The 57,671-nt window shown below is 29.8% G+C and carries 33 protein-coding genes and 1 pseudogene (2 of these 34 running past the window's edge); 25 read left to right on the top strand and 9 right to left on the bottom strand.

Going from position 1 to position 57,671, the window contains the following annotated elements:
* Together CW731_RS09565 and CW731_RS09560 are read right to left on the bottom strand one after the other, a co-directional pair.
* A protein-coding gene (locus tag CW731_RS09565) for a TonB-dependent receptor (RefSeq protein ID WP_100946514.1) crosses the window boundary here: on the bottom strand, positions 1-455 show its start. Its footprint begins 2,593 nt before the window's first position; only the first 455 of its 3,048 coding nucleotides appear in the window; the start codon lies at positions 453-455; its stop codon lies beyond the left edge, outside the window.
* Positions 456-624: 169 nt separating this feature from the next.
* Complete coding sequence (locus CW731_RS09560; protein ID WP_100946513.1) at positions 625-4,329, bottom strand: two-component regulator propeller domain-containing protein; 3,705 nt, start codon at positions 4,327-4,329, stop codon at positions 625-627.
* 523 nt (positions 4,330-4,852) lie between these two features.
* Here CW731_RS09560 and CW731_RS09555 point away from each other — a divergent pair.
* Positions 4,853-5,731 (top strand): hypothetical protein, encoded by an 879-nt coding sequence (locus tag CW731_RS09555; protein ID WP_100946512.1) that lies wholly within the window; start codon positions 4,853-4,855, stop codon positions 5,729-5,731.
* A 134-nt stretch (positions 5,732-5,865) separates the two neighbouring features.
* Here CW731_RS09555 and CW731_RS09550 read toward each other — a convergent pair whose 3' ends face one another.
* A complete protein-coding gene (locus CW731_RS09550; protein ID WP_100946511.1) occupies positions 5,866-7,044 on the bottom strand; it encodes an acyl-CoA dehydrogenase family protein in 1,179 nt (392 codons plus the stop codon).
* Between the two features lie 163 nt (positions 7,045-7,207).
* Between CW731_RS09550 and rnpA the strand changes: the two genes are divergently transcribed.
* From rnpA to CW731_RS09460, 18 genes are all read left to right on the top strand, one after another.
* Positions 7,208-7,606: a ribonuclease P protein component gene (gene rnpA, locus CW731_RS09545; protein WP_100946510.1), complete on the top strand. Its 399-nt coding sequence runs from the start codon at positions 7,208-7,210 to the stop codon at positions 7,604-7,606.
* A complete protein-coding gene (locus tag CW731_RS09540) occupies positions 7,587-9,221 on the top strand; it encodes a S41 family peptidase (protein ID WP_100946509.1) in 1,635 nt (544 codons plus the stop codon). Before rnpA ends, CW731_RS09540 begins: the two co-directional genes overlap by 20 nt.
* Positions 9,222-9,248: 27 nt before the next feature.
* Positions 9,249-10,937, top strand: coding sequence for a hypothetical protein (locus CW731_RS09535; RefSeq protein WP_100946508.1), 1,689 nt, complete (start codon positions 9,249-9,251; stop codon positions 10,935-10,937).
* A 23-nt stretch (positions 10,938-10,960) separates the two neighbouring features.
* The gene (locus tag CW731_RS09530; protein WP_100946507.1) at positions 10,961-12,016 is read left to right on the top strand and encodes a hypothetical protein; all 1,056 of its coding nucleotides are present in this window, start codon (positions 10,961-10,963) and stop codon (positions 12,014-12,016) included.
* A 689-nt stretch (positions 12,017-12,705) separates the two neighbouring features.
* Positions 12,706-14,799 carry a gliding motility-associated C-terminal domain-containing protein gene (locus CW731_RS09525; RefSeq protein ID WP_100946506.1) on the top strand — a complete coding sequence of 698 codons (2,094 nt, stop codon included), beginning with the start codon at positions 12,706-12,708 and terminating at the stop codon, positions 14,797-14,799.
* 1 nt (position 14,800) lies between these two features.
* Positions 14,801-16,681, top strand: a complete 1,881-nt coding sequence (locus CW731_RS09520) for a PorP/SprF family type IX secretion system membrane protein (RefSeq protein ID WP_100946505.1) — start codon at positions 14,801-14,803, stop codon at positions 16,679-16,681.
* Positions 16,682-16,718: 37 nt separating this feature from the next.
* A complete protein-coding gene (locus tag CW731_RS09515; RefSeq protein WP_100946504.1) occupies positions 16,719-27,197 on the top strand; it encodes a T9SS type B sorting domain-containing protein in 10,479 nt (3,492 codons plus the stop codon).
* Between the two features lie 5 nt (positions 27,198-27,202).
* The gene (locus CW731_RS09510) at positions 27,203-28,159 is read left to right on the top strand and encodes a type IX secretion system membrane protein PorP/SprF (protein WP_100946503.1); all 957 of its coding nucleotides are present in this window, start codon (positions 27,203-27,205) and stop codon (positions 28,157-28,159) included.
* 219 nt (positions 28,160-28,378) lie between these two features.
* A complete protein-coding gene (rfbC, locus tag CW731_RS09505) occupies positions 28,379-28,903 on the top strand; it encodes a dTDP-4-dehydrorhamnose 3,5-epimerase (RefSeq protein ID WP_100946502.1) in 525 nt (174 codons plus the stop codon).
* A 40-nt stretch (positions 28,904-28,943) separates the two neighbouring features.
* Positions 28,944-30,269, top strand: coding sequence for an oligosaccharide flippase family protein (locus tag CW731_RS09500; protein ID WP_100946501.1), 1,326 nt, complete (start codon positions 28,944-28,946; stop codon positions 30,267-30,269).
* Between the two features lie 222 nt (positions 30,270-30,491).
* Entirely contained in the window at positions 30,492-31,508 is a 1,017-nt protein-coding gene (locus CW731_RS09495; protein WP_157812217.1) for a hypothetical protein, read from the top strand.
* Positions 31,505-32,590, top strand: coding sequence for a glycosyltransferase family 1 protein (locus CW731_RS09490; protein WP_198519805.1), 1,086 nt, complete (start codon positions 31,505-31,507; stop codon positions 32,588-32,590). Before CW731_RS09495 ends, CW731_RS09490 begins: the two co-directional genes overlap by 4 nt.
* Positions 32,591-32,599: 9 nt before the next feature.
* Positions 32,600-33,823, top strand: a complete 1,224-nt coding sequence (locus tag CW731_RS09485; RefSeq protein ID WP_100946498.1) for an O-antigen ligase family protein — start codon at positions 32,600-32,602, stop codon at positions 33,821-33,823.
* A gap of 4 nt (positions 33,824-33,827) precedes the next feature.
* The gene (locus tag CW731_RS09480) at positions 33,828-34,952 is read left to right on the top strand and encodes a glycosyltransferase (RefSeq protein ID WP_100946497.1); all 1,125 of its coding nucleotides are present in this window, start codon (positions 33,828-33,830) and stop codon (positions 34,950-34,952) included.
* Positions 34,949-36,304 carry an undecaprenyl-phosphate glucose phosphotransferase gene (locus CW731_RS09475; RefSeq protein WP_100946496.1) on the top strand — a complete coding sequence of 452 codons (1,356 nt, stop codon included), beginning with the start codon at positions 34,949-34,951 and terminating at the stop codon, positions 36,302-36,304. The genes CW731_RS09480 and CW731_RS09475 overlap by 4 nt, the downstream gene beginning before the upstream one ends.
* Before the next feature lie 2 nt (positions 36,305-36,306).
* Positions 36,307-37,044, top strand: a complete 738-nt coding sequence (locus CW731_RS09470) for a glycosyltransferase (protein ID WP_100946495.1) — start codon at positions 36,307-36,309, stop codon at positions 37,042-37,044.
* Positions 37,045-37,156: 112 nt separating this feature from the next.
* Positions 37,157-38,431: a phosphoribosylamine--glycine ligase gene (purD, locus tag CW731_RS09465; protein WP_100946494.1), complete on the top strand. Its 1,275-nt coding sequence runs from the start codon at positions 37,157-37,159 to the stop codon at positions 38,429-38,431.
* Positions 38,432-38,504: 73 nt separating this feature from the next.
* Positions 38,505-39,542, top strand: a complete 1,038-nt coding sequence (locus tag CW731_RS09460; RefSeq protein WP_100946493.1) for a glycosyltransferase — start codon at positions 38,505-38,507, stop codon at positions 39,540-39,542.
* Here the strand turns inward: CW731_RS09460 and CW731_RS09455 are convergent.
* Positions 39,516-40,556, bottom strand: a complete 1,041-nt coding sequence (locus tag CW731_RS09455) for a cell wall metabolism sensor histidine kinase WalK (protein ID WP_100946492.1) — start codon at positions 40,554-40,556, stop codon at positions 39,516-39,518. The two genes, CW731_RS09460 and CW731_RS09455, sit on opposite strands and share 27 nt — an antisense overlap.
* A gap of 10 nt (positions 40,557-40,566) precedes the next feature.
* Complete coding sequence (locus CW731_RS09450) at positions 40,567-41,265, bottom strand: response regulator transcription factor (protein WP_100946491.1); 699 nt, start codon at positions 41,263-41,265, stop codon at positions 40,567-40,569.
* Between the two features lie 217 nt (positions 41,266-41,482).
* On the opposite strand from CW731_RS09450, the gene CW731_RS09445 reads away from it, so the two are divergent.
* Both CW731_RS09445 and CW731_RS09440 read left to right on the top strand, forming a co-directional pair.
* Positions 41,483-42,277, top strand: coding sequence for a T9SS type A sorting domain-containing protein (locus tag CW731_RS09445; RefSeq protein ID WP_100946490.1), 795 nt, complete (start codon positions 41,483-41,485; stop codon positions 42,275-42,277).
* A 107-nt stretch (positions 42,278-42,384) separates the two neighbouring features.
* Positions 42,385-43,101: a 3'-5' exonuclease gene (locus tag CW731_RS09440; protein WP_100946489.1), complete on the top strand. Its 717-nt coding sequence runs from the start codon at positions 42,385-42,387 to the stop codon at positions 43,099-43,101.
* 126 nt (positions 43,102-43,227) lie between these two features.
* Here CW731_RS09440 and CW731_RS09435 read toward each other — a convergent pair whose 3' ends face one another.
* From CW731_RS09435 to CW731_RS09425, 3 genes are all read right to left on the bottom strand, one after another.
* A complete protein-coding gene (locus CW731_RS09435; RefSeq protein ID WP_100946488.1) occupies positions 43,228-45,096 on the bottom strand; it encodes an ABC-F family ATP-binding cassette domain-containing protein in 1,869 nt (622 codons plus the stop codon).
* An 805-nt stretch (positions 45,097-45,901) separates the two neighbouring features.
* Complete coding sequence (locus CW731_RS09430; RefSeq protein WP_100946487.1) at positions 45,902-47,005, bottom strand: tyrosine-protein phosphatase; 1,104 nt, start codon at positions 47,003-47,005, stop codon at positions 45,902-45,904.
* Between the two features lie 113 nt (positions 47,006-47,118).
* Positions 47,119-48,252: an alkaline phosphatase family protein gene (locus tag CW731_RS09425; RefSeq protein ID WP_157812216.1), complete on the bottom strand. Its 1,134-nt coding sequence runs from the start codon at positions 48,250-48,252 to the stop codon at positions 47,119-47,121.
* A gap of 545 nt (positions 48,253-48,797) precedes the next feature.
* On the opposite strand from CW731_RS09425, the gene CW731_RS09420 reads away from it, so the two are divergent.
* The 4 genes and pseudogenes from CW731_RS09420 to CW731_RS09405 all read left to right on the top strand — a co-directional run bounded on the left by CW731_RS09420 (position 48,798) and on the right by CW731_RS09405 (position 55,932).
* Entirely contained in the window at positions 48,798-52,145 is a 3,348-nt protein-coding gene (locus tag CW731_RS09420) for a SusC/RagA family TonB-linked outer membrane protein (RefSeq protein WP_100946485.1), read from the top strand.
* Positions 52,146-52,216: 71 nt separating this feature from the next.
* Positions 52,217-53,797, top strand: coding sequence for a SusD/RagB family nutrient-binding outer membrane lipoprotein (locus CW731_RS09415; RefSeq protein ID WP_100946484.1), 1,581 nt, complete (start codon positions 52,217-52,219; stop codon positions 53,795-53,797).
* Between the two features lie 70 nt (positions 53,798-53,867).
* Positions 53,868-54,944, top strand: a complete 1,077-nt coding sequence (locus tag CW731_RS09410) for an alkaline phosphatase (protein ID WP_100946483.1) — start codon at positions 53,868-53,870, stop codon at positions 54,942-54,944.
* A gap of 82 nt (positions 54,945-55,026) precedes the next feature.
* Positions 55,027-55,932 (top strand): annotated as a pseudogene (locus CW731_RS09405) (IS1595 family transposase).
* 265 nt (positions 55,933-56,197) lie between these two features.
* On the opposite strand, the gene CW731_RS09400 reads toward CW731_RS09405, so the two are convergent.
* A protein-coding gene (locus CW731_RS09400) for a GEVED domain-containing protein (protein ID WP_198519804.1) crosses the window boundary here: on the bottom strand, positions 56,198-57,671 show its end. Its footprint extends 1,916 nt past the window's final position; only the last 1,474 of its 3,390 coding nucleotides appear in the window; its start codon lies off the right edge, out of view; it ends in the stop codon at positions 56,198-56,200.

Below are 57,671 nucleotides of genomic sequence, written 5' to 3'. Positions count from 1 at the left end.
ATTACAGTAACACCAGCAACGTTTCCTTGTAAGAAATCAGCAAAGTTAGAAACGGGTCTGGAAGCAATATCTTTAATGTTACTAACGGTAGAAATAGCAGATGTTAAATCTCCTTTTTTAGAAGAACCATAACCAATTAAAACAATTTCATTTAATTGAGAAGCATCCGCATCTAATAAGATGTTTAGATAATTATAATTTTTAATGAGAACTTCTTTTGTTTTCATTCCTAAAAAGGACACTTCTAAAACGTCTCCAATTTTAACATCAATTTTAAATTCTCCATCAAAATTAGCGAAGATTCCTTTTGCCGAACCTTTAATTAGAATATTTGCTCCTGGTAAAGGAGTTTTTAAGTCATCTAGCACAACACCTTCTATCGTTTTTTGAGCCTGAACCCAAGACATAGAGGTTATACTAATTACAAAAGTTAGTAATAAAGTTAATTTTTTCATTTGGTTTAATAGTTTATATTTTTGAAGCTAAACTATAAACGTGATGCTATTTTTAGGTGGATTATCATTTCACAAAAGTGTACTATTGATACATTTTACAAGCGAATAAGGATGGTTTATTAGGATTTTTGTTACAATAACATTAAGGTAATATTGGGGTAATCTTACGTTAAAGAATATCGTTGTTTGTTTTTCGCTTTTGAAATGATTTCGGACTCTCATCAAAATGTTTTTTGAAAAGACGGCTAAAGTATTTAGGATCATTAAAACCACATTCAAAACTTATTTCCGAAATATTCAGATGTCCTAAGACTAATAATTGTTCTGCTTTTTGCAGCCTTAGATTCATAATGATGTCTGAAGGTGATTGGTGCATCACTTTTTTAAAAACACGGTAACACTTAGTACGTGATATCTCTAGCGCTGTTATTAGTTTGTCAACATTAAATTCTGAATTTCCTAATTGATTTTTAATAATTTCCATACCTTGTTTTACAATTTTTTCTTGCAAATTTAAGATTGGTTTCTTCTCTAAATTATTACGCAATATTGCTATTTTAGATTGATACTGCGATTGGTATTGGTGTATTAATGCCATTATTTTTTTATGAATAAAATCGACGCTTACAGGAAGATGTATTACCGTATTTATACCTGCATCAAGCGCTTGTTCTTCAAAAATAAAATCAACTTGTTCTGCTATATAGATAACCGGAAATTGCTGAACTTTATGATGCTTAAGTAATTGTTCACATTCGTGTGTAAAAGGAATATTATATAGAATGAATGATTGTACAGCCAAGTTTTGTATAGCCGAATACATAGACTGAATATCGTGTTCAAAAACTAGCTGAAAATCGTCATGCTTTACCAATTGATAAACTAAATTAGCATCTTCCTCTTTACAAAGCACCAAAGTAACAGGAATCTCTTTAGAAATATTTTCTTTTTGATACAAATGCTTTAATATCACTTTTCCAAATGCAGGCTCTTCTTTAAGAAAGGTTTTAATTGGAATGTTTACAGAAAGCTCAAAAGAAGATGCATTTGTTCTACTCAATTTACCTTCCAGGTCATTAAGTAATATTTCAGCCGCTTTGTAATTAGGACTAAATTGCTGAATATTATGCCATTCTTCTTCTAATAAATAACTTGTTGTTTCAACTTTTAATAAAATAGTATTTAACGTTAATTCGCAAGTTACTGTTAACTCGTCATTATCTTCTGTGAATTTAAGAATGTCGTTTAGTAAATATTGAAACAATAACCGAAACCTTAATACGTCCATTTGAATTATATCTGTATCCGTATTATTAACATACTTAAAGACTGCTTTTGTTGTTGTTTTTTCTGAATGAACTTGTTCGTATAAATTAGTAATAAAATTTTTAAAATGAATTTGACTCGGCTTCAAACTACCTAAATCTTTTACTTGGTTTAGATAATCCCATTCAGAAATTAATTGCACGAGGCCAATTGTTTCTAGATGTAACAAATTACTAACTGCTGTTTTCTCTAATTGTTGAATTTGAGCAAGCATCTTAGAAAGCTTTGGTTTAAAAGAAGAAAGTACAAAGGTTTTAAATTTATCTACCTCAAAATCTTTGTTTTTAATTTGATGATGCAATGCTAAAACGGTTTCTTTTTGATTAAGAATTTCTTTGTTCTTTTCCTCAAGATTTCTATTAACTTCTACCAAGTTTTTTTTCTGATTTTCTATGATAGTCGTTCTTTTTATTATTTTATTTTCTAATTCTTTTTGATGCTTTTTTGAAACTATATTTTTTCTTAGGATAAACAATGTTATTAAAAGACAACATATTACTAATACCGAAAGATAAAATAAGAGTGTCTTATAAAAAGGTTTCTCTATATGAAGTTGAAACACGTTCTTTTTTGTGTGCTCAAAATCTCTAATTTTAGTAAAAAAATTATATGTTCCTGACGGAATATTTTCATAAAATATTTTGTCATCATCCAGTCTAATCCAAGAGCTATCTATACCTTCTAGTTTATAAAAAACAGGAGATTTAGTATTTGAAAATTCAATTGAGTTGATAGAAATAGTAAGACTATTATCTGTGTATTCTTTTTTTAATACGCTGCCAAAATTTTCATCATCATTGATAACAATTTTTAGCTTGGGCAAATAATTTGGCTGGTTGTATACATTAGGCTGTAGATAACTCAGTCCGTTTATTCCGCCAAAATAAAGCATTCCTTTTTGGTCTTGATATGCCGCTCCTTCTGAAAATTCTTCTGCTTGCCATCCCTGATCGGGAGAAAGACTAGATACATTATAATTAAGTTTATTTATAAAAGCAACACCTTTAGTTGTGCTTATCCATATTTTATCATTATTAGGAAGCAAACCATATACCATGTGACTTGGAAGTCCTTCCTTTTCGGTAATGTTTTTTATAATACCTTTCTCTAAATTATAAATACTAACGCCTCCTAATGTGGCTATCCAATAATATTTAGTTTTTTTATCATAATAGATATTATATATACTATTTCCTAATATACCCTCATTTGTAGTTATTTGCTTTATTACCCCTTTCTGTTTATCAAAAAATAATACTCCTTTTTCTTCGGTTGCAATTGCTATTAGGTCTTCTTCTATAATAAAATGACGAATATTAAAGGAAGTTAATTGTTCTTGATATTTATACGTTTCAAACGCGTTATTAGTAAGGTTAAATTTTGCTAAACCTCCCCAACATGCAATCCATAATTGTTTTTGTGCATCTTCATAGAAAGCATAATTTCTATTATCTGGAAAAGCATTAATTATTTCTGCATTGTATAATTTATACCCTTTTTTATCTATACGTATAATGCCCGCATAAGTACCAACCCATATAGTGCCACTAGAATCTGTATATAAACTTCTAATACGATTTAAATCGTCATTATTTTTTGCTTCAGATATTGTGTATGGTAAAAAACATTTCGTTTTATTGCTAAAAAAGAAGAGTCCTTTTGTATAATACCCAAGCCATATTTTACTTTCACTATCTTTTGTTATAGCACGTATAGTTTCGTTTGGTAAATGAGGAAAATTTAAAGGATGTGGTATTATTGTTGTTATTTTTTCAGAGTTTTTATAAGCCATACTTACTCCTCCATCTTTATGTCCTAACCAAATGTTTCCAAAATCATCTTGATACAGTTTTTCAATTTCATTACTTGTAAAACTATAAGGAGAATACTGGTCGTATATATAATGATCAATACGGTTATTATCGACATTATCTGTTGTATTAGGAATTATATACAACCCATTTTTACGCGTAGCATACCAAATATTTCCTTCATCATCTTTAAGAACATCATTTATAACCAGCGCTGTATGTTTTTTTAAAAGATACTTTTCTAAAGGAGCTATTGAATCGCTATTTTCAATTTCACTTTCATTAATAGGTATTAGCTTTCCTTTATCTAGTCTAAAAAATGTTTTCTCATAAATAATAACTAAATACCCTGTTTTAGAAAGTGTAATATCTTTAGGTTGATTTTCTAAATAATAATTTTTGAAAACACCATTTCCTTTATAAATACTTATCGATTTATTGTTCGTTAGCATCCAAATAGTATCATTCTTATCCTTTTGAAATCTAATAATAATGTTACCTGCAATACTTAAAGGATTATTTTGTTGATGTTTGAATGAACTGATGCGATTACCATCATAGATATTTAAACCGTCCCAAGTAGCAATCCATAAACGACCATCTTTATCGCTTATTAAATCTTTTACAGAATTGTTTGTTAGACCTTCTTTTGTTGTTAAGGGTTTAAATTTAATTTTTTGCCCAAAAAGTAAATTAAAGGATAAAATTAAAAGACATAAAAGAATATTTGTTTTCATATTAAACCGGCTAAAGTATCCGAAAATTTTGTTTAATGTAAAGCTTATGGGTTAAATGATCTTTAACTAATAGTTAAAGTATTATTTTTATTTATTCTAAATAAAGAGTTATATTTGCAGTATTATAATTTTAGGATATGATTGTTTTTTATACAGAAAGTACCCCAACCATACAGCTGTCTCAAGAATCTACTTGTAATGCTGTTTGCTCAGAAAATTGTATAAAACCTAAAGGGAAATGTTGTAATAAGTACAAGAAAAAAGGTGTTAATTGTAAAAGATGCCCAAATATTTTATTACAGAAAGCTTCTTAATTTTTATCTTTTTTAAAGCAAAAGCTAAAATTTTTTCCATAAATTTTGAAGATCTAAATTCGTAAAAAAATAGACTATCGTTAGTTATTAATGTTTGTTTTGTTAAAAAATTAAATTTTCTATATCTTTTTTATTAATTTAATGAATAATATTTAAAACTTATGTTCGTTATTAAATTAATCAACCATTACCCTTAACCCCTAAAAAACATGAAACAAATTATTAAATTAATGACTTTAGCACTTTTACTTTCGTTGCAAAGTTGTAGCGAACAAGGAGTAGAAGAAACAGCACTTATAAATGCGAATGCCCCAGAAATGGGTCTTCTACCGAGTCATTTAAATAGTATGGACATAGCACATGATTGTGCTACTGTGTCTCAATTTGGCCCAAATTCTTATTGGTCAAATACACTAATAAATACTAGTGAAACAAATTTTTTAAAGCAACAGAATAATAATGCATCGAGCCTTTTTGGACTTAATAATGTAACTCTTTATTTTGCTGCTGGAAACGGTACTTTTAATGCATTATCTTTCGGGCCTCCAGGAAATTATATTATTTGGGGAGAAGAAATGTTAAATGGCGCATTAAATTACGGAAGAGCTGCTGTAGCATATATTGCTGCACATGAAGTAGCACATCAAGTACAGTTTAGACAAGGATACCCTTCTGTTACAGGAGCCTCTAATGTCGAGTTAGAAGCAGATGGTTTTGCAGGATATTTTTTAAGAAAAAGCTATACTTCAACTTGGTCTAACGTTATTCCAGCATATAACTTTTCTCAATCTATAGCGGGTGCTAATGGTTCTTCCCACGGAACGGCAGCTCAAAGACGTTCTTCTTTAAGGTTAGGATGGTTAATTGCTCAAGACAATACTTTGTCAAACAGAGATATCGATCGTTATTTTTTCTATTACTATAATAATTATGTAATTCCAGGTAAACTTAAATCTAGTAATGTTAAGATGCTTAAAAATATGGATGAGGAACTACACAAATTTATGCTAACTAAAATAGAAGAATTAAGTGATATTTATTCAGGAAAAATATCTGAAGAAGAATACGCTAACTTAGATAACAAATAAAATAATACTAATAACGGTAGTGGTTGGTTATTTATAAAGAGAGGTTTTAATAAATGCTCTTTTTTATTAAGAATTTTTAGTAAAAAGCGGAATTTCCTATAAATGGATTTTCCGCTTTATGCATTTTCTTATTTTTACTTAAAAGCATTTAAACCAGTAACATCTAAACCGGTAATTAAAAGGTGAATATCGTGGGTACCTTCATAGGTAATAACACTTTCTAAATTCATCATGTGACGCATAATAGAATACTCGCCAGAAATTCCCATTCCGCCTAGCATTTGTCTTGCTTCTCTAGCAACTTTTAAAGCCATGTCTACATTGTTTCGTTTTGCCATAGAAATTTGAGCAGAGGTTGCTTTTCCTTCATTTTTTAAAGTACCTAATCTCCAAGCCAACAATTGTGCTTTGGTAATTTCGGTTATCATTTCTGCTAATTTCTTTTGTTGTAATTGAAACTGTCCTATTGGTCTGCCAAATTGCTCACGTTCTTTAGAATATCTTAAAGCTGTATCATAACAATCCATTGCAGCACCAATTGCGCCCCAAGCAATACCATATCTTGCAGAATCTAAACAACCTAACGGTGCTCCAAGTCCAGATTTATTTGGCAATAAATTTTCTTTTGGCACTTTTACATTGTCAAAAATTAATTCACCTGTAGAAGAAGCACGAAGAGACCATTTATTATGTGTTTCAGGAGTCGAAAAACCTTCCATTCCTCTTTCTACAATTAATCCATGAATTCTACCTTCTTCATTCTTTGCCCAAACAACCGCAACTTGTGCAAATGGTGCGTTAGAAATCCACATTTTTGCACCATTTAATAAATAATGATCGCCTTTATCTTTAAAATTAGTTTCCATTCCAGACGGATTAGAACCATGATTAGGTTCTGTTAATCCGAAACACCCCATCCATTCTCCAGAAGCTAATTTTGGTAAATATTTTTTTCGTTGTGCTTCATTTCCGTAAGTGAAAATAGGATACATCACCAAAGAAGATTGTACCGAGGCGGTAGAACGCACACCAGAATCTCCTCTTTCTATTTCTTGCATAATTAAACCATAAGAAATCTGATCTAAACCTGCGCCGCCATATTCTTCTGGAATATAAGGACCAAAAGCACCAATTTCTGCTAAACCAGCAATAATTTGCGTTGGAAACTCTGCTTTTTGGGCATATTCTTCAATAATAGGTGTAACATCTCGCTTTACCCAATCACGAGCAGCATCTCGTACTAATTTGTGTTCTTCGGATAATAAGTCGTCTATATTATAATAATCTGGAGCTTGGAATAAGTCGGGTTTCATATCTTTAAAGTATAGTTTTAAACAAATCTATGAAATATTGTTTAACATTTAACAATATCTTAAGAAAAGCAATGTTTTAATAATTCTTAAAAATACGCAACTTTTTTAAAGTTAGCGATTAGAAATTGTTAAAAAGTTGTCGATTTCTAGTAAGTTTGTAAAGATGAGAAATACGCTAGGAAAACAAGAACGTCTAAAAAGTAAGAAGTTAATAGAAAAGCTTTATTCGGAAGGGAATTCTGTAAAAACTTTTCCTTTAAGAATGATGTATGTTCAAACTAAACATACATCAGATTTTCCTTGTCAGGTTGGTGTTTCTGTAGCAAAAAGGAATTTTAAAAAGGCTCCAGATAGAAATCGTTTAAAAAGATTGATGCGAGAAACGTATCGTTTACAAAAACAAATTGTCTACAATAATTTAGAAGAACCCTACGTTTTTATGATTTCGTATATTGGGAGAGATGAGATTAATTATGAAGAATTGTACTTAAAAATGGAGAAGCTATTAACGCTATTTATCAATAAAACAAAAAATACAGCAGATGAAAATATTCAACCTTAAAAAGAAAACCGTTGTTTTATTATTGATAGGAACTATTTTTCTAACCTATTCTTTTAAATCGAAGTTTTTTGAAGTTGCAAAACAAATAGAGATTTACAATACATTATTTAAAGAACTAAATATGTATTATGTAGATGAAATTAATCCTGCAGAATTTACAAATAAAGCAATTAAAAACACGCTTAAAGACTTAGATCCGTACACTAATTTTTACAATGAACAAGATGTAGAAACTGCAAAAATAAGAAGAGCAGGAGAATATGGCGGCATTGGAGTTGTGGTTTTTTACACCAAAAAAGGCATTGAAATAAGTGAAGTTTACAAAGGGTTTTCTGCGGATAAAGCAGGTTTAAAAGCCGGTGATATTATTGTTTCCGTAGACAACCAATCTATAAAAAATATGGAAAGAGACCAACTTTCTATGTTTTTAAAAGGAACACCAGATAGTAAATTTTCTATTGAAGTTGAAAGACAGGGGAATATTCTAAAAAAAGAAATAACTCGAGACAAAGTTGTTATCAATCCTGTGCCATTCGCAGAAATGATAGATGAAGAAACAGGGTATATTACGTTAACTCGTTTTAATGAAAAAGCGTCTTCTGAAGTAAAAAAAGCCTACAGAAAATTAAAGAAACAAGGAATGACCAAGCTTGTTTTTGATCTTCGTTACAACCCTGGAGGCTCTTTATTAGAATCGATTAGAATTTCTAATTTCTTTTTACCTAAAGGAAAAAAAATAGTTAGCACAAAGGCTAAAATAAAAAAGTGGAGCAACACGTATAATACTAAAGAAGAACCGTTAGATTTAGAAATACCTATTGTTGTTTTAATAAATGAACGTTCTGCATCGGCATCTGAAATTGTAAGTGGTTCTCTGCAAGATTATGACAGGGCTGTAATTATGGGAAAACGTTCTTTTGGAAAAGGTTTAGTGCAACGTTACAGAGAATTAATGTATGGTACGCAATTGAAATTAACAATTTCTAAATATTACACACCAAGCGGAAGATGTATTCAAGAATTAGATTATGAAAACAGAGATCGTAAAACAGGAGTGGTTCCTAAGTTTTCTGATAAAGGAATTAATGCTTTTAAGACGGCGAATGGTAGAACTGTTTATGATGGAGGAGGTGTAATGCCTGATATTGAGATTAACACATCAAACAGAAACGAAACTACAGAAGAGTTACTAAATACGAAAGCAATTTTTAATTTTGCAACGCGTTATTTTTATGAGAACCCAACTCTTGATAGTTTAGATAATTTCAATTTTAAAAATTCAGTTTTTGATGATTTTTCAGCATATTTAAAAATTGATACCACTTTTGTGACAGCCCAAGAGTCTTTATTTAAAAAAGCTTTTTTAGCTTCCAAAGAAAATAACATTCTAAGAGAATATAATCAAATAAGAGAGAAATTAGCAGAAGATAAAATTACAGAAATATCAAAAAATAAAGATATTATTTCAGTTTTAATAAAAGCAGAAATTTTAGAAAGGTATTTTTATAAAGAGGGTGTTTATATGCACAACTTAAAGTACGATAAAACGATCTATGAAGCAGTTATTTTGTTGAAAAATGAAGATAAATACGATAAGGTTTTATCAGGGAAATAGTATTATATTTGAATAACAAATTGCAATATGTCAGAAATTAAAAAAATAGCAAGAACACGCGCGCAAGAATCTACAAATGCTATAGAGAAATTATATATTTCTATGCGACACTTATTTAGTAGAGGTTTTTATAAACCAATGGGAATTTCGGGAGAAACCTTAAGAAAATCTTTACTTTCTTTACGACCAGAAATTTATGGGTCTATAGGAGAGGAAAGAATAGAATTAAGCGGTTTAACGTATGTTATCGAAAGACTTCCAGAAGGTATCGAAGAATGCCAGTATATTAATTTAACGGCAGATGAAGGGTATAAAAACTCGCATTTTAACTCAATTATTCCTCCAAAAAGAAGAAGAAATTGTTATAGAATAGATAAAGATCAAATGAATATTGAGATTACCAGAGGAAGGTCTGAAATCTATGATATTCTAACACACTTAACCTTCTTATTTATAGAGTCTCATAAAATTCAGGAAAGAGTTACACTAAATGATGGTGAAGATTTTACAAGAGAATGGAAACATTTGGAAGATATTGTACTTTATCAAAAAGAAGTTACAGAAGAAGAAAGGGAGGTTACTATTGCTCATTTAGGTAATATTTTAGGAAGAACTTTTGATGAGGTTTTAAGTATTTATAAAAATTTTTCATCGGAAGAAAATCCAGATCGCTTTTTTCAATTAATTTATTGGTTGGGTAAACTCGCAATTAATGAAGTTTTAGAAAATAATAAAAGAACGGTAACGTTTAGTTCTATTTTGGTAGAAGAAATAGGGCATCATATTTACGGTGAAATTTGGGCGAATGACATTAAAAAAGTTTTAAATGAGCATAGCTTACTAGAAAGACCAATACACATTATAAGTGCAAATATGCATAGTGTATTAAATTCGATATATGCAAAAAACGCATTGCCAAAAGAAGTAAAGGATTTAAAAGGGTTTGAATTGTATCAGGTTTTAAGTAACTCCGACAGTAAACCTTTGCAGAAAAAAGTGAAAGATTTTGCTTCTTCAAACGGACTTATTTATATCAAAGATACTTCTGGTACAAATATTAATGTGCAAGTAATAGATACTGCTAAAATAAATTTTGAAGTATTATCATTCGCTAAGAAAGAAAAGCTAGAAGATAACGCTGTTATTATTGTGATGGATTATGCTTTTGGTGAACAGGCCTTTGAAACAATGGATGAATTACTAAAACCTTACACTTGTAAAAAGAATACTAAAACGCATTTAGATGTAAAATCTGTTTCTATAATGGGTAAAGCGGGTATTTTAGAAGGAGGAAAGGGAGATATTATGATTCCTTCTGCACATATTTTTGAAGGAACAGCAGATAATTATCCGTTTAAAAATGAACTAACTAAAGAAGATTTAGAAGGCTTTGGTATCGAGGTTTTTGATGGTTCTATGGTTTCTGTATTAGGAACCTCTTTACAGAATAAAGATTTATTGAAGTTTTTTCATGATTCTACTTGGAATGTTATTGGGCTAGAAATGGAAGGTGCTCATTACCAAAAAGCAATACAGTCTGCCTCTAAAATTAGAGGAAATATATCTGGAGACGTAAAAGTAAGATATGCGTATTATGCATCAGATAATCCTTTAGAAACAGGAGCTACGTTAGCTTCTGGAGGTTTAGGGATGACGGGTGTAACACCAACATATGCTATAACACAAAAAATATTAGAACAAATTTTTAACAGTTAAACTGTTCATCAATAAAAAGAAAGATGCCAACCAATAAACAACCAAACAAGATTAACAATAATAACGAAGAAGAAGTAGATTTAGGCTCTTTATTTGTTATTATAGGAAAAGGATTTACGAAGTTTTTTAATTTCATTAAAGATTTTTTTAAAGGGATATTTCATATAATTATATCAGTATTAATTTTCTTGAAAGATAATTTTGTTAAAATTGGTGTTGCAGCAATTATTGGTTTAGTAATTGGTTTTGTTTTAGAGGTTAAAAAAGGTAAAACGTATGCTTCTGATTTATTAGTAGAGCCAAATTTTAAAAGTGCAAGACAGTTGTATAATAACGTGAAATTTTATAATGACTTGGTAAGGCAAAAGGACACTGCAAGAATTCAAAAAACGTTTCAATTAGATAAAGAAACTGCTGGTTCACTAAAGAAATTTACAATAGAGCCAATTGTAAATGAAAATGACATTATCAATTCTTATGACGATTTTATTCTATCTGTAGACACAACAACAGTAAAGAGTTACACTTTCGATGAATTTAAAAGATCTTTTACAGATTTAGATTATAAGATTCATAAAATACATGTTATTGCACAAAAAAATGATGTTTTTGATCAATTAGATGAAATTATCTTATCATCTGTAATGGATAATAAATACTTTAATCGGGTTAAAGAGTTAGTAAATGAAAACCTGAATAGAACAGATTCTCTTCTTCGCATGAATTTAGGACAGGTAGATTCTTTAAGAAGAATTTATATGCAGGTGATGTTAGAGGAAGCTAAAAAACAATCTAATGGAACAAGTATAGATTTAGGAGGTGAAAAAAGAACAACCAAAGAACTAGAGCTTTTTGAAACCAATCGAAAACTAAATGCTGAATTAGAAAGTGTAGTCCTAAAAAAATCTAATAAATATGAAGTTATAAATGTTATTTCTAATTTTCAGCCTATTGGTTATGAAATAAAAGAGATTACTAAAAATATAGCATTCCAATTAGCTGCTTTAGGAGCTTTATTCATGATTTTTGTATTGCTTTTAATTAAAGTAAACACTTATTTAAGTAGTTATAAAAAGTAAGAATGCAAGCGATTCTTATTGTTGGGGGAAGCTAGTTTTTTAGTAGATAATTTATTTTGAAATATAATTTTTCTAATGCGATTCACTTTTCGGCAGAGTTTTGTGTAGATAATTAGATTAAAATTCTTGAAACTCTTTTGAGAATTAATTTTTTTGATACCTTTCATTTACTAGATGTTGCTAAAAATCATCAAATGTACTCTCTAGATGTTTGTATAAAAGGTAAGGAAGACTGAAAGGTCTTAACGATTTGTTTACATAGGAAACTCGATACATTCCCAAGGATCCTTATTAAAAAGTGGTTATTTCAAGAGTTTTTTTAATACGATTAGCTAAGAATATAATACTGTTTTCTAAGTGTGATAATAAAAAATTAAAAGTTTTTGTTTCTTACTAGAATCTATATCTAAATAATAATTTGGGTTTCAAAACAATTGAAATTCAGTTAGCTAGCGTAAAATGATTAACCAAAGTTAAGCTACTGCAGTTTTTTAAGAGCTCCTAAAAGAGAATCTTTAATTCTTTATAAATCAAGATTAAATAAAGTCAACTAAAAACAGATTTTCATTTAAAAAAAATTACCTTTGTTAGATTAACCCCTTTTGCTAATTCTGTTAGTAATTATAAAATAAAAGATCATTAAAAAAAGAGCCCTAACTTTTTTATTAATTATTAATTCTTTTTTATTGGTGTCTCAAGAGCTTGAGAAGCCAGTATTAAGTTATACCTATGCATGTGCTAGTGCAAATTTTAATTCTTTCGAATTAGAAATAATATACAATACAACCTCTTTTAATAACGATAATGTTTTTACTTTAGAATTATCAGACAAAGACGGTAATTTTTCATCAGCTACTTCTGTAAAAACAATTACAAACCAAAACTCATCTTTTAAGTTTTCAACAACTTTTAAGATGCCTACAGATGCGCATGGAGAAGGTTATAAGTTAAGGGTAAGATCATCTTCCCCTGAGAAAATTAGTCCAGAATCTAACTCTTTTGAAGCTTATTATGTTACTTCAGAGAGACTTATTTTAAATAATTTTACAGATGTAATTTTATGTAATGGAGCGTCTAAAGAATTAGTGCTAAATATTACATCCGCATCTAAATATCAATGGTATAAAGACGGAGTTAAGCTTTCTTTAGGAGGTTCAACACTAACCGTTACAGAACCGGGTTTGTACTACAGTGAGATTTTTTATGGTTCTTGTTATGCGGCAGTTGTTTCTAATATGGTTGAAGTATCAATGCTTCCTGAGGTAGAAGTCGTAATAAAAGGAGACCCAATAGTCGAGGTGTGTTTAGATGGTTCTTATATGCTGGAAGCCTCTATTAATAATTCAGATTATATTTATTCTTGGTTTAAAGATGGAGTTAAAATTGCTCCTTTATCAGATTACTCTCCAACTTTTACAATTAAAAATAGCAGTGATTTAGGGAAGTATTATTTAGAAGTAGAAAATATAAATGGATGTATAGGTGTCTCTGAAGAAGTTGTAGTTAAGCAAGTTGCTTCAAGTTTTTCTATTACTCCGGTTTCTAGTATAGACTCTTTTATTTTAGATGGTGAAACAAAAACGCTAAAGATTGTATATGATGCGGTAAATGCATCAGTAAAATGGTTTAGAGATAGAGTAGAGTTGCCAAACAGTAATAAAGATCAAATTGAGATTACAGTACCAGGAATATATAAAGCGGAAGTAACAGGCGGTAGTTCTTGTGCAACTACGCAAGAATCGCCAGAATTTACCGTGAATGAAATTATTAAATTAACTGCTGTTGTAGACGTTGCTTCTAATTATGTTTCATGTAAATCTAATACTACAGCTATAGAAGTTAAGTCTATTCGCGCTTTCGATACAAATAATATAGAATATGTTGTAATTGAAAATCAATATACATATTTAGATTTTCAATGGCTTAAAGACGGCATTCTCGTGAATAATGAAACAGAAAAAGAGGTAAGCCTAGGTAACTTTAATCAAAATGGTGTTTATTCTTTAAATGTCATTATTGGAGGGGTAAAGAGTGTTTCAAACGAAATAGCAATTAAATTAAGCATACCAAATGTACTTATAACTTCATCATTAAGTTCAAATATAATTTGTGACAATACAATTCAACTAACAACAACAGAGAATTCAAATTATACCTACCAATGGTTTAAAAACGGTGTCTTAGTTCCTAATTCTAATCATTTTATTTTTGAAACAGAAGTATCTGGTATTTATAAGGTTAATGTAGCGGCTTTTGGTTGTAGTACAACGTCTGACGATATTTTATTAAATGATTTTGACACCTCTATTATTACTATAGACTCGCCATTAGATTTTATTTTAAATAGCGGTAAAACTAAAATAATTAATGCAAGCGGTGCAGATTCTTATGAATGGTTAGATAATAATGGAAACCTGTTAAGTGCTTTTTCATCAATAGAAATCAATAGTCCAGGAATTTACAATTTATTAGCAAAAGTTAATAATTGTGAAGTTCTTAAGATAGTAACTGTTTCTGAGAATGAAGAACAAGCAGTTCCTAATGCGCTTACATTAAATGGAGATGGTGTAAATGATGCCTGGGTTTTGTCAAATAAATATGCATTTAAGTTAGATGTAGAAGTTGAAATTTATAATGCGAATGGAAAGCAGCTTTTAAAAACTACAAATTACCAAAATGATTGGCCAAATAATCAAACCATTTCTAAAAGTCAATTGTTTTTTTACGTTATTAAACAAAAAGGTAAAATCATAAAAAAAGGAACTATTTCAGTAGTAAAATAATATGTTTAAAGCTTCTATTTATATTGCAGTATTAGTACTATTTACAAGTACAATCTTTTCTCAAAGTACACAAGAAGAATTGTATAATAATTTTTCATCTCATAATTTTTTAAAGCACAATCGGTTCTTTTTAAATCCAACTTTTTCTGTAGCAAGAGAGAACACAACATCTTTAAGCTTCTTAAGCAGAAATAAATTTTCAGATTTTGATGATTCACCTCAATTATATGTTGGAAGTTATTCTGGTCGAATTAGTGAAAAAGTAGGTGTGGGTTTAGGTGTTTTTCAACAAAATTATGGAATATTTAAGAACTTTGGAGTACTTTTAAATTATGGGTATCAAGTGAAATTAAGTGACAAGAATGCTTTGGCATTTGGCTTTAATTTTATGTATTCTAGAAACGGAATTGACCGAAGTAAAGTAGTTGTATCTAATCCAGACCCGTTTTTAGTAAACTTTCAGGAAAGACCAATTATTAACTTTCAGCCAGCTGTAAATCTTACTTTAGGTAATTTTGATTTGGGTGTGTTTCTAGAGAATTTAATGGATTATGACTTGAAAGCTTACGAGTTTATTACCCCATTTTCAGAAAAAACTTTTTCAGGACATTTAATGTATACGAAACCATTTAATAATAATGCAGGTATACTAAAAGATGGTAAATTTCAATTACTTAGTGTTGTTAGAAAACGAGGTAAAAGCGATGCCAGATTAACGGGTAGTTTGTTATTAGACCTACCTAAGGTAGGTTGGGTACAATCTACTTATGATGATTTATTTGGAGCGGCATTTGGAATTGGATTTAATCTTTCGGAAAAAATTTCAATTGGTTTTGTTTATGAAAAGGGAAAGAACAACTTAGGTGTTACAAACGAAATTTCATTAACATATTTTTTTGGAAAACATGATTATGTAAAAATAAATGAAGACGTATCTAGTTTAGAAAAAAATTCAGTTTTAAATAAATTAGCTGAGATAGAAGATAAAAAAATAAATGAATATCAAACTCGTCAAGACTCTATTAATCAAATTCAAAAAGAAGAAGCTCAAAGAAAGCATCTACAGCTTTTAAAACTAATTAAAAGTAATGAACAAAACAAACCGGTAGAAACTGTTTCGAATAAAAAGAGAGATTCATTAACAAAGAAAATTAAATTGCTTAAAAGCGATCCTCTTAAAAAAGAAGTACAAGTTCCGTTAAAAAAAGAAATTAAGAAAACACCTATTCGAAACAAAAAAATAGAAGTTAAAAATGAGGTATTACATAAGTTAAAGGTTTCAAATGGTTATTATGTAGTTGCAAATTATTATTCTAAAGAAAGTAATGCAAAAGTATTTATGCAATCTATGATAGATCGTAATTTTGATGCAAAGTACTTTAAGCATCCTAAAAAGAATTTCTACTATGTGTATCTAGATTCTTTTAGCAATAATAAGGATGCTCAAAAAGCAGTTTCATCAAAATTAAACAATAAGTATAGTAAGTTACTTTCTATTGTAAATGTAAATGATACTAAGGTTGGTGTTGTGGCTACTAATTCTTATAAAAAAGAAGAGAAAACAGAAAAAAGAACCATCACAAAACCATTGAAAAAGAAAAGTGAGAAACCAGTTAATATTAGAAAAATGAAGTCTAATGCAAACTCAGCACCTGGCTATTATTTGATTGTGAGTGTATTTTCTAAAAAGAAAAATACAAATCAATTTTTAGAAAAACTAACTAAAGAAGGTCTCAACCCTAAGTACTTTGTTTATCCCAAAAATAATTATAGATATATCTATTTATCAAAAGTCGGCACAAAGAAAGAAGCATTAGAATTATATTATTCTGATATAAATGGCAGTTATACAGATGATAAATGGATTATGCATATAGAGTAAAAAAAAGTAAATATTCCCTTAATTTCATACCCTAAGCATGAAAAAACTATTACAAAGCAGTAAATTACTGTTGTTTATATTAATTATTCAAACAGCAGGAGTCGATTTTTATTCTCAATCTAAAGATCAGCAAGTTCAAAAAACAGAAAAAGATACAAAAATTAACCGTGCAAAAGACATTGCGTTTAAGCAAAGGCTGTCTAACGGAGGTATCAATTTAAAAGGTGACATTACCTTTGTTGCCAACAGTATTGTTAGTAAACATCAAGATGGTACAAGAGCCAACGATGATTATAATGGTTATGACGGTAATGGTCTAATTAATATGGAATATATTGATATAGATTCTGACCCTAAAACATTCTCTTCAAGTAAATCTGCATTAGACTTACCAGGTTGTTCTAAAGTGGTTTTTGCAGGCTTGTATTGGGCAGCTGTATACCCAAGAAAACATTGGACTATTAATTATGGGGCAAGAGACACTGACTTTAATGAAATTAAATTTAAACTTCCAGGTGGGGAATATTTAGACATAACAGGAGATATTGTTTATGATGATGGTGAAGATGAATCAAAACCATATATGTGTTACAGTGATGTAACATCATTGGTTAGTTCATTAGGGGACCCTAATGGAGATTACTATGCAGCAAACATAAAAGCTACAGTAGGAAGGGATGATAGAGGACGTTTAGGTTCTTCTGGAGGTTGGATAATGGTTGTGATTTATGAAAATGAATTAGAGCCTAGTAGAAGAATTTCTATTTTTGATGGTTTTTCTAGTGTGGGTGGAGGAACAGAAGTTGACATTTCTTACTCTGGGTTTACGACCATTCCTAATGGACCCGTAAAGGCAAAAATGCTAGTTGCTGCTTTAGAAGGAGATAGAGCTATTCAAGGAGATCAGTTTAAAATGAAAGATATTTACGGTGTTTATCGAAACTTTTCTACTCCTTACTTAAACCCCGAATATAACTTCTTTAACGGTTCTATAACTTTAAATGATGCTTTTTTAAACGGAAGGGAACCGAGTAGTGAAAATACGTTAGGTTTTGATGCAGATTTATTTAGCATAAACAATGTAAATAATAGGCTAATTAGTAACGGACAAACAGAAGCAGCTATAAAATTTAAATCTACACAAGATGTGTATTGGGCTTTTTTAAATGCAATGAGTATTGATATTATAGAGCCAGATATAGAACTCATAAAAACAATTGACGACGGAAATAATAACGATATTTCTGGAGGTGATGTTGATTTAGGAGGATTAATTTGGTACAATATAAGTTTTAGAAACAAAGGAAATGACAATGCTTTAGGAACGGAATTAATAGATAGATTACCAAAAAATGTTGATTTAGTAGAATCAGATATAGTAGTGCCACCTGGCGTAACATACACTTATGAACCACCTGTTTCAGCCAATGAATTTAGAGGTGTTTTACGTTTTACAATTCCAGATGATTTAGTAGAAATTGGAGATCCTTTATACAATATTAGGTTAAAGGTTCAAGTTGTAAAAAACTGTAACGACTTAAGAGACGTTTGCTCTAACAGAATAGAAAACCAAGTAATTGCAAGTTATAGAGGTGAGAAAAGTCGTATAATTATAAATGAAGACCCTAGTTTTTATGGTGTAAATACATGTAATGTTGGATTGGTAGGGCCTTCCAATTTTTTAGCGGATGTATCTGGTTGTAGTTATGAAAGAGATGAGGTATTGTGTTCTGCAGATATAACTTTAACTGCAGGAAATGGTTTTATTTCTTATGAATGGAAAAATGAAGCAGGAGACGTTATTGGTAATAGTCAAAGTGTAACGGTGTTAAATACGGGTACTTATACTGTTAATAAGATTGCTCCTGTAGGTTGTATAAGTACCTCAGAAATAGTAAATGTAGTCTCTTTTAATGCACAAGAGAATCCGCTTTTAGCGTATGCAGATAAAATTAAAACGTGCCCCAATGATGGTAGTAAATTAACAGAAATATATTTATGTGGAGATGGAAGTATAAAAGAAATAGAAACAAGTATAGATAATTCAGACGCCATAATTTGGCAGAAATTAGATGAGAATTCTTGTGGTGCAGTAGTAGGTGAAGATTGTGCTAATGTAGATAACTCTTGTACTTGGAATACCGAAAAAACTGGCAATGATTTTACAGCAAAGGAACCTGGCCAATATAGGTTAGAAATTCGGTATCAAGGAAGATGTTTTAAACGTTTTTACTTTAATGTTTTTAAAGCTACTTTAACCCCACAAATTGTAACAAAAGACATTATTTGTGGTACTCCAGGAAGTATAACTGTTAACAACATACCAGATAATTATGAGTTTAGTCTAACAAATAGTGTTGGGTCTTTTCAAGATGACAATTTATTTAATATTGGAGCCTTAGGAAGTTATTCTCTATTTATTAGAAAAAAAGGAGGTTCTGCTACTTCATGTGTTTATACAGTTAACAATATCGATATTTTAGAAAAAAATATTGACGTAAAATTAATAACAGAACCTATTTTATGTTCAGATTCTAAGGGAGAAATTAGAGTTCAAGTAGACAATATACCTGGAGATTATACCTATAAATTAACAAAAGATGGAGCCGCTCTAGGAAATACAGGGCCTATTGCAGACAACGACCATAGTTTCGAAGTTTCTGAAGAAGGAGAGTATACCGTAGAAGTTACTGCCCCTAATAGTTGTGTTTTTGTTGGAAACGTTACTTTTACAAAGCCAACTCCTTTAGATTTTTCTGCGGTGGTTGTTAAAGATGTTAATTGTTCAGATGGTATTATAGAACTGAATACTTCTGGCGGTACACCTCTTTATAATTATGCAATTTGGTCTCATAACGGACTCGATTTTTATAGCTCACCAAACGATATTCCTATTGATGCTTTTTTTACAGGGAATAGCTACGACGTTAAAGAAGACAAGATAGGTACTTTTGAGTTTTTAGTAATGGATGCTAATAACTGTTGGGTTATTTCTAATGAAGTTACCATAGGCAAAGAACCAGATTTAATTTTTAAAGAAGATATTAAAAACAATAGTTGTTTTGAAGGATCTAATGGTAGCATCAGTCTTTCTGTAGACGGTAGTTTGCAAGGGTACACTTTAGAATATAGTATAGATAATGGTGTAAGTTACAAGCCTTCTGGTAGTTTTAATAATTTAGAATCAGGAGACTATACAATTAAAATTAATGCCTCTAAAGGTTTAGATGTTTGTACCTATGAGAAAAATATTACAGTTACAGAACCAGATAAATTAAAAGGTGCAGCCAGTTTAACCAAAGAATATACTTGCGAAGGTTTTGGTGAAATATCTTTTGATACTCCTTCTGGAGGAACAGCTCCTTATAAATTTAGTATAGATGGTAGTAATTATGTGTCACAAAAAACATTTTCAGGGCTATCTGAAGGAACCTATTCTTTAGCTATTAAAGACGCTAATAAATGTGTTTTAAAATTACAAGATATAGAACTTAAACCATTACCAATTACACCTGTATTTACTTCAGATATAACTTATAACTGTTCTGGTGAAGGTACAATTACGGTATTGCCTTTAGACACTTTTTATACTTATAGTATTAATGGCGGTGCCGCAACAAACAATAATGTGTTTGATAAATTACCTTCAGATACGTATACAATAGCGGTTAATTATGGGTCTAAATGTGTAGAAACTTTTACAGCTGTAGTTAAACCGAATAAGGCTTTTGCTGGTGAGGTTTTAAGTACCAGAAATGTAAAATGTAATTTGGGTTCAGATGGAGAAATAAAACTTTCTGTAGAAAACTTCAATGCTAGTTTTGAATATTCTTTAAACGGAGGAAGTTGGATTCCTGCAACAAGTTCTCCTGTAACTATTAGTGGTTTAGATGCAAGAGATTATTCAATACAAATAAAGTCAGATTCTTGTATTTTAGACCTTGGAACCAAAACTATTTCAGAGCCAACAAAAATAACAGTTGCTGCTACAGTTACAACTAATTTATCTTGTAAAGGTGCAGATGCAATTATAACACCAACCGCTTCAGGCGGAACACCTCCTTATGAATTTAGTATAGATAATGGGGCAACATGGTTAAATAAATTTTCTAACTTAGATGCAGGTACGTACACAATACAAGCAAAAGATGCCAGTAGCTGTGTTGCTGCAACTACTGCTACAATTAAAATAGAACCTACATCAGCTTTAGAATATACAACAACAAGTACCCAATGTTACGATGGTTCTAATGGAGAAATAGAGGTTACGGTTACCAAAGGAAATGAAAACTATCTATTTAGTATTAATAATGGCCCTTGGCAATTACCAGAGAGTACAACCTCTAATACGTATACATTTAAAAACTTACTACCTAATTCTTACACCATAAAAGTTAAAGACAAGTTAGACTGTGAAGTTACTACCTCAAATCATGTTATATTACCGCAATTAAATGCAACAGTACTTACAAATGATGTAAACTGTATAGATGGTAATATTACCGTAAATGCTACTGGCGGAGACGGAAATTACGTGTATGCATTTGTAGTAAAGGGAACTACTGTAACAGCAACTAATTTTGGAAACACAAACACAAAAGCCATTACGGCAGCTGGTGATTTTGATGTGTATGTAAGAGATAAAGCAGGATTAGGTGATTATTGTGAGTTTGTTAAAACAGTAACCATTAGTAAAACACCAGATTTAGGAGTTGTTGCAACTTCAACAGACCCTAAATGTTTTGGAGAAAAAGGAAAAATAGAGGTTGCTATTTCTGGAGGATTAGCACCATATAAAATTGAAATTAGCAATACATCTGGATATTCAGAAACTATAAACAATTACTTTAATACAACAAGAGATTTTATAAACCTTTTGGGAGGAGATTACACTGTTAAAATTACTGGAAGTGATAGTTGTATAGAAACAACAACAGCTACAATTGTAACACCAATAGCTTTAGAGGCTGTTATAAGTCCTATATTACCACCTGGTTGTGAAGCCGATTCTTCAAACTTTGGTTTCGAATTTGTAGTAACTAATTCATATGCCCCATATACTTTACAATACAGTAAAGATAACGGTGTTAATTGGTTACCATCACCAATTTTTATGGATATTCCTTCTGGTACAGAGGTGTTTCCGGCAATTAGAATTGTGGAAGCAGACGGAACCACCTTAAGATGTGAAAAGCTTTTAGACTCCTACACTATTCCGTATCCAGTTTCAAATTTAGTAGTAAGTGCCGATGCAGGAGGGACTTGTGCAGATGGGTTTAGCGTTATTGTAGAGGCAAAAGATGGTTTTGGACCTTATCAATTTGCTATTAATTCGGATACAAATTGGCAAACGCCAAGTCCATCAAATTCAGATCAATTTACATTTACCAACCTTACTCCTGGTTTAAGTTATGTGTTTTATGTAAAAGATGCTACTGGTTGTATAAAACAAAATAGTGTAGATGTGTATGATTCATACACACCAGACATTAAAGTTACAGGAAACGTAACAAAAGATGCTTGCTTTACTTCAGATACAGGAGAAGTTTCCTTTTCTATTGATGATTCGTTAAAGCCGTTAACTGGACAAATAGATTGGGAGTTGTTTGATGCAGTAACTGTTACTTCTATTAAAAGTGGAAATCAGTTAGATACAAGTGATATTACTGTTTCAAACTTAGCATCAGGAGATTATTATATGGTAATTACTCAGGGTGCAAGTTGTTCTTGGGGAAGTAAAACGATTTCTATAAAAAGAGGTGCAGAAATAGTTGGTACCGTATCAAATTCTAGAGATATTACATGTGCGCTACCTGGTTTGGTAGAAATTAGTACTATTAAAGGTGGTTTTGGTGGTTATGAATTTACGCTTAGTAGTCCTAATTTTAAAGCAGATATTGTAAGTTCTAATCTATTTATAGAAGTTCCTTTAGCAAATATTGATATCCTAACAGATCCTATAGTAATTACTGTAAATGTAACAGATGCTTCAGGTTGTGCAAAAGATTTAGGTACTGTTGATATGTTAGTTAGCGAAAGCCCAGAGATAGCTTCTGTAAAAGCTAATAGTTGCGATACAGACAAAACAATAGAAGTTTCTGGAGATAAAGGATTAACACCTTACTATTATTCTATAGATGGTGGTGCAACTTATCAAACTTTATCATTATTTAATAATTTACCAGCAGATGATTATACAGTAAAAATAAAAGATAGCAATGGTTGTGAAAGTGGTACACAGATCGTAACCATAGTACCTACTTTAGTTTTTGAAGCAACTATAACAAAAAATTTAGATTGTTCTCCGTCTCCAAATGCTGAAGTTGTAATTAATGTAAAGAATGGTTCTGGTGATTATGATTTTGAAGTAAAAAATAGTTCAGGTCCTGGTAGTATCTCAAAAGGGAAGCTAACAACGAACCCACAAACTATTAGTTTACAAAATGCAGGTGAATATGAGATTATTGTATACGATAATAACGCAAGTGATGCTTTAGGTAATAGTTGCCCTAAAACAATACCAGTTAAAATATTAGAGGTAGCTTCTCCTACTTTTAGTTATACCGTTACAGATAGTTCTTGTAGTGGTAGTAATTCAGGCACAATAGCTTTAACAAACTTAAACAAAAGTGTAGATTATACGTATAGCATCAATCCTGTTTCAGGAACTTTCGATATTCCTTCAAATAGTTTTATAAATGTAAAACCAGGAGACTATACAATAAAAGCTGTAGGTTCTAATGAATGTAGCACTAATCAAACAACTATTAAGGTTAACGAATTTGATGCAATTGTAGTACCAACACCAACGGTAACCGAATTTTTATGTGCTAAAGAAAACACAAATGAAAATGCTAGTATTTCTATAGATACTTCTTCAATTACTGGTGGAAGTGGTTCTTATACAATATTCGAGTTTATAGACAATAAAGGAACGCCAGAGATTACAGATGATATTATCGTTCAAAGAGGAAAGGAAGCCATTTATTTTTCTAATAATAAGAACGGCGGAAATTATACTATAAATGTATATGATGCTAGTGGCTGTATAGGAACTACAAACGCAAGTATTAAACCTTTTGCAGAAATATCTTCAGTAGCAGTTACAGTCGATAAAAAATTAGATTGTGCAACAGGCGAAAAATTAACAATAACCTATACATCTACATTACCAATACCAAACGTAAGTTATACAATTACAGGTATTAAAGGTTTTACTGATACAAACAATACGGGTGTTTTTACAGATTTACCAGAAGATACGTATACGGCTTCAGTTACTAATCTAACAACAGGTTGTAGTTTAGAAACCAGTCATATAGTAAAAGAAGTTGCTAAATTTCAATTAGAAGTTAATACACTAAATGATGTTTCTTGTTTTGGAAGCAAAACTGGTAAAATTTCATTCAATTTTAGCGCATCTACACCTTATTCAGGTGCTTATAGTTATGTTCTGTATAACAGTGTTTCTGGAAACGCAACATTATTATCAGGAACTTCGTCAGGAGGAGTAACGGTTGTTAACGCTTTAGAAGCTGGTGAGTATTATGCACAGATAAAAATGACAGACACACCTTTTTGTGACGTAAAATCTGAAGTGTTTAGCATAGAAAACCCAGTAAGTGTCTTAGATTTTACCATTACTAAAAAAGAAATAGATTGTAATACTGCTACAAGTGGTGCAATTTTAATTAATGCTACTGGTGGTTGGGGAGAATACCAATACAAGGTAACTACTTCTTCAGGAAGTATTGTTAAAGATTTTAATGCTAATAATTCTATAGAAAATCTGCCAGCAGCTACGTACAATGTAATTGTTAAAGATAAAAATGGTTGCGAGGTTACTAAAAGTATAGCGTTAAAAAACCCAACACCAATCGCTGCAACTTGGTCAGAAACACAATCAATAGTTTGTAATGGAGGTCTTGGTGCTGAAATTACAGTTGATGTTGCTTCTGGCGGACAAGGAAATCCACCAAATTACTGGTATCAAATCCAAAAAAATGGAGAAAGTATTTCAGTAAAACAAAGTTCAAATATTTTTAAGAACTTATCTTCTGGAGCGTATACAGTAACTGTTTCAGATGATTTTTCTTGTACTTTAACACTGCCGGTTTCCATAAGTCAACCAACAAAAGTAGTTACAAAAGTTGCTGTAACAAATTCAATTTCTTGTTTGGTTACTTTAACCTCTGTAGAAGTTTCTGCAGCAGGAGGCTCTGGTGGCTATACCTACAGTTCAGACGGAATTAACTTTGTAAGTAGCAATGTTTTTAACGTCGGTCCAGGCAATCATCAGTTTTATGCAAAGGATAAAAACGATTGTGTTTCAGAAGCTTCAGCAACTATTAATACACAAGCGGTAACACCATTATCTGCTGTGTTAAATGTAGAAGCATCTCTAATAAGTTGTGCAACAGAAGAAAATGCAATTATTTCTGCAATAGCCTCAGGAGGTTTAGGTAATTATAAGTTTGAGTTATTAAACAGTACTGATGTGGTTCTTAGACCAAAGCAAACATCAAATATATTTGATAATCTAGGCGCTGGAACCTATAAAATTAAAGTTACCAGTGAAGATTGTGAGTTTACAACGCTGCCAACTACAATTGTAGAACCAAAACTATTAGAATTAACAGCTCCTACAGAAGTGGAAAATGTTACGTGTTTTGAAGGGAAAAATGGAACGATAACAATTAATGCAAAAGGAGGAACAGGTAATTTAATTTATAGTATAGATGAAGTTAAATATGTAAATACGAATAAGTTTACAAATCTATCTGCAGGAACTTATAATGTAATTGTACAAGATGAAAGTGGTTGTTTTATTATGGAAACAGTTATTATTAAAGAGCCTTTAGCTCTTGTAGCTTCTGTAATTAATGTAACCGAAGAAACCTGTTTTGAAGATGATGATGGATCTTTTTCTATAAAAATTGAAGGAGGAACAGCACCTTATAAAACAAAGTTAAACAACGGTGTTTTTGTAGAAGGTAAACTCGACTTTACGAATCTATTAGGAGGAAAGACTTATACTGTTTTTGTTGAAGACACGAGCGGTTGCGAAACTTCTGTAACTGTTACTTTACAAAAAGGAGTCGATTTAAATCTAACTACAGACACCACATTAAATTGTAAGAATTACTTAACCACAATAAGTGCATCTGTAGCGCCTTCTTTGGCAAGTAATGTGCTGTATTCTTTAGATGGAGGTACTGCGCAAGCTTCAGGAGAATTTAAAGATTTAGCAACAGGTATTTATAAACTTACGGTTTTGCACACTAATGGTTGTAAAATTGAAAAAGATATTAATATAGATAACCCAGATCCTTTATTGTTTGACGGACCAATACAAGTCGTAAATAATCTATGTTACGGTGAAAGCGATGGTTCGATAACGATGAATGCAAAAGGAGGAAGAGGCGATTACTTGTATAGTATCGATGGTATAAATTATAAAACGACAAATGTTTTTAGTAATTTACTTGCAGGAACTTACACTGTTTTTGTAAAAGATGATTTGGGCTGTGAACCAATTAAAGAAACGGTAATTATTAAAGAGCCTTTAGAATTAATTGTTACACCAAAGAATATTGTTGAAGTTACTTGTAGTACAGATTCTAATGGTTCTTTTGAATTGGATATTTCGGGAGATGAAGCACCTTATTTTACAAAATTAGATGAAGGTACTTTTGTAGAAAATCAGTTTTCTTTTTCAAATTTAGAGGGAGGAAAAACATATAAAGTTGTGGTTAAAGGTAAAAATGGATGTGAGAAGACTGTTGCTGTTACGCTACAGCCATCAATAAATTTAATCTTATCCCCAAATCTCGTATATACATGTGCAGATGGTGCTACTATTTCCTCAAGAATAGTAAATTCTGAATATCAAAACGAAATTACCTATACAATTAATGGTTTAAATCCGCAAAGTCATGGTGTTTACAAGCATTTAGCTCCAGGAACCTATGAGATAAAAGCAACCCATGTAAAGGGATGTTTTGTAACTTCAGAAATAATAGTTGAAGATATTGGTACGCTTGAACTAGTTATAGATACAGCTACTAAGAATACGCTAATTGCAGACTCTTACGGAGGAACACCACCTTATACTTTTAGTTTAAATGGCGGAGAATTTGATACTAATAATGTTTTCTTAATTCATGTTACCGAAGAGTATACAATAACAGTTAAAGACGCTAGAGGTTGTGAGGTTTCGACAAAAGTAAAAGGAAACTTTATCCCAATTATGATTCCAAATTTCTTTACACCAAATAATAATAATGAAAACGATTATTGGTATCCAGAAGAAGTAGAATCATATCATAATTTAAGAGTTTCCATTTATGATAGGTATAGTAGGTTGTTAAAAGAATTTACAGGAATTCAACAAGGTTGGGATGGAATTTACAATGGTAAACCAATGCCAACAGGAGATTATTGGGCGATTATCTATTACACAGATAGCCTAGGTGCTGAACAGAAAATAATAAGAAACTTTACCCTTTATAGATAATAATTATGAGGAAAATATATATAATTTTTTTATGCTTAATAAGCAGTTTAGGTTTATTTGGTCAGGAAAATAACTTGCCTCAATACCTTAACTACATGGGGGATAGCCCTTTTATTATTACGCCTGCATATGCAGGAATAGGTTCTGGGTTAAGAGTTAGAGTAAACGGAATGTCTCAATGGTTAGGGGTTAAAAATGCACCAGAAACAGCTTCAGTTTCAATAGAAAATAGAATTGGAGATAGATTTGGTACCGGCCTAGTAGTATTTAATGATAAAAATGGAAACACCTCTCAGCAAGGTGTAAAGTTAACTTTTGCGAGCCACTTAACTTTAAGTAGGTTTAATGATAGTTTTTTCTCTTTTGGTCTTACTTATAGCTATAATATGTTTAAAATTGATACAGGTAAATTTTCTAGTCCAGATTCTTCTGTATCAGATAATAGGAACATAAATTCGTCTAATTTTGATGTAAGTTTTCTATATAGATTTAACCACTTTGGTACCAGTTTAAATATTTCTAATCTCTTAAATAAAGATAAGAATAGGTATCTAAATGGAGAGCCTTTGGTTTCACGAAGGTATTCTTCATTTAGTTATTACATTTTTAATAAATTTTCTGCCGATTATGAATTAGAGCCTTCTATTTTTATTGAACATTTTGAGGCTGATAAAAGATCTAGAACAGATCTTAATATTAAACTTAGAAAAAAAACAAGCAATGGATATATTTGGGCGGGTCTTAGTTATAACTTTTTAAATGATCAATTTTTTACACCAAATAGTATTGCGCCAATAGTGGGGGTAAAAAGAGGCGATTTATATCTTTCTTATGGCTTTGGTATTAATACAAACAAAATACAAGCCTTTAATGTTGGTTCTCATATGATTACTATAGGTTTCGACTTTGTTAGAAGTGCGAGTGCAGCAAGATGTACTCAGAAATACTATATTTTTCAGTAGAAATAATTAAAGCTCTTTTTCTTACAATAATTATCTAATTTTTTAGTTAGTTATTCTAATATGCTAAAAAAAATGAAATTTAATAATTTCAACCACTAAAATTGTATGTTTGTCTCTTAAAATAATTATAAACTAGTAACAATAATTATTTTAAAACGGAAATAAAGAATACGAAGTTCGATAAGAACTTAATACGATAATTGAAATTGTTAAAATTTAATGAAAGTAATAGAAACATTTCTAAAAGGTTGTTTTATCATAGAACCAAAAATTTTTGGAGATAACAGAGGAAGTTTTTTCGAGGTATTTAATAAGAAAATATTTAAAGAAGAAACAGGTCTAGATATCGATTTTGTACAAGACAATCAATCGACTTCTCAGAAAGGAGTATTAAGAGGTTTGCACATGCAAAAAGGAGCATTTGGGCAAGCAAAACTGGTGAGAGTTGTAAAAGGAAAAGTCTTAGATGTAGCGGTTGATGTAAGAAAAGATTCCCCAACTTACAGAAAACATTTTTCAATAGAATTATCTGAAGAAAATAACAAACAACTGTTTGTGCCTAGAGGCTTTTTACATGGTTTTATAACTTTAGAAGACAATACCATTTTTTCTTATAAGTGCGATAATTATTATAATAAGGAATCTGAAATTGGAGTTACTTATAATGATTTAGATTTGAATATTGATTGGATATTGAAAGAAGAGGAAATTATTACTTCTGTTAAAGACGGAAAACTTGAATAATTAAGTTGGAAGTTATTTTTCTTCGAGAAACAACCAAAAAATGAAAAAGTATCTAAGCACAATTAAAAATAATGACAAAGACTTATTTGAGCTAATTAAAAAAGGAGGGTTAAATTTTATTTTTTATGGTTTAAATTTATGTATCGTTTATTTTTTGGCAATACTTATTACAAAATTTTACGGAGCAGCGGCTTATGGGCGCTATTCAATCATAAAGTCATTAATTTTAGTTTTCATAATTTTTAATACTTTAGGTTTAAATACATTTGCCACAAAACTTTCATCAGATAGAAATCATTTTGATAAGGGACTTTTTAAAACTGACTTTTTTAAGAAATCGTACTACATACTAATTTTTACTTCAATAATTTTCACTGCAATTCTATTGGTATTTAAGAGGGAAATTGCAATCTCAATATTTGGAGATCAGAATTTGGAAATCTATTTAACTTACTTTCCATTTATTCTTGTATTTGCAGTGTTTTTGAACTATAATAGTAATGTTTTAAAAGGACAAGGGAAAATTTTAGCATTCTCTATTGTTAGTTCATTTTTAAACAACTTAGTTTTTATAACGGCCCTAATATTTGGGTATCTTTTTTTCTCTAAAAGCGAACTATTTTTGGTTCTAAGCCTATTTATAAGTTTTGTTATTGCTTTTTTTGCATCAATCTTTAAAATTTTGCCTATTCGCTATTCTAAGCCTTATAAAGAGAGTAGATATAGTATGCTTTTGAAAGAAAGCTTTCCAATGATGCTAAGTTCATCAATGATTTTTATAATTTTTTCTGTAGATACTTTAATGTTAGGCTACTTTGATTCTAGTGAAAATGTAGGGATATATAGAATTGTTACTCAAGTTTCTGGTCTAAATGCAATCTTTTTAATCATTTTTGGGGCGGTTGTTGGTCCTAAAATATCAAATTTCTTTTCAGAAGGAAGAACCTCTGAAATTAAACCGCTAATAGTAAAATCTTCTAAAATTGTACTTTGTGTTACTTTTCCAATTTTAATCTTAATTCTAATTTTTTCAAAAGATATATTACTTTTTTTTGGAGAAGAGTACTTAAAGGCTGTCGAGGCAGTTGTAATACTTTCTATCTGTCAATTTCTGTATGCGACTTCTGGTTTTGTAGATTTAATTTTAAATATGACAGGGAAACAGAAGGTTTTTGGAATAATAACATTCTTAGCCGCTACCATAAACATTATTCTTAATTTAATATTGATTCCAAAATATGGTATAACAGGTGCTGCTATTTCTACTGGCTTTTCAATATTATTAACTAATGGATTGGGTATAATTTATGTGAAAAAGAATTATAATTTTTTACCTTTTTATATACCATTTGTTAAAACAAAATAGATGACTATAAATAAGGTAAAAATGCTTTCAGTTAAGAGTTTCTTGTTTGTTTTATTTGTAGTTTTTTGTATACAATTTACAGAATTAAAAATTGATGTAATAAAATTATCTGAATTACTGTTATTATTAATTACACCATTTCTGTATTTGAGGAAAAGTGTAAATAAATGGAGCTTGTCTTTTTTAAGTCTATTTACTTTTTGGTTATTAATATCTATAGCGATGAATCCTTTTAGAGATTTTTTTCTACTTAAAAGTGTATCTATCTTAAAGAGACCATATCTTATAAGTTTAGGAAGATACTTAGAATTAATTTCATGTGTTAATTTAGCTACTTTGGTATATTTGTTTTTAAAAGATAAGACAAAGCAACAAATAAGTGTTTATATAAAATATATTTTTAATTTTTGTTTGCTTTTCGCTTTATTAAATACAATTATTTTTGCTTTATTAAAGTTTAATTTTATCGATGAAAGCAATCACTTATACTATGACCATGGAATAAGATTAAAAGGGTGGTATGTAGAGGGTGGACCTTATGGCTTAATGGTTTCTTTTACATTTATATTAACGTTCTTTTACAAGAATAAATATCACATACTAAGTAGGTTTTTTCTAGTGTTTGTAGTTTTTTTTCTTGCAAGATCAAAAGCAGGTATAATTTTAATTATAACTTGGTATATTTTAATATATTATAAGATAGCTTATTACAAGTTGAGAGAACTAAACATAGTGGTTATTATAATAGGAGGTCTTTTGGTTTCTTTAGTCATAGTAAAATTAGGTGACGGCTATATTAATGACATTGTAAATGTTAAAAGGGAGATGAAAGAGCGACCAAGAGATGTTAACCTGGTCATGGGGAGAATTGCAGGGTTATTTATTTTCCCAAAAATGGTGTCTGAAAATCCTGTTTTTGGAATTGGTTTAGGAAATTATCCAATTATGAGGAATAACCCACAATATTTAGGCTTCATACCCCGAAGTCCAACGGGCAAAACTGATGCTCATGGTTATGGAGGTTTAGTTCAGTTACTTGTAGATGGAGGTCTTGTTATTCTAATACTGTTTTTATTTATTATTTATAAATTATTTATAAAATTAAAAAATAGAGGAGAGGATGATGAAAAATATTTGCTAATATTTTTATTCTTCTTTGTTTTTGGTGTTCAAATATACTTCCTATATCCATGGATCTTATTGGGGGTTTTAATGTCTTTATCAATAAAAAAGGTATGAAAGAAAAAATTGTTATTGATGCTCGAATGATAAATAATTCAGGAATAGGAACCTATTTGAAGAATATTATTCCATTTTTTATAGATAAGTTTAACGTAGTATTACTTGGTGACAAAAAACAATTAGTAGTTTTTGAAAACAAAGAAAAAAATAATATTATAAGTTTTTCAGCAAAAATATATTCTATAGAAGAACAATTAGCATTTCCTTTTGTAATACCAAGCTGTAATATTTTTTGGTCACCTCATTTTAATACTCCTATCTTTCCGACGAAAGCAGGTAAATATATTACTACGATACATGATGTGAATCATTTAGCTTTCGATGGAAAAATAAATTATTTAAAGAAAAAATATGCAAAATTTTTATATTTAAATGCGTTAAATAAAAGTGATAAAATTATTACTGTTTCTAATTTTTCTAAAAATGAAATAATTAGGTTCCTAAAACCTAAAAATAACTGTTTAAATGTTATTTATGGAGGAGTAAATGCGTCTTTTTTTAACACTAATAATAAAGATATTAACTTTAAATTGCCTGAGAAATATATTCTTTTTGTAGGAAATGTAAAACCACACAAAAATTTAATAACGTTATTTGAAGCATATGTAAAACTGCCAAAAAATATTAAAGAGAAATATCAATTATTAATTTTAGGTAAGAAAAATGGCTTTATTACACCAGATAAAAAAGTTTTCAAATTTATTGAAGATAATGATCTTTCTAAGAATATTGTATTTACTGGTTTTGTAGAAGATAAATTTTTACCATTAATTTATAAAAAAGCAGCCCTTTTTGTTTTTCCTTCTTTATATGAAGGTTTTGGTTTGCCTATCTTAGAATCTATGGCTTCAAAAACGGTAGTTTTAAGCTCTAGCTATGCAAGTTTACCTGAGGTTGGTCAAGATTGTGCTATTTATTTCGATCCTAAAAACAGTGTAGACTTGAAAGAAAAAATTGTAGAAGTTTTAAGTAATGATACTTTAAGAGAATTATATATAGGAAAAGGATATATACACTCTAAAAAATTTTCTTGGAAAATTTCTGCAGAAAAACATATAAATTTATTTAAAACTTCATAGTAAATAAGTATGAAAACGATAAGTTTAAAAAATATATGGACTCTAGTTTTATCTCTAATAGCTGCATTTCCTCTTCTACCAAAAGTGGTTGAAAGTATTTTAATGATTGTTTTTTTTATTTTATCTATTATCTTGTATTTTAAAAGAGATAAAGGAATTCTAAAACACAATAATAACCTTAAAGATATCCTTTTATTATCCTCATTGTTTGTTATATACTTGTTAAGTAGTTTGTATAGTGATAACTATGTAGAAAGTCTAAGATTTATCATTTTGGCAGCACCTATTTTAATGTTTCCTTTATGTTTAGGGTTCTTTTATGATACAGAAATTTCTTCTAAACAGTTTAGAAGAATTAAGATTGTTTATATTACCTCACTTTTTTTGTCATTACTAATAACTCATTTTCACCTAAGTTATACAGTAACCGATACTATTTCTAATTGGAATTATAGGAATCTATTTGAAGACTATACTAGAGTTCATGGAACTTACTACTCACTGTGGATCGGTTTTGGAATATTAATTTTAATTAACGAAATCTTTAAGAAAAAGAGGTCTAATAGAATTTTCTATTATTTACCATTTCTAGTTTTAATTGGTTATTTTTTTTATTGGCAAATTACAATAGCTGCTAGACTACCATTATTTATTACTTCAATTTTAGGTATGTTGTATATAGTAAAACAACTAAAAAAAACACATAGATTGCTTATTATAAGCCTTTTCGGTTTTGCATGTGTGTTTTATATTTTTTTAAAATTCGATTCGATTAAAAGTAAAATTAAGTTTGACCTTCCTGAAGGTAAATATGCGTTACAACATAAAGATATGACAAGTGAAGAAATTAGGACAGGAATATACTACTGTTCTACTTCTTTAATTAAAAATTCATTATTGTTTGGTTATGGAGTTGGTGATGTAAATGATCAGCTTAATATTTGTTATAAGCAAAAAATTAAAAGTGATGTTTATCAATTATTTCATTATAATTCTCACAACCAGTATTTTCAAGTATTTTTAGCAGCTGGTCTTTTTGGTATTTTATTTTTCTTTTTTAATATTTTTAATATTTTTAATATTTCAATTAGAAATAAAGATGAATTATTTATTATGTTTAATTTGTTATTATTTACAGGTTTTTTAACAGAGAATATACTTAGTAGACATGATGGGGTAATATTTTATAGTTATTTTGTAAACCTATTTTATTTTCAAAAACGCAAACGTTAAGTTCATGAAGGTTGCAATAATACATTATTGGTTTATTACTAGAAGAGGTGGAGAGAAAGTGGTAGAGTCTATCTTAAAAATTTATCCAGAAGCAGATATATACACACTGTTTTATGATATAGACACTTATGGAGACTATTTAAAAGGACATAATATATATACTTCTAAATACAATACTCCTTTTTTTAGAAAACATTATCAGAAAATATTTCCTCTTTATCCCTCTGCAGTAAAATCATTAAAACTTAAAGAAGACTATGATTTGATTATATCTTCAGAATCTGGTCCTGCAAAAGGAATTAAAATTAATAAGAAAGCGAAACATATTTGTTACATACACAGCCCTATGAGGTATTGTTGGGGTTATACAGATACATACTTAAAATCGATAAACCCTTTTCTTAGGCCTATTGCAAATTTCTTTTTTAATAGATTAAAAAATTGGGACAAAACAACAATTGAAAATGTAGAATTGTACATCGCAAACTCACTTAATGTGGCAAAAAGAGTACAACACTTTTATAATAAGGAAGCGAAAGTAGTTTACCCTCCAATTGCACAAAACCTATTTAAAAAACCATTAAATTTAAAAATTAAGAAAGAATATTTTTTAAGTTTTGGGGCAATAACTCCATATAAAAAAGTAGATTTGTTAGTGGATTGTTTTAATAAAAATGGTGAAAAGCTAATTATTATTGGAAATGGATCAGAAAAAGAGAAACTAGTTAGAAAAGCGAATAAGAATATTCAATTTAAAGGTTTTTTAGAAGCATCTGAATTGGAACATTATATTCAGAAATCGAAAGCATTGGTTTTTCCTGGTGAAGAAGATTTTGGCATGATACCTTTAGAAGTCATGTCATTTGGCATACCAGTAATTGCTTATAAAAAAGGAGGGGCTTTAGAGACGGTGGTAGAGAATAAAGATAATATCCAAGAATCTTCAGGAATATTTTTTGAAGAACAAAACTTGAAGTCTTTACAAAATGCTTTAGATTTTTTTAAGACAATAGAAAAACATTTTAATCCTTTATGGATTAGAAATCACGCAAAAAAATTTGAAGAACAGAATTTTCTGAAGCACTTTAAGTATGAAGTAAAGAAAATGTTACAAACAAAAGAAAATTGAAAAAAAGATACTCTTTCTTAATTAGGCCTTTGCAAATAATATTAGATGTTTTTGTTATTAATATTATAGTATATTTAATCTTTGATAAAGAGTATTTAAACACTTCTTTTTTATCTTATATTTCCTTTTTTTGGCTGATTATCTCTTATTTTTTTGGCTTTTATAAAGTATACCGATATACAAGTATTCTAAGAGTTTTTACGCTCTTAGGAAAACAATTTTCAATTTTTATTTTAGGGTATTTTGCATATTTTGGTGTTTTTCGAGAAGGAGATATTGTTCATAATCAGTTTTTAATTTTATTTTCTATTATTTTAAGTATTTCTACAGTTAAATTTATGTGGCTTTTGTTATTAAAAAAATATAGAGCACTTGGTAATAATTTTAGAACAACTATTGTTGTTGGTTTTGATGATTCTGCAAATAATATTATTAAACTTTTTGAAAGTAAATCTAATTTAGGATATAAGTACTTAGGTTTCTTTTCTGATAAACCTTATAAGAATAACAATTATTTAGGAGACTTAGAAAATGTTTTTAAATATGTTAAAGAGAATGTTGTAGATGAAATCTATTGTTCTCTAACCTCTTTAAGTAAAGATCAAATAAAAAATATTAATAAGTTTGCTATTGATGAAAATATTGTTTTAAAATTGATACCTAATTCCAGTGAATTGTATAGTAAAAACCAAAGTGTAGAGTATTATGATGATGCTATAATGGTTTTAAATGTAAATAAACTTCCTTTTGAATTTGCTGAAAATTTTTATATAAAGAGAGTTTTTGATATATTATTCTCTCTATTTGTAATTGTCTTTATTTTGTCTTGGTTATTGCCAATTTTGTGGGTTTTAGTAAAGTTAGAATCAAAAGGGCCTTTAATATTTAAACAAGGTAGAGAGGGTATAAATGGAAGTGAGTTTATATGTTATAAATTTAGATCTATGAAAGTTAATGAACAATCTGATAAAATTCATGCAACCAAGAATGATGTTAGAGTTACTAGGATAGGTGCGTTTTTAAGGAAAACTAGTATGGATGAATTACCTCAGTTTTTTAATGTCTTGTTAGGCAACATGAGTGTTGTTGGTCCAAGACCACATTTAGAAAGCCTTTCTTTAGAATATCAAAAAGATGTAGATGATTATTTAAAAAGACATATTGTTAAACCAGGTATCACAGGTTTGGCACAAATAAGTGGCTATAGAGGAGAGATAAAGAGAAAAACAGATATAAAAAACAGAGTACGTTTAGATATATTTTATATCGAAAACTGGTCTTTTTTCTTAGATATTAAAATTATTATTCAAACTGTTTTAAATGTTTTTAAAGGAGAAGAAAAAGCTTATTAGTTATGATAACCGCTTCCATTGTTTTATTTAACGAAAACTTAGAAACACTAAAAAAAACGGTAGACTCTTTTTTAAAAACTCCTTTAAAAAAGAAATTGTATTTAATCGATAATTCATCGGATAATAGCTTAAAAAACCATTTTAAAAAGGCTGAAGTAGAATATATTTTTGTTGGTAATAATATTGGTTTTGGTAGAGCTCACAACCTAGTTTTAGATAAGATTAGTTCACAATTTCATTTAATTTTAAATCCAGATGTTATTTTTTCTTCAGAAGTAATTCCGAATTTGATAAAAGCCTTAGAAAATAATTCTGAAGTTTCTTTTGTAACGCCTAAAGTATTGTACCCAACAAAAGAAATGCAATACGTTTGCAGAAGACACCCAACTTTTTTTGATTTGATCAATAGAAAATTGAAGATTTCTAAAAGTCAAATTATAAAAAATGAATATCAGGATGATAATCTTGAGAAATCGTTGTACCCAGATTTTATACATGGATGTTTTATGCTTTTTAAAACAGCAGATTTTATAAGCCTTACCGGTTTTGATGAACGCTATTTCTTATACATGGAGGATGCTGATATTTGTAGAAAAATTAAAAAAACGAAAAAAAAAATACTGTACTTTCCAAATGTAGAAATTACACATCAACATCAAAAAGGGTCATCAAAAAATATAAAATTATTTTTGTATCACCTTTCATCTGCATTAAAATATTTTACAAAATGGGGTTTTTAATAAAATAAGGATCTTTTCTTAATCAGGGTTTCTATAAAATGTCTCTCCTACGAAAGCAAGAATTCGAAGAAATTAAAATATATTTGCATCAACAATACAACAACACAAACAAATGAATATTCTTATTTTAGGTTCTGGAGGTAGAGAACACGCTTTTGCATTAAAATTAACTGAAAGTAATAAAGTAAATCAGCTTTTTGTAGCGCCAGGAAATGCTGGTACAGACAAAATAGCAACTAATATAAACATTAACCTTACAGATTTTGAAGCAGTAAAAAAGGTTGTTTTAGAAAATGACATTAAAATGGTTGTTGTAGGACCAGAAGTTCCGTTGGTAGCAGGTGTTCATGATTTCTTTTTAGCAGACAATGAGTTGAAAAACATTCCTGTAATTGGGCCTAAAAAAGACGGAGCATTATTAGAAGGGAGTAAAGATTTTTCGAAAAAATTCATGCAAAAACATGGTGTTCCAACCGCAAAATACCAATCTTTTACAAAAGATAATTTAGAAGAAGGTTATACGTTTTTAGAGACACTAGAACCACCTTATGTGTTAAAAGCAGATGGTTTAGCTGCCGGAAAAGGAGTGTTGATTTTAAACTCATTAGAAGAAGCAAAATCCGAATTAGAAGACATGGTTTCTAATGAAAAGTTTGGAAAAGCATCTACAACAGTTGTAATTGAAGAATTCTTAAAAGGAATAGAATTGTCTGTTTTTGTTCTAACAGATGGAAAAAGTTACAAAATTTTACCTTCAGCCAAAGATTATAAAAGAATTGGCGAAGGAGATGCAGGCTTAAATACTGGCGGAATGGGCGCAATTTCTCCCGTACCATTTGCAGATAAAGCGTTTTTAGATAAAGTAGAAGAATTAGTTGTAAAACCTACAATTGCAGGTTTACAAAAAGACGGAATTGATTATAGAGGTTTTATCTTTATTGGTTTGATGAATGATAACGGAAATCCTTCTGTAGTTGAGTACAATGTAAGAATGGGAGATCCTGAAACGGAAGTTGTCTTACCTAGAATTGAATCTGATTTATTTGATTTATTTGAAGGTGTTGCGCATCAAAATTTACATGAAAAATCTTTTTCTGTTACAGACAAAACTGCAACAACAGTAATGTTGGTTTCTGGCGGATATCCTGAAGCATACGAGAAAAATAAAGAAATTACAGGTTTCGATGCTGTTGATGAATCTATTGTTTTTCATGCAGGAACTACAATTAAAAATAATAAAATAGTTACAAGCGGAGGTAGAGTTATGGCAATCACTTCTTTTGGAGATACAATTGAAGAGGCTTTAGAAAAAAGTTATAGAAGTATTCATAAAATTCATTTCGATAAAATAAATTATAGAAAAGATATTGGTTTTGATTTAATTTAATTTTTTAAGCCCGTTATTCTTATGAATACACGAAGCTCATAACCATAGATCTCTTTTTTAGAAGGAAGACAAAATGAAAAAAATAATTGTTGCACCTTTAAACTGGGGTTTAGGTCATGCTTCACGTTGTGTGCCAATTATTAACGCTTTAATTAAAGAAAATTTTATACCAATAATAGCTTCAGATGGAAGTGCTTTGAAGTTTCTAAAACATGAATTTCCTTATTTAGAAACACTAGAGTTACCATCTTATCATATTAAATATGGTAGAAATTTAAAAAAACAGTTATTCTTACAATTACCTGCAATCTTAAGCAGTGTAAAAACCGAAAAAAAAATTGTAGAACTTTTTATTGATAATAATAGAGATGTTGTTGGTCTTATTTCAGATAATAGATTTGGAGTAAGAAGCTCTAAAGTTCCTTCAGTATATATTACACATCAAATAAATGTTTTGTCTGGTTTTACTACTTTTTTAACAAGTAAAGTTCATCAGAGAATTATAAAAAGGTTTGACGAATGTTGGATTCCAGATAATTCTAATTCTGAGTTTTCAGGAAAATTATCTAAATCTAAGAAGAATTTAAAACAGAAGTTTATTGGGCCTTTAAGTAGGCTTGAGAAACTAGAATTAGAACAAAAAATAGCTGTTTTAGTTATTCTTTCTGGCCCAGAACCCAATAGAACCTTTCTAGAAAAAGAATTAATTAGGGCTTTTGAAAATGATAAAAGAAATATTGTTTTTATTCTAGGGAAAATAGAAGAAAAACAAAAAAGTTGGACAAACCACAACTGTACTTTCTATAATTTTCTGTTATCAGAAGATTTGCAACAAAAGATGAACTCGTCAGAAATTATTGTTTGTAGATCTGGTTATTCATCTATATTAGATGCCGCTGTTTTAGGTAAAAAAGTGTTTTTTATTCCTACAGAAAATCAGTCGGAACAAGAATATTTAGCAAGTTATTTGCAGGAGAAGAAAATTGCTCCGTTTTCTAAAATAGAACATTTTACTTTAGAAAAATTAAATGAGATTAAAAATTATACAGGTTTAAAATCAATAAAAACGGATTTTGATATCAATTTACTTGGCCTTTTCCATCGTAAATGAAAATTCAGATCCTTCACCAAAAGTACTTTTTAATAAAACAGTTTGGTTATGGGCTTCTACAATATGTTTAACAATAGACAACCCTAAGCCAGAACCACCTTGCTCTCTAGATCTACTTTGGTCTACTCTATAGAAACGTTCAAATAAACGAGATAAATATTGTTGTTTAATTCCTTCTCCATTGTCTATTACTCTAATTACATATTTGTTATCGTTGTAATTATCTGCTGCAACTATGGTTGTTCCGTTTGGTTTTCCGTATTTAATAGAGTTTACAACAAGGTTAATAAGTACTTGTTCTGTTTTTTCAATATCTCCAATAACAAAAACAGGAAAGTCGTATATTCTATCAAATTTTAGAATAATATTCCTTTTTTTTGCTTTCATTTCAAACAGGTCAAAAACATTTTGAATGATCTCTAAGATATTAAAAACCTCCATGTTTAATTTTAAACCATCTGTTTCTAATTTAGCAATCATATCTAAATCTTTGGTAACAGCAACCAATCTTTCAACACCTTTATTAGCTCGTTCTAGGTATTTTAAGCGAATATTCTTATCGTCCATTGCGCCTTCAAGAAGTGTAAGTATATATCCTTGAACTGTAAAAAGAGGTGTTTTTAATTCGTGTGCAACATTTCCTAAAAAATCTCTCCTAAAAGAATCTCTTTCAGTTAAACTTTTTATTTCTAAACGCTTCCCCTCAACATATTTTTGCATGCGTTTAGAAAGTTTGTCGATATCTGTTGTTACAGACTCTTTTCTTAAATCGTTTACATCTAAGATAGAAACATCTTCGTAGATTTTCTTTAATCTTCTGTAAATAAAATGTTCTGTTCTATATTGAATAATAAAAAAAGAAATAATAAAAAGCACAATAATAGAAATTATTATGCTAGTTATTTCTAAGTGTTTAACAATAAAAAAATAAGCAATTGTAGAAATAGCAATCGTTAATAAAGTTAAATAAGTCGCAGACCAAAGTGCGTAAGAGTATGTTTTTTTAATTTTCATAAAAGAAAATTTATTTATCTGCTTCTAATAATACAAATTTATAACCAACACCTTTTACGGTTTTAAAATGGTCATCACCAATTTTTTCTCTTAGCTTTCTAATATGAACATCAATAGTTCTACCACCAACAACAACTTCATTTCCCCAGACAGTATCGAGTATTACTTCTCTTTTAAATACTTTTCCTGGTTTAGAAGTTAATAAAGAAAATAGTTCAAACTCTTTTCTTGGTAATGATATTCTTGTGCCCGCTTTATAAACAACGTATTCTTCTCGATCTATAACAATATCTCCAATCTTAAAAGTTTCTTCATTTTCTTGCTCAGACTTTAACCTTCTTAATAAAGACTTTACTTTGCTAATTAAAACTTTTGGTTTAATTGGTTTTGTAATATAATCATCTGCACCAGCTTCAAAACCAGCTACTTGAGAATAATCTTCTCCTCTCGCTGTTAAAAATGAAATAACTACATTTTCTAAAGAAGTTATTTTCCTAATTTTTTCACAAGCTTCAATACCATCCATTTCTGGCATCATAATATCCAATAAAATTAAATGTGGAATATTTTTTTTAGCAGATTTTATTGCTTCTTGACCATTTGTAGCTGTAAATATCTGGTAGCCCTCATTTTTAAGGTTATAACCAACAATTTCTAAGATATCTGGTTCATCATCAACCAATAAGATTTTAATATCGCTTTTATTCATAGTTTTATAAGAATGTAGATATCAAAAATAGTAATTATTATATTATTACAGGCTTACTTAACAATCATTTAATTTACATAGCTATATAGATAACGTTTAATTAACTATAGATTATATTTGAAAACTTATCTACTGATAAACAGATTGTTAACGGTTTGGTAACAAATAAGAGTCTAAAGATACTATCTTTGTAAATGAACTAATAAAAAGATTAAACATGAAAAAAAATTACATTTTTACACTATTATTAACTTTAATTACAGCTTTGTCTTTTGGACAAGAGATGCTATTAAATGGTGGTTTAGAAAATTGGGATGACGATGCTACACCAACAAGTTGGACTAAAGCAGAGGAAATAACAAAATCTACAGACGCGCATTCGGGTTCTTTTTCAGCCTTCAGAGACGGTATTACTAAAACAAAAGATTTAGGTCAAACAATCGCAGGTGTTGTTCCTGGAGAAAGTTATACCGTTAGTTTTTGGTACAAAGTTACTGCAGGTGATGGTGAAGATGCTAGAATTTGGTCTGCTTGGAAAAATGGAAGTACAACTGTTTACCATACAGAAAATTCTACAACCGATGTCTTAAGAGGACCTGAAAACGGGTATTTAGATAATAATGGGGGCGTGTGGACTAAACATGAGGTTACGGTTACTGCGCCTGCAGGAGTGAATGCGTTTTATTTTGAAGTAAGGTCTTATAAAACCTCAACTACTTATTTCGATGATTTATCATTTGTGAAAAATGCTACGGCTTCTGTAGAAAATAATTCAATCGAGGGTTTTACAACATATCCAAACCCTATTAGAAATAATGAGTTTACTGTTTCTTCTGCTTCAAATTCAGAAAAAACGATAAATGTTTTTAATTTACTAGGAAAAAAAGTTTTATCAACTAGTTTTACTGGTGTTAAATCGACCATTAATGTTTCTGCTATGAATGCAGGAATTTATATTTTAAAAGTTACTGAAGAGGGAAGAACTGCTACCAGAAAATTAGTAGTTAGATAAGTTTCTTAATTTATTCTTAATTTATTCTTATTTTAAAAGCTCCGAATTTATTTCGGAGCTTTTCTTTTTTCACTATCTTTAAACTAGAAAAAGAAAAATGTATTGCTATGAATTTGTCTATCAAATTAAATAATATCTTATTTCTAGATATTGAAACAGTTCCTCAAGAAGAAAATTGGAATAATTTAGTTAAAGAAACACAAGAACTATATCAAAAAAAAACTCAATACCAGCGTAAAGAAGAGTTTACTGCAGAAGAGTTTTATAAGCGTGCCGGTATTTGGGCAGAATTTGGAAAAATAATCTGTATTTCTGTTGGGTATCTTGTAGACGTTGAAAACAGGAAGCAATTGCGTTTAACTTCTTTTTTTGGTGATGATGAACACAAACTCTTAACCGAATTTAAAGACTTATTAGATAAGCATTTTGTTAAGAAAGATAATGTTTTATGTGCTCATAACGGAAAAGAGTTCGATTTCCCTTTTATAGCCAGAAGAATGATTATTCACCAAATAGAATTACCTAAGAAATTGAACTTATTTGGGAAAAAGCCTTGGGAGGTTCCACATTTAGATACATTAGAGTTATGGAAGTTTGGCGACCATAAACACTATACGTCTTTAAAATTATTAACTTCTATTTTAGGCATACCTTCACCCAAAGATGATATTGATGGGAGTGAAGTGGCAAAAGTGTACTACCAAGAAAAAAACCTTCAAAGAATTGTGGCATATTGCGAAAAAGATACCATTGCAGTTGCTCAGGTTCTATTAAGGTTCAATAATCAAGAGTTGTTAAAAGAAACAGATATTGTGAGTGTTTAGTTATTTTCTTGTAAGGTTTTAAACATTGTAGATTTAGTTAATGAAAAAACCTTACAAAAGAAAATTTATTTAGAGTACTCTGTGAATCTCAGTATGTTTCTCATTGAAGTTCTATGTGGCATTGGGCTACCCTTCTAGTTTCATAGAGAGTTCTAACCAGCGTTCTTCTTTTTGTTCTAGAGTTTGAATGGTCTTTTGCAATTCTTCAGATTTTTCAGCAATATCATCAGCAGCAATTTCAACATTTAAAAAAGCTGTTTCTATGGTTGCTTTTTTCTTTTGAAGTCTTTCAATATCACCCTCTAAAGCTCCAAATTCTCTTTTCTCATCAAAACTTAAAGCATTTTTAGTTGCTTTTTTCTCTGGCTTTTTTTCTGTAGTTTTAACGACAGATTTTTCTGTAAGTTCTTTGGTTTCAGAACCATCATATGCTCTAAAGTCCGAATAATTTCCAGGAAAATTCTCAACAACCCCCTCGCCTCTAAATACAAATAGTGCATCTACAATTTTGTCCATAAAATACCTGTCGTGAGAAACCACTAATAAGTTTCCTGGGTAGTCTAATAAGAAGTTTTCTAAGACATTTAGAGTAACAACATCTAGATCATTTGTAGGTTCATCTAAAATTAAAAAGTTAGGGTTCTGAATTAAAACAGCACACAAATACAAACGTTTTTGTTCGCCTCCAGAAAGTTTTTCAACAAAATCATATTGCTTTTTCTTGTCGAATAAAAAACGTTCTAGTAATTGTGAAGCAGATATTTTTCTTCCTTTAGAAAGCGGAATAAATTCTCCGAATTCTTTTACAACTTCAATTACTTTTTGCCCTTCTTTTATAGTAATTCCAGCTTGTGTATAATAGCCAAATTTTACAGTTTCACCTAATGTCACTTTTCCACTGTCTAATTCAGCCTTTTCTGTAATAATGTTTAAGAAAGAAGATTTTCCTGTACCATTTTTACCAATAATACCAATTCTTTCGCCTCGTTTAAAAATATAGTCGAAGCCATCTAGAATTTTTTTATCACCAAAAGATTTATATACTTTATGTAGTTCAAGAATTTTACTTCCTAAACGTTCCATATTAATTTCTAATTGAACTTGATGATCTTTTCTACGCTGATGTGCACTTTCTTTAATTTGATAAAAATCGTCTGTTCTAGACTTCGATTTTGTTGTTCTAGCCTTTGGTTGCTTACGCATCCATTCTAGTTCTTTCTTAAATAAACTTTTAGCTTTTCCTAAGTTGGTTGCTTCTAAAGCTAAACGTTCTTCTTTATTTTGTAAATAGTAAGAATAGTTTCCTTTGTATTTATAGATTTTACCTTCGTCTAATTCTAAAATTTCATTACAAACACGTTCTAAAAAGTAACGATCATGCGTTACCATAAACAAGGTGATCTTTTCTTTTGCAAAAAAGGCTTCCAACCATTCTATCATTTCTAAATCTAAATGATTTGTAGGCTCATCTAAAATTAATAAATCTGGTTTATTAATAAGAACAATAGCTAAAGATAATCGTTTTCTTTGTCCACCAGAAAGTGAGCCAACTTTTAACGTTAAATCTTCTAGTTTTAATTTTGATAGAATTTGTCTGTATTGTGTTTCAAAATCCCAAGCATTATGTTGGTCCATTAAATCAAATGCAGCTTGATAAGCATCACCATCATCAAGGTTTTTTAAAGCTTTTTCATATTGATTTACAATAGAAAGAATTTTATTATCAGTAGCAAAAATGGTTTCTTCAATAGTTAAATCTGGATTGATGTCATCCTTTTGAGCCAAGTAAGCAATAGAAATTCCTTTCCTACTTACAACTTGCCCAGAATCTGGAACATCTAAACCGGCAATAATGTTTAAGATAGATGTTTTTCCACTTCCGTTTTTTGCAACGAAAGCAACTTTTTGATCTTTGCTAATTCCGAAAGAAATGTCTTCAAACAAAATGCGTTCTCCGTAAGATTTAGAGATATTTTCTACTGATAAATAATTCACTATTTGTATTTTTTTACAAAGAAACAAAAAACCCAAGCAAAGGCTTGGGTTTTTGAATCATTTAATTTTTAGGGGTCGCATTAGAAATGCAAACTAAATGTCTTTTTGATGTTGTAAACATATAGCTAAATAATGTACTTATCAATCCCTGAAAACAGTATATTTTTCCTATCCCTGAATTCAGGGATAGGATCTCCAGTAAATATAGCTGTACCTTCGTTCTTCCATTTGTATTTATTAACGAAAATATGGTATAGACTGACTTGCGCAATAGCTTCTATTAGGACTGTTTTCAATTGATTCTCTTCATATTTTACTTCGAGATGCTCTTGATAATTTACAGACTTCCAAAGACATGCTATCTACAATAAAAGAGTATTTAAATTCATAAAAATGAGCTACCATCTTTTTACGAATTTGGTCTTTTGTATAAAATAATTTGAACTTTTTTTCTATCTAAAATAGTTAGTTTAGGGAAAGTTCTATTAATGTGTTCAGCAAATTCGGTATATTTTGGATTGCAACACTGAAAACCTCCGTCGGAATGATGTATACGTTTTTTATCAGGATATTTCCTGTTTTTAATAGCTCTTTAAAGGGCTTCTTTACAATGCGATGTCTTCCATTTGTTATCGAGTTTATAGCCTATAATTTGCTTAGAATATGCATCTGTAATAATTGCGAAATAATTATGACCATTATCTGTTTAATTTAGGTAATATCGCATACCTATAGTTGTTCTGGTCGAGCAGGGAGTTTGTCTTTAATCAAGTATTTGTACTTTCTAAATTGATACTTAGAATTATTAGTACAAAAATTTTTCTTTCAATTTAACTTGAGAAATTGAGTCTAAACCGATTCCTTTTTCTAAATAATTTTGCATAGACCCGTATTGGGATTTAATATTCTCAATACCTTTTCGTAAATATGATTCTTTTACTGACATTAATGGTCTTAATATACGTTCATCTATACCATAAAATTTAGTTGCTTTTTTAAGCATATCTTCATTACTATCGTACCTAAAATGATTTGACAATAAGTACTCATCAAAAATTGTTTTTTCATTAACTCCTAAAGCAAATAAAATTAAAGCAGAAGAATAACCTGTTCTATCTTTTCCTGCAGTACAATGGAATAATAGAGGTGTTTTATCGGATAATAAGTTGTCAAAAAGAGTTTTAAATTTATCTTTACTAGAAATAAAAAAATCCCCAGACAAATCTTCCATTAACTTTTCTCCGTTAAAAGTTAGTGGATCTGCTTCTCGTAACTTTTTAAACATTTTTTTAGTATTCCCTTTATCAAGATTACCTATTGGTAAATGAGTCCAATTTACTCCTTTGGGGTACATGTCTGGTTTTTCTTCAATTTCTATATTTGATCTAAGATCACAAATAGTTTTTATTTTTAACTCTTTCATATAATCTAAATCTTCTTCTGTAAGTTTATCTAATTCTCCTGAACGATAAATCATTCCCCATTTCACATGTTTTCCATCTTTAGTTTCAATACCTCCTAAATCTCTGAAATTTACGGAATTTTCCATATCTATTTCTCTTTCAGAAAAATAAAGTGTATCAATTGTATTAACTGCAGCAAAATATAACCGTTTACCTTTATTTGGGTTTTCTATTTTTAACTCGTTGTTATTTTGAGATAAATCATAGGACTTATTCCAGTCTATCGATGAAATATTGTCTCCAATAAATATTTTATAAGACGTGTTTTTCTGTAACTTTAATAAATAACTATTATCCTCTAAACGATCTACATAAATTGTTTCTGCTAATGTATATGTAGGTTTTTCTTCTTTTTTATAATCTGTACAATTTTGTATAAATATAATTGATATAGTAAATAGGTATAATTTTACAGATTTAATGTTTTTAAAAAATATAAGATTCATTGTAGTTAATTTAATTAGGATTTATATATTAAAGCTATTCTAAAACTTTTTCGACGATTCTACTAGTATTATCGTTAGGGAATTCTATTTGTAATAATTATAAACTATTGTAGTTATATAAATAATTTCATATTTCTTTTTTGAACTACCTTTTTTAATTTCGTTTCCGTAAAAAATAATTGGAATATGTTTATCTTAACAGTATCCAGAATCATGTGATGTCCTCTACTTATTATAGATGAATTGCGTATTAATAAAATATGTCTAGAAATTTTTTGACTATATCTGTTTTTTAATGTATTTAAAATTCTATTTGTAAATGTTGTTGTCTGTAAGGTTCTTGCAGTAGCAGCTTTGTAAATCCTTTTGTATTTGATTGCTTCGTTAGCAAGTTTTCGAGACACAATGTTAACATCTAATTTTAAACTTTCAATTTTTTTATGATTTAAACTTACATTAAATTTAAAAACATTTTCAATCAATTCATTTGAATTAAAATGTTTTTGAGAAACATTATTTAAATAGGTTTCAAAACCATATTCATTAAAATAATCCGCAGGTATTTTAAGTGTTTGTAAATAGTATGGCACATGAACAGCACCATGATCGTTAGTTAAAAATAAAGTATAATTACCCTCACCTACTTGATTATCTAAAAAAGAAAATAAATCGGCTAAATCTTTATCTAAATGTAAATAGGTGTCTTCAATTTTTTTTGATGCTAAACCAAATTGATGTCCTTTAATCGGTGGAAGAGTAGCTAATTTTTCACCAATAATAGCAGCTTTAGCAAAATCATTTGTAAATAAATTTACTGAAGGTGTTGATGCAATAATACTGAAATTATCATTTTGATTACGCAGATTAGATATGACATCTGGAAAAACAGATATTTCTTCTCCTTTAAAAGGTTTTTCAGATTCATTATCATCTGAAATACTTCTTGTATATGTATTGATGTCATATAAAGTTTTCCAAGGTTTACTTAAATAGTTTTCAATTATTTTAGAATAATTAAAAAAATTTACACATTGAGGTGATTTACCAGTATAATAGGATGATGTAAACCAAGTACCATTTTCTCGACCGTCAAACCAGTATATACGATTAGCTGTATGGAATGCAGCTAAAATTGTAGAACGATCTTTAAGTACTTTTCCAATCGTTTTATTTTTCTTGTTTTTTGCTAATCGTAATTGATCTGCTACTGTTGTTGTAAGTAATCTATATGGAGACTTTTTTTTCATATTACCAATCGTTCTATAATTTTCGCCATCTATACAATAAATACTTATAGTACCAATCATTATTAATTATACCATTATTTACAGGTGTTGTATCTGGGTAAATTGAAGAATGATCAACAGCAGTAGAAGTTGGGGTAATTATAATGTGCGCTTTCTAATGAAAATTCATTATTTAAAAGTCTTTTAAATCCATTTTCTAAATATTTATAATAAAACAGAGTTAAATAATCATAACTCATTTGATCTAATAAAATATCTATAATTAATTTGGGTTTTGGACTATTTATTGCTTTGTTTTTAAACACAGTAACAGTTAAAAATAATAATTACATTTTTCATTTTCTTTTTTAATAAAAGGCGAAGTTATTCTTTCTAAAAATAAAAAAAAGGTTGTAAAGTAGAAATTAACTATTTATTCATACTAGTCTTAATAGTACTTTTTACTGTAACCTAAAGATAACTTTTTACTTATACTTATATAAATTCCTTAAATTAACTTTGACGCCACAAAGCATTATTTAAAAATAATATAACTAAACTTTAAAATGAAAATTAACAAATTAACTAAACTACTTCCCATATTTGGGCTGCTAATTATTCTTATAGGAACAATAGGTAGAGCTTATGGGCAAGAAAGAACTTTAAAAGGGAGGATTGTCGATAATGAAAAAAATAAACTACCAGGTGTAGCTGTTTTTATAAAAGGGACAACTTATGGTTCTGCAAGTGACTTTGATGGAAATTATAGTATTAACATTAATGATAATAACACAATACTAGTATTCAAGTCACTTGGGTTTGTTACTCAAGAAATAATAGTTGGTAATCGAACTATTTTAAATATTTCTTTAGTACCCGATGAAAACCAATTAGAAGAAATTATAATAACAGCTTTGGGGGTTAAAAAAGAAACCAGAAAAATTGGTTATTCTACGCAACAAGTAAAAGGGTCTGAATTAACAAAAGCAAGAGAGGCAAACCCGATTAATTCACTAGCAGGTAAAGTTGCTGGTTTAACCGTTGGTGTATCAACTGAATTATTAGGGGCTCCACAAGTTGTTTTAAGAGGTAATCCTGGTGTTTTATATGTAGTAGATGGGGTGCCTATAAACTCTAACTCTTGGAACATTAGTGCTGATGATATAGAAACATATACTGTTTTAAAAGGAGCTAATGCTGCCGCTTTATATGGTTTTAGAGGACAAAATGGAGCAATTTTAGTAACTACAAAAAAAGGGACTAAAGATGACAGAAAATTTTCTATTGAATATAATTCTAGCATAATGTTTGAAGAAGGTTATTTAGCTAAACCAGCTAAACAATCGGAATACGGAGCAGGTAATAATTATCAATATGCTTTTGGTAATGATACATATGATGCTGATGGTAGCTTTCGTAGAACTAATGTTTGGGGTCCCCGATTTGAAGGACAAAATATTCCGCAATGGGATAGCCCAGTCGATCCAATAACAGGGGTTCGACAAGGAACGCCTTGGTTAGCAAAAGGGGTAAATAATTTGGAGAATTTTATGGAAACGGGTATTATCGCTACCAATAGCTTATCGATTGCTGCAAGTGGAGAAAAGCATGATTTACGTATGTCTATTTCTAATAATTATCAAAAAGGAATGGTACCGAATACTAAGTTAAATATTACGAATTTTAATATTTCTGCAGGATATAATTTTACAGATCGTTTAAAAATAGAAGGAAACTTAAATCTTAACATACAAAACTCTCCAAACGTTCCTGAAACATCTTCTGGACCACAAGGATACATGTATAGTTTTGAAGTATATGGCTCTAGCCATTGGGATGTTAGGGATATGCGTGATTATTACGGAGGTATTGCTGGCGTAGAAGGTGTACAACAACAATTTGCTGAATATGGAAGAACAAATAACCCTTATTTTATATCAAATGAATGGTTAAAAGAACATCAAAAAACAGATGTTTATGGATATGCTAAATTAAGCTATAAGATTAATGATTTTTTTGATATTTCTGCTAGAACTCAAGTAACCACTTGGAATCAATTAAGGACAGAAAAAGTGCCTTTTTCAATAATTAGTTATAAGCCTTACGCTGCTGGAGCTGGTCCCGATTTAAGAGCAGGAGATTATCGTGAAGATAAAAGAACTCTTTTTGAAAATAATTCAGATTTATTATTGAATTTTAATAAAGATTTTGGTGATAATTTTAACGTGTCTGCAATTGCTGGGGCAAGTCTTAGAACTTTTCGTTATAATTCAAGTTTTGTAACAACAGATTATCTTATTGTTCCTGGTATTTACTCGTTTAGCAATACAAGGTTTCCAGTAAAAGCGTATAGTTTTCGTTCAGAAATGGAAGTCGCAAGTGCTTATTATACGGCAGATTTTAGTTATAAAAATTATCTTACACTTGGTGTAACTGGAAGAGTTGATTGGCTTTCTACATTACCAAAAGATAATAGAGCTATTTTTTACCCTTCTATTTCTCTTAGTACTGTTGTTTCAGATTATATAGATTTACCAGAAGCTATTTCATTTATGAAATTGCGTGGTTCTTATGCAAACGTAAAAGGAGGCTTAACTAGTTCAACTATTGGTTCTGCTTATAAAGGAGTAACTGGTCTAGGAATTTCAAATCTAATCGGTCAAGTAAATGAAGTAACAACTTCTTATGATGGGCCAAGTTATAATAACCAAAATAATTATAACATATTTAATGGTTATGCCAATGATCCAGCAGCAAGTTTTTCTAATACACTAGCAAACAGAAGTCTTGAAAGTTATTCTGTAACTTCGTATGAAGTAGGTTTAGACATGAAGTTTTTAAGAAATAGATTAGGATTAGATGTTACTTATTTTACATCGATTAATGGTCCACAAATTTTCCCTCTAGAAATTGCTTCATCTACAGGTTTTAAGGAACAAACTATAAACGGTGTTACAACACAAAAAAATGGTTTGGAAGTTTCTCTTTTTGGGTCAGTTATTAAAAATACAGATGGTTTTAATTGGGATGTATCTGCAAATTGGTCTACATATAAAGAAAAACTTAAAGATGTTTATAATGGAATAAGTAGCATTTATCTACCAGGTCCAGATCATGTTTTTAATGTTGGGGATAGATTAGATGGTTATTATGGATATGAATTTCTTCGTAGCTCAGACCGACAAATTATACACTCTTCTGCTGGTGTTCCTTTAAAAGCCCCAAGAGGAACTAACAATAAAAGACTTTTAGGACATACCAATCCTGATTTTGTGTTCGGTATAAATAATAAATTTTCATATAAAAACCTTTCGTTAAGCTTTCAATTTGATGGTAGAGTTGGAGGAGTTATTTATAACGAAGCCTATGCGTATGCTTTAAATGCTGGTAATCAATTAGATCTAACCACTGGAGCTTACGGTGAAGCTAGGCGTAAAGAATGGGATAGTACATTAAACGGAACTGTTGCTGCAACACCTGCTTTTGTTGGAGAAGGAGTTGTTATTACAAATGGTACACCTAGTTATGATGCAGCGGGTAATATCAGTAATATGAAAGAACTTACATTTGCACCTAACGAAAAGGTAACTTTATTAAAAGGATACGTTCAGTCTGTTTATGGAGGGGGTGCTAGAGTAGATGAAGCTTATTTAAACAGTAAAACTTTTCTTAAACTAAGAGAATTTACTATTGGTTATACATTTCCAAAAGAGCTTTTAAAGAACACTTTTATTGAAAATGCTTCAGTATCTCTTGTAGGTCGAAATTTACTATACTTTGCTGAAACCAAAGATTTTGATCTAGATCAATTTCCAAGTGGATACAATTCAACTAGTAGAAGTTCTAGCAAAAAAACAATTTTACAATCTCCTTCTACACGTAGATTTGGATTAAATATAAACCTGACTTTTTAGCTTATTTTAATAAAATTATTAAACAATCATTAATGTTGATTGTTATAACAATTTAAAAATCGAAATTTATTATGAAAAAATATATCACAAAATTATTATTAATTTTACCATTAATAATTGGATTAAATGGTTGTCAGAATTATGACGATTTAGAATTAAATCAGAATATACCAAACGAAGACCAATTAATACCACCTTCATATCTTTTAAGTGGGGTGCTTTTCGACATCTATAACGAAACAGGAGCATCTTGGAGTGGTAAGACCCGTTTAAATCAATTTTTAGTATCTAATGATGCTTATTATGGGGGGCAAAATAATTACGCCTGGTCAACAACAAATGGGAATTCATATAAAATCTTAAAAAATGTAACTAAAATGGAAGAACAGGCTCTTAGTATTTATAACGAGCCAATTAATGCTTACAGTGCTGTTGCGAAATTTTTAAAAGCATATTTATTTGTTATACAAACTCAAAAGGTAGGTGACACTCCAATGTCTGAATCTGTTTTAGGGTTAGAAAATCTTACTCCTAAATACGACTCTCAAAAAGACATTTATAAACAATGTTTAGAGCTTTTAGAAGTCGCAAATACGGAATTAGCTCAATTAATTTTAATAAACAGTGCTGTTAGTGTAATTGAAGGTGATATTTATTATAATAATGACCTTAGTAAGTGGCAAAAACTTGTAAATACGTTTAAACTAAGAGTCTTAATAAGTTTAAGTAAAAGAGCTAACGATACTCCAGACTTAAATATAAAACAAAAATTTGCTGAAGTAATTAGCAATCCTAATAAGTACCCTATTATGGTTGGTAATACAGATAATTTTGCGTTTATATATAATGAAAATGTAAACATTTATCCACTTTATCCTCAAAACTCTTTAAATAATTACCGAAATATTTCGTCAACTTATTTAGAACTTACTACAACAACTCAAGATCCAAGAACTTTTGCCATAGCAACTCCTGCGCCTGTTCAAATAGAAAATGGTAAAAATGTAAATGATTTTACAGCATATGTAGGGGCTAATATTTCACAAAGTTTAAGTGAATTAGCGGCAAACGAAACTAATGGGGCTTATTCTTATACAAACTATAACAGATACTATGTGTCAAATGTAGGGCCAGAACCAGGTATTATTATAGGTTTCTCTGAAATGTGTTTAAATATTGCAGAAGCAGCTAATAGAGGATGGGTAACAGCTGATACAGCGACTTATTACCTAAAAGGAATTAATGCTTCTTTAGAGTTTCATGGTTTAATTGAAGGAGATAACCTCACAATTGGCGATTTAGCTGGTGTAACTCTAGGTACAGTAACTGTTTCTATTAATGATTTTCTTAATAATAGCGAAGTAGCTTACAAAGGAAATAATGAAGATGGTTTAAAGCAAATTATTACACAAAAATACATCTCATTTTTTCAAAACTCAGGAAGTGAAGCTTTTTACAATCAACGTAGAACAGGTTATCCAGTTACTTTTATTACAACAGGAGCAGGATTAAACGCAACAGGAAAATTACCAAGACGTTGGCAGTATCCTATTGACGAGCAAACATATAATACAGCTAATTATACAGAAGCGATTCAAAGTCAGTTTGGTGGTACGGATGATTTATTTCAAGATATTTGGTCTGTAAAGTAGTAATTTTATTTCTAGTACCCTGTATTTAACATTGTAGGGTTACTAGATTTTAACAAAAAATATTTATATAATGAAAATAACTTTAAAATTAATCTTTTCTCTTTTATGTTTTCCTACAATTTTTTTTGCACAAAATGAACAAGAAATAAAACAACCAAAAAATATTATTCTTTTAATAGGTGATGGAATGGGTGTCGGACAAATTTATGGAGGATTAACTGCAAATAAAGGCAAGTTAAATCTAGAACGTATTCAATTTGTAGGTTTCCACAAAAACCAAGCGACAGATAATTTCGTAACAGATTCAGCAGCTGGTGCAACTTCATTTGCTACTGGAGAAAAAACCTATAATGGTGCAATTGGTGTAGATAGTATCCAAAATAATTTACTTACAATTTTAGAAATTGCAGAAAAAAAAGGTCTTGCTACAGGTCTTTTAGCTACATGTTCTATTACCCATGCAACACCAGCTTCTTTTATTGCTCATCAACCTTCTAGAAAAATGGACGAAGAAATTGCAGTAGATTTTCTTAAAACAGATATTGATTTGTTTATTGGTGGTGGGAGAAAATATTTTTCGAACAGAAAAGACGGTAGAAACCTGATAAAAGAGTTAGAGATACAGAACTATCAAATTGCTAATTCTATAGACGAAGTTGAAAAAATTTCAAAAGGTAAACTAGCAGCCTTTTTAGCTGAAGAACAACAGTTAAAAGTCTCCGAAGGTCGTGGTGAAGAATTACTAAGATCAACTAAAGTTGCCTTAAATATCTTAAATCAAAATGAAAAAGGTTTTTTTGTTATGATTGAAGGTTCTCAAATTGATTGGGGTGGGCATGCAAACGACACCGAATATGTAATAAATGAAATGCTAGATTTTGACAAAGTAATTGGTGAGGCTATTGATTTTGCAGAAAAAGATGGTAATACATTAGTAATTATTACAGCAGACCACGAAACGGGAGGTATGGCAATTACTAATGGTAATATGAAAACAGGTGAAGTTGAGGTTAAATTTGTAACAAAAGGACATACTGGAGTTATGATTCCTGTTTTTGCTTATGGACCTGGAGCTAAGAATTTTTCAGGAATTTATAACAATTATGATATTTTTAATAAAATGCTAAAAGCTTATTCTTTTCAATAAATAATGATGAAAAAAAAATGTATACCCGTAATTACTAATAACTGTTAATTGTTTATTCTCTTTAAGAAAAATAAAGATATGGATATTTCTAAATTTACAGCAGAATTTTGATAGCGAAAAATCTTGTGTAGCTACTTTTAAAGAAGAACGAGATAAGTTGGAGTAATTTGTGGAAGAAGTGTTCAAATACAACACATTATCGGATAAAAAGTCAATGGAGCTATGAATGTAGAACCTGCAGAAGTAGAACTTCTTTACGAAGTGGAACGAACCGTTATGCAAAATTCAAAATTTATATTTTTGATTTGGTAGAAAACGTTTTTCTTACTTATTGCCACAAAGAAAGGTTTTACCTCTAAAGAAATTCAGCGTCAATTAGGTCTAAAACGGTATGACCCGTTTGGTAAATGGTTCATAAATTAAGAAAAGTAATGGCTTAGAGATGATAGTATACTTTAGCGGGAATGATAGAAGTGGACAAGGTTATTTTTCTATTGAAGCGTCAGAAAATGCACACAAGACTCAAAAATTAAGACATGGCAGTAAAACAAAATCTAATGTTATAATTATGGCTGAGAACGCCATTCTTTAAAACATAGGCACAGGAAAGTAGAAAGACAATCTTGTTACTTTAAAGCTAAAGTATTTGAAGATCATAAAGCTAGAGAAACAAATGAAGCTTTTAAAAATGTAATAGATAATGAGTAAACCATTGTATTTACAGAAAAGTACATCGCATGTAAACATTGCTGATTATGTTGAATTACATATCTGTGAAAAATCAAACGAAACAATCTCTAAGGAAACCTTAAAGTGGGTACATATTACAATTAGTAATGTAAAACACAGTTTTGTCGGAAATTACCATAAAATAAAGAAAAAATACTTGCAATTATACTTAAATGAATTTGTTTACAAACTTAACCGCAGATATTTTGGAGAAAAAATATTTTATAGGCTAGTAATTGCTAATATTACCAGATTATGATGAATTGTGGATGTATTTTAATATAAACACCCGTTTCTAGTTTATTTTGATGTTGTTGGCTTTTTTGTTTTAACAGTTTGTTCTAGCTGATTTATAGTTTTTAACTACGTTATTTATATTTGTTGCTAACAAAGCTGTCTTTATAGTTTCCCAATTAATATCAACCTCTGAAAACACTATGTTTTTTGTTTAGGTAAAATTCTCACTTATAATGTAAAAAACCCCAAGCATAGCTTGAGGTTTTTTTTAGAGTAATAAAATTAAATTATTGTCTAACGAATTTTTTAACAACAGACTTTTGTCCATCAGTTATTTCTAACATGTAAACACCTGTTTTAATAGGACTAACATCTATAGGTTGTTTTGTTAAAATACCACTTTTTAAGGTTTGCCCTAACATGTTTGTAATTGCAAAGTTAACTTCTCTAGCATCATTTAAGTGAATGTTTAAAACAGTTCCTTTTACAGGGTTAGGATATACTGTAAAATCGAATGCTTTACTTTCATTTCCTAATTCATTTTTAGAATTAGTATTACTAAATGTAGTATAATTTGCTGTAGCGTTTGTAATATTTACTGTGTAGTCTTCTACTTCTCCATCAGAAAATGTTTCACAAGCTGTTTGCGCACTATTGTATTTCATTGAAACACGCATTCTTGTTTGACCAGTATTAGCTGAAGAAGGAATTGAAATAGTTGCAGTTAAATTAGCCGCACTAGAAGAAGAACCAGAAGTAACTTTTTCGCTTTCTTCAAAAGTTCCGTTTTGATTAAAATCGATCCAAACTGCCCAATGTTCTGTATATGCAGTACTTGCAAAACCTGCACTTATTATCAGTTGGTTATCACTTCCTTTAGATACTGTTGCTGTTTTTGAAGTAAAATCTCCATATCCTGCGTTTGCTGCAGTTGTATTTGTCATTCCTCCAAAACTCACATAATCGATCCATTCATAAGTTACTCTATTTCCTTTAGAGGAACAATATACTAGCGTACTTCCTAATGTTGTAAATGACACACTATTACTTGAGTTAGATGTGTTCTCTGCTCCATCATTAGCTTTTATAGTATATGAGTATGAAGTATTTGCTGTTAAACCAGTTATGTTAGCAGAAGTTGCTGTTACGGTTCCAACACTTGTTCCGTTACTAAATATCTCGTATCCTGTTACTCCTACGTTATCTGTAGATGCTGTCCAAGATAATGTAGCCGTAGTTTGGGTAATAGCTGAAGCTGATACATTTGTAGGCGCAGTTGGTGCTATTGTATCTGCACTACTTCCGGTTATGTTTACAGTATAATCTTCTGTTTCACCATAATTATAGGTTCCACAAGCAGAAGGTACAGTATTGTATTGCATTACTACACGCATTCTAGTTGCTCCTGTAGTTGCAGATGTTGGCACAGTAAATGAACCGCTTACAGGTTTTGTTTTAGAAGCTGTTTTTGTCCAAACGGTTTCTCCATTATCTGTAAAATCACCATCCTTATTATAGTCAATAAATACAGCATAACCTTCGTTATATGAAGCTCCTGCCCAGGTTGGGGTAATTGTAATTGTTGAAGAAACTCCTTTCGTTAAACTTGTAGATTGAGAGGTGTAATCAGCGTATCCGCTTGATGAAGCTCCGGTTGTATTGTTTATACCTCCAAGAACTACTTTACTTATGTATTCATCTGCAACACTATTTCCGTTTGAAGCACAATAATTAAGCTGAACATCTGAAGTTGTAAAACTA

The sequence above is a fragment of the Polaribacter sp. ALD11 genome (assembly GCF_002831685.1).
Classification (GTDB): domain Bacteria; phylum Bacteroidota; class Bacteroidia; order Flavobacteriales; family Flavobacteriaceae; genus Polaribacter.
The sequence above is the reverse complement of the archived record's forward strand: the minus strand, read 5'-3'. Positions and strand labels throughout refer to the sequence as shown.

Bases quoted from the DNA above. Each gene is read 5' to 3' on its own strand.
- CW731_RS09560 (WP_100946513.1), bottom strand. From the start codon at position 4,329: ATGAAAACAAATATTCTTTTATGTCTTTTAATTTTATCCTTTAATTTA.
- CW731_RS09555 (WP_100946512.1), top strand. From the start codon at position 4,853: ATGAAACAAATTATTAAATTAATGACTTTAGCACTTTTACTTTCGTTG.
- CW731_RS09550 (WP_100946511.1), bottom strand. From the start codon at position 7,044: ATGAAACCCGACTTATTCCAAGCTCCAGATTATTATAATATAGACGAC.
- rnpA (WP_100946510.1), top strand. From the start codon at position 7,208: ATGAGAAATACGCTAGGAAAACAAGAACGTCTAAAAAGTAAGAAGTTA.
- CW731_RS09540 (WP_100946509.1), top strand. From the start codon at position 7,587: ATGAAAATATTCAACCTTAAAAAGAAAACCGTTGTTTTATTATTGATA.
- CW731_RS09535 (WP_100946508.1), top strand. From the start codon at position 9,249: ATGTCAGAAATTAAAAAAATAGCAAGAACACGCGCGCAAGAATCTACA.
- CW731_RS09530 (WP_100946507.1), top strand. From the start codon at position 10,961: ATGCCAACCAATAAACAACCAAACAAGATTAACAATAATAACGAAGAA.
- CW731_RS09520 (WP_100946505.1), top strand. From the start codon at position 14,801: ATGTTTAAAGCTTCTATTTATATTGCAGTATTAGTACTATTTACAAGT.
- CW731_RS09515 (WP_100946504.1), top strand. From the start codon at position 16,719: ATGAAAAAACTATTACAAAGCAGTAAATTACTGTTGTTTATATTAATT.
- CW731_RS09510 (WP_100946503.1), top strand. From the start codon at position 27,203: ATGAGGAAAATATATATAATTTTTTTATGCTTAATAAGCAGTTTAGGT.
- rfbC (WP_100946502.1), top strand. From the start codon at position 28,379: ATGAAAGTAATAGAAACATTTCTAAAAGGTTGTTTTATCATAGAACCA.
- CW731_RS09500 (WP_100946501.1), top strand. From the start codon at position 28,944: ATGAAAAAGTATCTAAGCACAATTAAAAATAATGACAAAGACTTATTT.
- CW731_RS09495 (WP_157812217.1), top strand. From the start codon at position 30,492: ATGAATCCTTTTAGAGATTTTTTTCTACTTAAAAGTGTATCTATCTTA.
- CW731_RS09490 (WP_198519805.1), top strand. From the start codon at position 31,505: ATGAAAGAAAAAATTGTTATTGATGCTCGAATGATAAATAATTCAGGA.
- CW731_RS09485 (WP_100946498.1), top strand. From the start codon at position 32,600: ATGAAAACGATAAGTTTAAAAAATATATGGACTCTAGTTTTATCTCTA.
- CW731_RS09480 (WP_100946497.1), top strand. From the start codon at position 33,828: ATGAAGGTTGCAATAATACATTATTGGTTTATTACTAGAAGAGGTGGA.
- CW731_RS09470 (WP_100946495.1), top strand. From the start codon at position 36,307: ATGATAACCGCTTCCATTGTTTTATTTAACGAAAACTTAGAAACACTA.
- purD (WP_100946494.1), top strand. From the start codon at position 37,157: ATGAATATTCTTATTTTAGGTTCTGGAGGTAGAGAACACGCTTTTGCA.
- CW731_RS09460 (WP_100946493.1), top strand. From the start codon at position 38,505: ATGAAAAAAATAATTGTTGCACCTTTAAACTGGGGTTTAGGTCATGCT.
- CW731_RS09455 (WP_100946492.1), bottom strand. From the start codon at position 40,556: ATGAAAATTAAAAAAACATACTCTTACGCACTTTGGTCTGCGACTTAT.
- CW731_RS09450 (WP_100946491.1), bottom strand. From the start codon at position 41,265: ATGAATAAAAGCGATATTAAAATCTTATTGGTTGATGATGAACCAGAT.
- CW731_RS09445 (WP_100946490.1), top strand. From the start codon at position 41,483: ATGAAAAAAAATTACATTTTTACACTATTATTAACTTTAATTACAGCT.
- CW731_RS09440 (WP_100946489.1), top strand. From the start codon at position 42,385: ATGAATTTGTCTATCAAATTAAATAATATCTTATTTCTAGATATTGAA.
- CW731_RS09430 (WP_100946487.1), bottom strand. From the start codon at position 47,005: ATGAATCTTATATTTTTTAAAAACATTAAATCTGTAAAATTATACCTA.
- CW731_RS09425 (WP_157812216.1), bottom strand. From the start codon at position 48,252: ATGAAAAAAAAGTCTCCATATAGATTACTTACAACAACAGTAGCAGAT.
- CW731_RS09420 (WP_100946485.1), top strand. From the start codon at position 48,798: ATGAAAATTAACAAATTAACTAAACTACTTCCCATATTTGGGCTGCTA.
- CW731_RS09415 (WP_100946484.1), top strand. From the start codon at position 52,217: ATGAAAAAATATATCACAAAATTATTATTAATTTTACCATTAATAATT.
- CW731_RS09410 (WP_100946483.1), top strand. From the start codon at position 53,868: ATGAAAATAACTTTAAAATTAATCTTTTCTCTTTTATGTTTTCCTACA.